The organism is Methylobacterium sp. 22177 (genome assembly GCF_052045615.1).
Taxonomy (GTDB): domain Bacteria; phylum Pseudomonadota; class Alphaproteobacteria; order Rhizobiales; family Beijerinckiaceae; genus Methylobacterium; species Methylobacterium radiotolerans.
The window spans coordinates 113,635-160,193 of sequence record NZ_JBQEPK010000010.1 but is presented as its reverse complement, the minus strand read 5'-3'; the positions used below and the strand labels follow the sequence as shown (position 1 = coordinate 160,193).

Annotated in this window: 45 protein-coding genes; 19 read left to right on the top strand and 26 right to left on the bottom strand. The window is 72.1% G+C overall.

The features are described 5' to 3' along the window. Nucleotides 1-668: UDP-glucose dehydrogenase family protein (locus ACTJK8_RS12515; protein ID WP_440761981.1), on the bottom strand; the 668-nt coding region annotated here is incomplete at its 3' end. Between the two features lie 396 nt (nucleotides 669-1,064). Here ACTJK8_RS12515 and ACTJK8_RS12510 point away from each other — a divergent pair. The 4 genes from ACTJK8_RS12510 to ACTJK8_RS12495 all read left to right on the top strand — a co-directional run bounded on the left by ACTJK8_RS12510 (nucleotide 1,065) and on the right by ACTJK8_RS12495 (nucleotide 2,706). After that, entirely contained in the window at nucleotides 1,065-1,286 is a 222-nt protein-coding gene (locus ACTJK8_RS12510) for a DUF6894 family protein (RefSeq protein ID WP_012321524.1), read from the top strand. 105 nt (nucleotides 1,287-1,391) lie between these two features. Then, nucleotides 1,392-1,619 carry a hypothetical protein gene (locus ACTJK8_RS12505; RefSeq protein ID WP_106427934.1) on the top strand — a complete coding sequence of 76 codons (228 nt, stop codon included), beginning with the start codon at nucleotides 1,392-1,394 and terminating at the stop codon, nucleotides 1,617-1,619. A 300-nt stretch (nucleotides 1,620-1,919) separates the two neighbouring features. Next, complete coding sequence (locus ACTJK8_RS12500) at nucleotides 1,920-2,225, top strand: hypothetical protein (protein ID WP_012321522.1); 306 nt, start codon at nucleotides 1,920-1,922, stop codon at nucleotides 2,223-2,225. A 175-nt stretch (nucleotides 2,226-2,400) separates the two neighbouring features. Then, a complete protein-coding gene (locus ACTJK8_RS12495; RefSeq protein WP_024828703.1) occupies nucleotides 2,401-2,706 on the top strand; it encodes a hypothetical protein in 306 nt (101 codons plus the stop codon). Between the two features lie 71 nt (nucleotides 2,707-2,777). Here the strand turns inward: ACTJK8_RS12495 and ACTJK8_RS12490 are convergent, their stop codons facing one another. Then, the gene (locus tag ACTJK8_RS12490) at nucleotides 2,778-3,803 is read right to left on the bottom strand and encodes a glycosyltransferase (protein WP_012321520.1); all 1,026 of its coding nucleotides are present in this window, start codon (nucleotides 3,801-3,803) and stop codon (nucleotides 2,778-2,780) included. Between the two features lie 205 nt (nucleotides 3,804-4,008). Between ACTJK8_RS12490 and ACTJK8_RS12485 the strand changes: the two genes are divergently transcribed. Continuing rightward, the gene (locus ACTJK8_RS12485) at nucleotides 4,009-4,842 is read left to right on the top strand and encodes a glycoside hydrolase family 16 protein (protein WP_012321519.1); all 834 of its coding nucleotides are present in this window, start codon (nucleotides 4,009-4,011) and stop codon (nucleotides 4,840-4,842) included. A 327-nt stretch (nucleotides 4,843-5,169) separates the two neighbouring features. Here ACTJK8_RS12485 and ACTJK8_RS12480 read toward each other — a convergent pair whose 3' ends face one another. Further along, the gene (locus ACTJK8_RS12480; RefSeq protein ID WP_012321517.1) at nucleotides 5,170-5,400 is read right to left on the bottom strand and encodes a hypothetical protein; all 231 of its coding nucleotides are present in this window, start codon (nucleotides 5,398-5,400) and stop codon (nucleotides 5,170-5,172) included. Between the two features lie 45 nt (nucleotides 5,401-5,445). Continuing rightward, entirely contained in the window at nucleotides 5,446-6,183 is a 738-nt protein-coding gene (locus ACTJK8_RS12475; RefSeq protein ID WP_076729977.1) for a sugar transferase, read from the bottom strand. 211 nt (nucleotides 6,184-6,394) lie between these two features. Here ACTJK8_RS12475 and ACTJK8_RS12470 point away from each other — a divergent pair, with 211 nt between their 5' ends. Both ACTJK8_RS12470 and ACTJK8_RS12465 read left to right on the top strand, forming a co-directional pair. After that, a complete protein-coding gene (locus tag ACTJK8_RS12470; protein ID WP_012321515.1) occupies nucleotides 6,395-6,547 on the top strand; it encodes a hypothetical protein in 153 nt (50 codons plus the stop codon). 168 nt (nucleotides 6,548-6,715) lie between these two features. Beyond that, nucleotides 6,716-7,792, top strand: a complete 1,077-nt coding sequence (locus tag ACTJK8_RS12465; RefSeq protein ID WP_029360035.1) for an acyltransferase family protein — start codon at nucleotides 6,716-6,718, stop codon at nucleotides 7,790-7,792. 34 nt (nucleotides 7,793-7,826) lie between these two features. On the opposite strand, the gene ACTJK8_RS12460 is transcribed toward ACTJK8_RS12465, so the two are convergent. Then, on the bottom strand, nucleotides 7,827-8,048 hold the full coding sequence (locus tag ACTJK8_RS12460; RefSeq protein WP_012321513.1) for a DUF6894 family protein: 222 nt from the start codon (nucleotides 8,046-8,048) through the stop codon (nucleotides 7,827-7,829). Nucleotides 8,049-8,588: 540 nt separating this feature from the next. Here ACTJK8_RS12460 and ACTJK8_RS12455 point away from each other — a divergent pair. Next, a complete protein-coding gene (locus tag ACTJK8_RS12455; protein ID WP_043074652.1) occupies nucleotides 8,589-9,623 on the top strand; it encodes a glycosyltransferase family 2 protein in 1,035 nt (344 codons plus the stop codon). Nucleotides 9,624-9,627: 4 nt separating this feature from the next. Further along, complete coding sequence (locus ACTJK8_RS12450) at nucleotides 9,628-10,560, top strand: glycosyltransferase family 2 protein (protein ID WP_012321511.1); 933 nt, start codon at nucleotides 9,628-9,630, stop codon at nucleotides 10,558-10,560. 6 nt (nucleotides 10,561-10,566) lie between these two features. Here ACTJK8_RS12450 and ACTJK8_RS12445 read toward each other — a convergent pair whose 3' ends face one another. The 13 genes from ACTJK8_RS12445 to ACTJK8_RS12385 all read right to left on the bottom strand — a co-directional run bounded on the left by ACTJK8_RS12445 (nucleotide 10,567) and on the right by ACTJK8_RS12385 (nucleotide 25,677). Then, entirely contained in the window at nucleotides 10,567-12,702 is a 2,136-nt protein-coding gene (locus tag ACTJK8_RS12445) for a TonB-dependent hemoglobin/transferrin/lactoferrin family receptor (protein WP_440761980.1), read from the bottom strand. 181 nt (nucleotides 12,703-12,883) lie between these two features. After that, nucleotides 12,884-13,708 (bottom strand): heme ABC transporter ATP-binding protein, encoded by an 825-nt coding sequence (locus ACTJK8_RS12440; protein ID WP_029360038.1) that lies wholly within the window; start codon nucleotides 13,706-13,708, stop codon nucleotides 12,884-12,886. Nucleotides 13,709-13,720: 12 nt separating this feature from the next. Further along, nucleotides 13,721-14,767 (bottom strand): FecCD family ABC transporter permease, encoded by a 1,047-nt coding sequence (locus tag ACTJK8_RS12435; protein WP_024828708.1) that lies wholly within the window; start codon nucleotides 14,765-14,767, stop codon nucleotides 13,721-13,723. Nucleotides 14,768-14,791: 24 nt separating this feature from the next. Then, nucleotides 14,792-15,670, bottom strand: coding sequence for a heme/hemin ABC transporter substrate-binding protein (locus ACTJK8_RS12430; protein ID WP_440761979.1), 879 nt, complete (start codon nucleotides 15,668-15,670; stop codon nucleotides 14,792-14,794). After that, nucleotides 15,667-15,879 carry a hemin uptake protein HemP gene (locus ACTJK8_RS12425; protein WP_024828710.1) on the bottom strand — a complete coding sequence of 71 codons (213 nt, stop codon included), beginning with the start codon at nucleotides 15,877-15,879 and terminating at the stop codon, nucleotides 15,667-15,669. The genes ACTJK8_RS12430 and ACTJK8_RS12425 overlap by 4 nt, the downstream gene beginning before the upstream one ends. A gap of 422 nt (nucleotides 15,880-16,301) precedes the next feature. After that, on the bottom strand, nucleotides 16,302-18,116 hold the full coding sequence (locus ACTJK8_RS12420) for a SpoIIE family protein phosphatase (RefSeq protein ID WP_440761978.1): 1,815 nt from the start codon (nucleotides 18,114-18,116) through the stop codon (nucleotides 16,302-16,304). Nucleotides 18,117-18,166: 50 nt separating this feature from the next. Next, on the bottom strand, nucleotides 18,167-18,796 hold the full coding sequence (locus ACTJK8_RS12415; RefSeq protein WP_440761982.1) for a GGDEF domain-containing protein: 630 nt from the start codon (nucleotides 18,794-18,796) through the stop codon (nucleotides 18,167-18,169). Between the two features lie 203 nt (nucleotides 18,797-18,999). Further along, nucleotides 19,000-19,389: a DUF1987 domain-containing protein gene (locus ACTJK8_RS12410; RefSeq protein WP_012321503.1), complete on the bottom strand. Its 390-nt coding sequence runs from the start codon at nucleotides 19,387-19,389 to the stop codon at nucleotides 19,000-19,002. 13 nt (nucleotides 19,390-19,402) lie between these two features. Next, a complete protein-coding gene (locus tag ACTJK8_RS12405; protein WP_012321502.1) occupies nucleotides 19,403-19,957 on the bottom strand; it encodes a SiaB family protein kinase in 555 nt (184 codons plus the stop codon). A 192-nt stretch (nucleotides 19,958-20,149) separates the two neighbouring features. Then, nucleotides 20,150-22,009, bottom strand: a complete 1,860-nt coding sequence (locus ACTJK8_RS12400; protein WP_440761977.1) for an ABC transporter ATP-binding protein — start codon at nucleotides 22,007-22,009, stop codon at nucleotides 20,150-20,152. A gap of 2 nt (nucleotides 22,010-22,011) precedes the next feature. Next, nucleotides 22,012-22,944, bottom strand: coding sequence for an ABC transporter permease (locus ACTJK8_RS12395; RefSeq protein ID WP_012321500.1), 933 nt, complete (start codon nucleotides 22,942-22,944; stop codon nucleotides 22,012-22,014). Beyond that, nucleotides 22,910-23,869, bottom strand: a complete 960-nt coding sequence (locus ACTJK8_RS12390; protein ID WP_053621454.1) for an ABC transporter permease — start codon at nucleotides 23,867-23,869, stop codon at nucleotides 22,910-22,912. The genes ACTJK8_RS12395 and ACTJK8_RS12390 overlap by 35 nt, the downstream gene beginning before the upstream one ends. 17 nt (nucleotides 23,870-23,886) lie before the next feature. Then, nucleotides 23,887-25,677 (bottom strand): peptide ABC transporter substrate-binding protein, encoded by a 1,791-nt coding sequence (locus ACTJK8_RS12385; protein ID WP_053621455.1) that lies wholly within the window; start codon nucleotides 25,675-25,677, stop codon nucleotides 23,887-23,889. A 320-nt stretch (nucleotides 25,678-25,997) separates the two neighbouring features. On the opposite strand from ACTJK8_RS12385, the gene ACTJK8_RS12380 reads away from it, so the two are divergent. Next, nucleotides 25,998-27,419: a M20 family metallopeptidase gene (locus tag ACTJK8_RS12380; RefSeq protein WP_053621456.1), complete on the top strand. Its 1,422-nt coding sequence runs from the start codon at nucleotides 25,998-26,000 to the stop codon at nucleotides 27,417-27,419. A gap of 12 nt (nucleotides 27,420-27,431) precedes the next feature. Here ACTJK8_RS12380 and phnE (ACTJK8_RS12375) read toward each other — a convergent pair whose 3' ends face one another. The 6 genes from phnE (ACTJK8_RS12375) to ACTJK8_RS12350 all read right to left on the bottom strand — a co-directional run bounded on the left by phnE (ACTJK8_RS12375) (nucleotide 27,432) and on the right by ACTJK8_RS12350 (nucleotide 32,728). Then, nucleotides 27,432-28,247, bottom strand: coding sequence for a phosphonate ABC transporter, permease protein PhnE (gene phnE / locus ACTJK8_RS12375; protein WP_012321496.1), 816 nt, complete (start codon nucleotides 28,245-28,247; stop codon nucleotides 27,432-27,434). Further along, a complete protein-coding gene (gene phnE, locus ACTJK8_RS12370) occupies nucleotides 28,244-29,053 on the bottom strand; it encodes a phosphonate ABC transporter, permease protein PhnE (protein ID WP_012321495.1) in 810 nt (269 codons plus the stop codon). The genes phnE (ACTJK8_RS12375) and phnE (ACTJK8_RS12370) overlap by 4 nt, the downstream gene beginning before the upstream one ends. Further along, the gene (phnC, locus tag ACTJK8_RS12365) at nucleotides 29,050-29,844 is read right to left on the bottom strand and encodes a phosphonate ABC transporter ATP-binding protein (protein WP_024828718.1); all 795 of its coding nucleotides are present in this window, start codon (nucleotides 29,842-29,844) and stop codon (nucleotides 29,050-29,052) included. Before phnC ends, phnE (ACTJK8_RS12370) begins: the two co-directional genes overlap by 4 nt. Before the next feature lie 35 nt (nucleotides 29,845-29,879). Continuing rightward, nucleotides 29,880-30,902: a phosphate/phosphite/phosphonate ABC transporter substrate-binding protein gene (phnD, locus tag ACTJK8_RS12360; protein WP_029360047.1), complete on the bottom strand. Its 1,023-nt coding sequence runs from the start codon at nucleotides 30,900-30,902 to the stop codon at nucleotides 29,880-29,882. 183 nt (nucleotides 30,903-31,085) lie between these two features. Next, complete coding sequence (locus ACTJK8_RS12355) at nucleotides 31,086-31,613, bottom strand: cytochrome P460 family protein (protein WP_043074648.1); 528 nt, start codon at nucleotides 31,611-31,613, stop codon at nucleotides 31,086-31,088. Between the two features lie 65 nt (nucleotides 31,614-31,678). After that, nucleotides 31,679-32,728 carry an alpha/beta fold hydrolase gene (locus tag ACTJK8_RS12350; protein WP_063110067.1) on the bottom strand — a complete coding sequence of 350 codons (1,050 nt, stop codon included), beginning with the start codon at nucleotides 32,726-32,728 and terminating at the stop codon, nucleotides 31,679-31,681. Between the two features lie 203 nt (nucleotides 32,729-32,931). Between ACTJK8_RS12350 and ACTJK8_RS12345 the strand changes: the two genes are divergently transcribed. Continuing rightward, a complete protein-coding gene (locus ACTJK8_RS12345) occupies nucleotides 32,932-34,509 on the top strand; it encodes a winged helix-turn-helix domain-containing protein (RefSeq protein ID WP_266285700.1) in 1,578 nt (525 codons plus the stop codon). Between the two features lie 28 nt (nucleotides 34,510-34,537). On the opposite strand, the gene ACTJK8_RS12340 is transcribed toward ACTJK8_RS12345, so the two are convergent. Continuing rightward, entirely contained in the window at nucleotides 34,538-35,434 is an 897-nt protein-coding gene (locus tag ACTJK8_RS12340) for a LysR family transcriptional regulator (protein WP_012321489.1), read from the bottom strand. Nucleotides 35,435-35,551: 117 nt separating this feature from the next. On the opposite strand from ACTJK8_RS12340, the gene ACTJK8_RS12335 reads away from it, so the two are divergent. From ACTJK8_RS12335 to ACTJK8_RS12300, 8 genes are all read left to right on the top strand, one after another. Continuing rightward, nucleotides 35,552-36,502, top strand: coding sequence for an ABC transporter substrate-binding protein (locus tag ACTJK8_RS12335; RefSeq protein ID WP_012321488.1), 951 nt, complete (start codon nucleotides 35,552-35,554; stop codon nucleotides 36,500-36,502). Next, nucleotides 36,499-37,359 (top strand): ABC transporter permease, encoded by an 861-nt coding sequence (locus ACTJK8_RS12330; RefSeq protein ID WP_440761976.1) that lies wholly within the window; start codon nucleotides 36,499-36,501, stop codon nucleotides 37,357-37,359. Before ACTJK8_RS12335 ends, ACTJK8_RS12330 begins: the two co-directional genes overlap by 4 nt. Then, on the top strand, nucleotides 37,352-38,134 hold the full coding sequence (locus ACTJK8_RS12325; RefSeq protein WP_012321486.1) for an ABC transporter ATP-binding protein: 783 nt from the start codon (nucleotides 37,352-37,354) through the stop codon (nucleotides 38,132-38,134). The genes ACTJK8_RS12330 and ACTJK8_RS12325 overlap by 8 nt, the downstream gene beginning before the upstream one ends. Further along, entirely contained in the window at nucleotides 38,134-39,048 is a 915-nt protein-coding gene (locus tag ACTJK8_RS12320) for a polysaccharide deacetylase family protein (protein WP_029360054.1), read from the top strand. The genes ACTJK8_RS12325 and ACTJK8_RS12320 overlap by 1 nt, the downstream gene beginning before the upstream one ends. A 149-nt stretch (nucleotides 39,049-39,197) precedes the next feature. Next, nucleotides 39,198-41,003, top strand: coding sequence for an allophanate hydrolase (gene atzF, locus ACTJK8_RS12315; RefSeq protein WP_012321484.1), 1,806 nt, complete (start codon nucleotides 39,198-39,200; stop codon nucleotides 41,001-41,003). 115 nt (nucleotides 41,004-41,118) lie between these two features. After that, a complete protein-coding gene (locus ACTJK8_RS12310; RefSeq protein ID WP_059409781.1) occupies nucleotides 41,119-42,126 on the top strand; it encodes a dienelactone hydrolase family protein in 1,008 nt (335 codons plus the stop codon). Between the two features lie 491 nt (nucleotides 42,127-42,617). Beyond that, nucleotides 42,618-43,709 (top strand): acyltransferase family protein, encoded by a 1,092-nt coding sequence (locus ACTJK8_RS12305; protein ID WP_234740953.1) that lies wholly within the window; start codon nucleotides 42,618-42,620, stop codon nucleotides 43,707-43,709. Between the two features lie 845 nt (nucleotides 43,710-44,554). Beyond that, nucleotides 44,555-45,082, top strand: coding sequence for a hypothetical protein (locus ACTJK8_RS12300; protein WP_012321481.1), 528 nt, complete (start codon nucleotides 44,555-44,557; stop codon nucleotides 45,080-45,082). Nucleotides 45,083-45,356: 274 nt separating this feature from the next. Here the strand turns inward: ACTJK8_RS12300 and ACTJK8_RS12295 are convergent, their stop codons facing one another. Continuing rightward, a complete protein-coding gene (locus ACTJK8_RS12295; RefSeq protein WP_012321480.1) occupies nucleotides 45,357-45,869 on the bottom strand; it encodes a hypothetical protein in 513 nt (170 codons plus the stop codon). Between the last annotated feature and the right edge of the window lie 690 nt (nucleotides 45,870-46,559).

Genomic DNA, 46,559 nt, shown 5'->3' with positions numbered 1-46,559 from the left:
TCGTTGATGAACGTGATCTTCGCCGCCAGGAACGCGTTCGCCGCGTACTTGGTCAGCTCGGCGGTCCGGCGGCTCATCGCCACGATCGGGGCGGCGTTGAGGTAGAGCGGGCGGTAGATCTGCTCCATGACCGCCACGGCCCGCGGCTCATCGGTGCCGACGACGATGCGGTCGGGGCGCTTGAAGTCGGCGATGGCCGCGCCCTCGCGCAGGAACTCGGGGTTCGACGCGACCGCGAACTGCGCCCCGGGGTTGGTCTCGCGGATGATGCGCTCGACCTCGTCGCCGGTGCCCACCGGCACGGTCGACTTGGTCACCACCACGGTGAAGCCGCGCAGCGCGCGCGCGATGCTCCGGGCAGCCGCGTAGACGAAGCTCAGGTCGGCGAAACCGTCGCCGCGGCGGGAGGGCGTGCCCACCGCGATGAACACCGCGTCCGCCTGCCCGACCGCCGCCTCCAGGTCGGTGATGAAGGACAGGCGATCCTGACGGACGTTCTCGGCGACGAGGGCCTCGAGGCCCGGCTCGTAGATCGGCATCCGGCCGGCATTCAGCGCGTCGATCCGGCCGCGATTGCTGTCGACGCACACGACCCTGTGGCCGAAATCCGCAAAGCACGCGCCGGAGACCAGACCGACGTAGCCCGACCCGACCATCGTGATGTTCATGGAGTCCTCGCCGCGAGCGCACCGACGCTCGGGTCTACGGCGGCCCGACGGGGCGACCAACATCATATCTTAGGCGTACGCGACTCTGCCGATCCGGCGTAGCGCCGGCGATTCGACGATACCGGCCCGAACCCGCCGCGGCCCGGCCCGCACGCGCGACCGGTCCGCGGCGGACTTCGCCATCCGGCCATGGCGGCGGCCGGGCGGCTACGCCATTCGGCTGACACGGCGCCGCCGGCCGACGATCGCGCGAACATTTCCCCGGCGCATCACCCGAATTGTCAGAGACAGGCTGCTTTTTCCCGAGCACTTTGTCGGGGAGCGCGACCGGCTAAGATGCTAACACCGATCTATAGAACTGAACTCCCCGAAGAGTTCCGGCGGAGGAGAACCCTGTTGGCGGCGCGTTTCTACTTCGAGATCGCAAATGCCGAGGAGACGATCCACGACCTTGTGGGGGTTGAGGCTGCCGGCCTTGAAGAAGCCCTGTTCGAGGCGCGCAGCGTGATCGCCGAGATGGCCGACGAGATTACGGGAAGCGGCCAGGAGCCGCCCTGGACCCTCCTCGTGCGCAACGAGGAGGGCTGGCTGGTCGGTCGGCTGCCCATCCGGAAGTGAGGGCCCGGCCGGAGCGGCCGGTGCCGCGGAGCGGGCCTTAAGATATCGTTAACGGATCGTCCGGAGGATCGGGCCTGCCCTCGAACCGTGGCAGCCATGGCCGGAATGCCCCTCTCTCAGAACGCCCCGAACGCCGCCCATCAGGCGGACGCGATGGCCGCCCAGATGGCGCTCGCCGCCCACACGCTGCGGATGCGCGGCGATGTCGGGACGGCCGAGTCGCTCCTCGCGATGGCGCGGCACAACCGGATCCTCGGGCTCAAGCTGCGGATCGAGCAGGATCTGGCGCCGCGCCGGGACAGCGCCGGGCGTCGGGCCACCGCCGGCCGCTAGGGCCGGACCGGACGACACCGGACGGACCGCGCCTCGGAGCGGCGCGAACGGGGTGGGCGTGCCGGCGATCCGCCGCCCCTGCCGCGGCGCGGCCCCGCTGGCGGGAGCGTGCCGATCCCGGCCCGCAACGTCCCCGCGCCGTCTCGGCTTCCTGAAGCCGACGCCCCTCGCCGCCGCGAGCCTGCCGCTGGCCGCGGGGACCCGATGCAGAATCCACACCGCCGTTCTTCGGCGCGGTTGGCGCCGAATAAAGTCCATGTTAGTGTAGAAAACTAACATCCGACAGGAAATTCAGTCGTCGTGTCGACCCCGGACGCCGGACATTCTGAGGTCAGCACGACCCTGGCGCTGGACATGGTGGGGCGCGCCTACCTGGCCCTGGCGCTGCTCTACGAGACGGCCCATCCGGGTGAGTTCGGCGACGTCCAGCAGAAGATCCGCTCGTTCGTCGAGGACAATTTCCGCATCATCCAGGAAACAAGCCGCAACGAGAGCTTGACAACCGGGACCGTTGACGGCGCCATTCACCTTGTGAACAGCGTCCTGGTCGAGGTCGAGAACAAGATCGCCACAATGATCCGGCCGACGCGGCACATGCGGGGCTAGACGAAACCTTGAACTGACGCCCTCTGATCATCGACTGTTGCAGTCGAGCCATGCCGCTCGGATAAACGGCCCCGCGCCATAGGGGATCGAAGATTGCAACGCTCCCCAACGTCGACAGTCTTAGGTCGGCATGTTACCCGGCGAAAGGGGCAGCGATAAATTATCAAGCACGACGATGGGCAGCGATAATTGCGATCGAGCGGCGCGCAGTGCGGATGTCGCACTCGAGGTTCTCGTCCGAGCCTATCACGCCCTCGCGGTCGTCTACGAGTTGTCCAGCCCCGGCGCCTACGCGGCGCTCCACGGCAAGATGATGCCCTACCTGCTGGACAGCTTCCGTCACGGGACTGCGCCGGGCGCCGTCGACCCGGACCCGGACGCGACGTTCACCACGGCCCTGGAGCGGGTCCGCAGCGCGCTGGACGACGTCCGGTCCGACGTGGCGGCCGTGCGGGCGCGCAAGGAAGACCGCGACCGCTGACGGACCGGGCCGGTCCGAGGCACCGACCCGGCTCGAGGCGCCGGCTCGAGGCGCCGGCTCGAGGCGCCGGCTCAGCGCGCCGGCTCGAGGCGGCGCTCCGGCCCGAGGAGCAGGCGCGGGCCGGTCTCCCGATCGGGCGCGGGCGCCGGCACGAGGCGCCCGAGCTTGGCCGCCAGGGTCACCGACAGGATGTGGCGCCACGCCAGGGGCGTGCCGAGCAGTTCCCGCAGGGCTGCCGCGTACCCCTGGGCGCGCCGCCGGTCGAGGACGCGCCGGTGCTGCCAGCGCTTCGCCGTCGCGGCGCGGTGGGCCCTGAGAGCCGCCCGGGCCTCCGGGCCGAGACCCGGCCGGGCCAGCACGGCGTCGTCGAAGGCCAGCATCGCCCCGAGGTCGTCGGTCCGGTGCTGCGCGCTCAGCGAGTTCGACCGCTCGACCGCCACGTAGCCGCAGGGCGCCGTCACGGCGAACACCGCCCCGGCCGCCAGCGCCTCGACGTAGAGGGCGTAATCCTCCCCGAGCCGCAGCCGCGGATCGTAGCGCAGCCCCTGCCGGTCCAGGAAACCCCGCCGCATGATCGGCTTCAGGAAGCCGAGTTCGCGCCGGCTCGCGCCGGGGCGGGCGATGTTGCCGGTCACGAAGGTCGCGAGGGTGAGCCGCTGCGGCCGTCCCGGTCCGGTGACGAGGCCGGCGGCGGAGGCGGCCTCGCGGCCGCGGACCATGACGATGTCGTCGGCGATCAGATCCCAGGTCCGGGGCGCGGACAGGAGCCGGCCGAGCCGGCCGTCGAGGAAGTAGTCGTCGGCGTCGAGAATGCAGAGCAGCGGGGCCCGGGCCGCCGCGATGGCGCGGTTCCGGGCCTCGGCGGGCCCGACATTCTCGGCGAGCCGGATCACCTGCAGGCGGCCCGACCCGTCGTCGGCCGCCGCGGCGGCCGCGCCGGTCGCGTCCGCGGAGGCGTCGTCCACGACGATGACCTCGGCGACCTCCGGCTGCCGGAGCGCCGAGGCGACGGCGGTCCCGATCGTGTCCGCGGCGTCCCGCGCGGCGACGATGACGCAGACCTCCGGGACGGGGGACGAGGCCTCTAAGCTGCGCACCGGACGACTCCGCGACTCTCCGGCCGGTCCGCGCCGCGGCCGGTCCGTCGGCACGGTAGGGCGACCCCGGCGGGGCGCGCGAGATCGTCCGAAAGGAGGGGGCCGGCCCGGGCCGGATCGTCCGAATGATCGCCGGCCGGCATTGCCCCCGCCGCTACGATGCGCGCCGCCGCGATCCTGCGGCGACTGGTTTGAGGACGTGCGCATGACGATCTGGTCCGCCCCGGGCCGCCGCCTCTGCGTGGCGGCGACGCTTCTCCTGCAGGCCTACCCCGCGAGCGCGGGCGAGACAGCCGCGCCGCCGGCCGCCGCTCCGGCCGCCCAGGGCGGCCCGTCCTTCGTGGAGCTCTTCAGCAGCCTGAACGACCGCCGCTGGTACGTCTCGGACGGCTGGGTCAACGGCGACTGGCAGGGCTGCACGTGGTCGAAGCACCGCGCCCGGATCGCGACGCCCGGCGCTCTCTCGCTGTCCCTGACGGACATCACCTACAAGGAGCGCCCGTTCAGCTGCGCCGAGATCCAGACCCGCGAGCGCTACGGCTACGGCACCTACGAAGTCCGGATGCGGGCAGGGGCCGGGTCCGGCATGGTCTCGGCGTTCTTCACCTATAACGGCCCCGAGAACGGCGACCGGCGGACGAACGACGAGATCGATTTCGAGTGGCTCGGCAAGGACACGAGCAAGGTCCAGCTCAACTACTTCGTCGGCGGCGTCGGCGAGCATGTCAGCCTCGACGCCCTCGGCTTCGACGCGGCGACCACCACCGCGGACTACGCCTTCGAGTGGCTGCCCGACCGCCTGCGCTGGTACGTCAACGGGCGCCTGCTGCGCGAGGTCATCGGCACGCCCGACCGGCCGATCCCGTCGCACCCGAGCAAGATCATGCTCAGCGTCTGGTCGGGACAGGGCCCGGACTTCGCCTCCTGGCTCGGACCGACGGAGTACTCGGGACAGCCGGTCACCGCGCTGTTCGAGCGGGTCGCGTTCACCCGGATGGGCGATCCGTGCGGCTTCAAGGAATCGATCGTCTGCCGCTAGCCACACCGGCGGGCGGACGCCGCACCGGAGACCGCCCCTGACATCGACCCGGACATCGCGCCGGACATCGCCCCGCACACGGCTCCGCACAGGCCCCCGCACACCGGAACCGAGACCGGGCGGGGCTAAATCTTAACGTCTCCGCGGCAGGCTGGGCCCTCGAACGCGCCCGGAGCCACGCGATGCATTGGTCGAGCCTCGTCATCGCCGCGTACGCCGCCGGCTTCGTGGAGTTCTGGCGCCTCTGCCTTCAGGCGCCGGCCGCCGAGGAGGATCCGGCCTGACGTGCCCGCGTCGCCGCGCCGGGCCGCGCTGGGCCGGGGCGGTTCAGCGCTCGTTGGCGATCGGCCGCAGCAGGGCGCCGAGCAGGAAGGCCAGCTGTCCGCAGATCAGCAGCGCCGTGCCGCGCCGCAGGCACGCGCCGGCGCTCAGGTTGTAGACGACGAGGCCGTAGCCGACCTCGGCCGCCACGATCGGGACGAAGACCAGCAGACGCCAGACCGAGCCGAAGCGGCCCAGCATCACGCCCAGCAGGGCGTTGAGCATCATGCCCTTCATCGGTGCGCTCCGCGGCGGGCGCGGCGTGGCCGCCCGGTCATGGCGCTAGCGGCTGCCGCGCTGGCACAACACGGCCGGGACCGTCTTGAACAGGATGGCGAGGTCGCGGGTGAGGCTCCACTGACTGGCATAGGCGCAATCCAGGGCGACGCGCTCGGCGTAGCCGGTATCGCTGCGTCCGGAGACCTGCCACAGGCCGGTCAGCCCCGGCGGGACGGAGAAGCAGGCGGTGAAGTCGGCGCCGTAGCGGACGACCTCGGCCTGGACGATCGGCCGCGGTCCCACGAGGCTCATCTCGCCGCGCAGCACGTTCCAGAGCTGCGGCAGCTCGTCGAGGGAGGTCTTGCGCAGGACGTGGCCGAGCGCCGTCACGCGGGGATCGTGGGTGAGCTTGAAGGACGCCTCCCACTCGGCCCGGGCCTCGGGATTCTCGGCGAAATGCCGCGCCAGCACCGCGTCGCCGTCCGCGACCATGGACCGGAACTTCAGGCATCCGAAGGGGCGCCCGTACCGGCCGAGGCGCTTGTGGCGGAAGATCGGCGACCGGCCGTCGCTGCCCCAGATCAGCAGCGCGATGAACAGCAGCAGGGGCAGCAGCAGGAACAGCGCCGTCAGCGCGATGCTCGCGTCGAGGACGCGCTTCATCGCCCAGCTCACCCGGAGGCCGGGGCCGGCCTGCCGCGGGGCCGGCAATGTCTTGACCAACGCGTCGTTCAGCGTCTCGACCATTTCCTGCGGCGTCGACGACTCGATCGGCGTCGGGGTCCCAGCCGGGCGCAACATGTCGGCTCCTTGACTCGGGGCGAGACGGGGTCGGAACTTGCGGAGCGACGGGCGCAGCCGGCCGGTCCGGCCAGCGTCGCCGCAGCCGGCTTCGGCGGCTCTCGGCCGGTCCGAAGGGGCGTCGATCGCAGGCAAAACCCTTGCGACAACACTGGGCCCACGACAGGTTCGGCAACAAGACGGCCGCCGATCCATCAATGGAGGTAAGGCGTTGCTGGTCGTGCTGGTCTTCGCTGCGCTGATTGGAGGAGCGATCGGCTTCGCGGTTGTTCTACCGAAGGGTTTCCTGCTCGCGGTGCTCTCCGCCCAGGCTGGGGCGGCCGTCGCCGTCGGCCTCGTCGTCCTGCTCACCCGGCGCCGCTGACGGCCCTGCGGGGCGGCGGACCGCTTTCGGGGAGGTCCGGTCCGCCGATCGAGGTAGGGGCTCCCGCGCGGGGCCCGGTCTAAGGCGGGGTGTCCGGCCCTCCCGGCCGGACCCGACCGCGCGGGCGCGTTCTGCCCCGGCACGGTCGATCACCGGACGGGACGCGCCGTGGCCCCTTCAGAGCGCCGCATCAACGGGTTCGACGGCCTGCGGGCCCTGGCGTTCCTGATGGTCTTCGTCAGCCACAAGGCGCCGAGCCCGAGGACCGAGGCCCTCGGCACGACCGGCGTGTGGCTGTTCTTCGTCCTGAGCGGCTTCCTGATCGTCCGGATCCTCGCCGCCGCCCGCACGGCCGTGGAGGCGGGCGCGTCGACGCCGCTCGGCAGCCTCGGGCTGTTCTACCGGAACCGCCTGGCCCGGATCGTGCCGGTCTACTACGTCTTCCTGTTCGTGCTCTACACGGTCCGGCCCGGCGATCCGGCCAGTCTCGGCGACGAGGCGTTCAAGCTCGCGACGTGGTTCTACGTCACGAACATCTACATCGAGCAGAACGGCTGGGGGACCGAGCTCGGCCATCTCTGGAGTCTCGCCGTCGAGCAGCAATTCTACCTTCTGTTCGCGCCGGCGGCCCTGTTCCTGCCGCGGCGCCATCTCGGCGCGCTGTGCTGGCTCCTGGTCGGGATCAGCGTCCTGATGCACGGCGCCCTGTTGTGGGCGGGCGCCGCGCCGCGGTGCTTCGACGTCGACACCCTCGCCAATCTCGGGCTGATCGCGCTGGGCGGTCTCGCCGGCCTGCGCACCCGGCCGCTCCCGGCCTGGCTCGCCCGCGACGCCGCCCTGGCCGGCGTGCTGATCCTGTTCGTGACCCTGCCGCTCCTGATCGCGCCGACCGGCTGGTGGCTGATTCTCGGCCGCCTCAGCGGCGTCCTGGCGGCGCTGCTGCTGCTGCAGGTGGTCCAGCTGCGGGACGGCCGCGCGGTCGCCCTCCTGGAAATCCCGTGGCTGCGCCGGATCGGCGTGATCAGCTACGCCGCCTACCTGTTCCACGTGCCGCTCCACGCGGAGCGGGTGCTGGCCCTCGTCGGCATCGACGTCGCCGGACCGCGCTCGGTCTCCATGGCGCTCGACCTGCTGCTGACGCTGCTGCTGGCGGACCTGTCGTGGCGGCTCCTGGAGCGGCCGGCCCGTCGCCTGCTGCGGGCCCCGCGCCGGCGTGTCGGCGCCTCCGCGCTGGTCAGTCCGTAATCCCGTCGCGCAGCGACCGGGACCGCCCTCCGGCTCAGCCCTTGATCGGCAGACGGCCGACCTCCGCTCCGGTGGCGTCGCGCACGACGAGCGTCCACGCGCCGCCCGGTCCCGCGGCCTCCAGTTCACCCGCCATTTCGTCGATCACGCTGCGGGCCTCCGCCAGCGCCTCGGACAAGTCCTCGGCTTCCACGCCCTGGGCGTCGCGGATCGTCTCCTCGCCGTTCTCGATGTCGAAATAGAAGCGACTGGGCACTCATCTCCTCCCTGAATGCTGCCCTCGGGAGGGCCCTCGGATACTACCTACGTAGTTCGCCCACGTCCGACAATGCTCAGTAGGAGACATAAACCTTAACAAACACCAAAACTGTTTTCGTTGGTTGCGTTGCAATAATGTCGAGATTCCAGCCAAATAATCCATTATAGGTATCGCCGATCACCCTTCCGGCCGCTTCGGCGATGGCGGCGCGCGGTGACGGGCCTCAGGGGCGTTCGGCATGGCAGCCTCCGGCGATTCGAGCCTCGAAAAAGATTCTCCCGCCACGGCGGCGAGAAAACAAAGATTGCGCGCCCACGTCCGGGCGATTCTGGCGAAGGGCCTCACCGTCCGGAATTCCCGCGCCGCCGGCGACACGGCCTCCGACGAACGCTGACCGCGGCCGGCCGCCGGGGCCATCCCCCGCAATGGGAGGGGATGGCCGCCGCCCTACGCCCTTTGAGCGTCGTGCACCCGGATCGCTTCCGGCCAAAGTCGGGGGCGGTCTCGGAGGCCGCGCCCGGCGGCCCAGGAAGCGCGATGGCGGATCAACTCTTGTCCGATGCTCGGGGCACGTTCGTGGACGTCTCGTTCATCATGGCCGCGCACGATGCGGCGCCGTGGATCGCGACGGCCGTCCGCTCCGCCCTGGCCCAGACCGGCGTCGCCGTCGAGGTCGTGGCGGTCGATGACGGCTCGCGGGACGGGACCGCCTCCGTGCTGGCGCGCCTGGCGGAGGCCGACCCGCGGGTCCGCGTAATTCCCCTCGCCGAGGCCGGGCCGGGCGCCCCCCGGGGCCCGTCGAGCGCCCGGAACGCGGCCCTGAACGCCGCCCGGGGCCGCTGGATCGCGATCCTCGACGCCGACGACCTGATCCTGCCCGACCGCACCCGGACCCTGCTCGATCTCGCGCTCGCGGCGGATGCCGACATCGTCGCCGACAACCCGATCCCGTTCACCGACATGTTCGACCCGCAGGGGCCGGGCATGCTGGATGGCGGCCGGGAGCCGTACCTGTTCGAGATCGATCTCGCCAAGTACATCACCAGCAACCACATGCTCAGCCGGGTCACCAAGCTGGGCTACCTCAAGCCCATGATGCGCGCCGAGATCCTGCGCCGGCACGGCATCCGGTACGACGAGGGCGTCCGGATCGGCGAGGATTTCCTGCTGTGCCTGGAAGCCCTCGCGGCCGGGGCGCGGTTCGTGGTCACCACCTATGCCGGTTACGGCTATCGGCGCGGACCGACCTCCCTGTCGCACCGGCTGCGCCAGGGCGACATCGCGCGCCTCGACGCGGCCTTCGCGGCCCGGACCGAGCGTGGCCGCCTCGCGGAGGCCCGGTCGCGGTCCGCCGAGGTCCGCCACGGCAGCCGCGCCTACCGAGACGGCCTCGCGCTGACGCGGCTGATCGCCCAGGTCATCGAGGCGGCCCAGGCCGGGCGGTGGCTCGCGGGCACCGTGCTGGCGCTTCGGCATCCGCGGATCTGGCGGTTCCTGGCCGCGACGCTGCTGGAGGCGGCGGGCAAGCGCCTGCGGCCGCGGCCGCACGCCCTCCCGATCGGACAGAGGTAAGACGATGCGCCTGTGCATCTGCATCTGCACCTGCGAGCGGCCCGTCGGGCTGGCGCGCCTGCTCAAGGCCCTGGACCAGCAGCGGCTCGGCAGCCTCGCCGAGACCGCCCTGCGCATCCTGATCATCGACAACGGGCGCGGCCGCGCCGCCGTCCCGGTGGTTGAGGCCTACCGGGCGACCGGCCGCTTTCCGGTCACCTACGTCCGGGAGGAGACCCGCGGCCTCGCCGCGGTCCGCAACCGGAGCCTCGCGGAGGCCTCCGCGGCCGGCGCGGACTGGGTCGCGCTGATCGACGACGACGAGTTCCCCGACCGCGACTGGCTCCGCAACCTGCTCGAGACCGCCCTCGCCGCGGGCGTCGCGGCCTGCGTCGGGCCGGTCGTGCCGTTCTTCGACCGGGTTCCGCCCGCCTGGGCGGCCGCCGGGGGCTTCTTCGCCAAGCGCCTGCCGGTCCGCGACGGCTTCGTGGAGGACGGCTACACCGCCAACGCACTCCTGGACCTGCGGGTGATCCGGGCGCTGGGCCTGTCCTTCGACATGCGCTTCAACACCATGGGCGGCGAGGACACGTTCTTCTTCCGGACGCTGATGCTCGCCGGGCACCGGATCGCCTGGGCCGAGAGGGCCCTGGTCTACGACAGCATCCCGACGCACCGGATGCGGGTGCGCTGGCTGCTGGCCCGCTGGTACCGCAGCGGCAGCGTCGAGGCCTATCTCGGCCGGCTCCGCCCGGAGACGGTGAGCGGCCGGCTCGCCAACGCGGGCCGCGGCTTCGCGCGCCTCGCCGGCGGCCTGCTGCGGCTCGGGGTCGCCGGCCTGTCCCTCAGGCCGGCGACCCTGATCGGCGGCGGCTACACGCTGTGCCGGGGAGCCGGCCTGCTCGCGGCCGTGATCGGCCTGAGCTACCGGGAGTACCACCCGTCGCGCTACCGCTAGCCGCGCCTACCGGGTCGCGAACGCGATGCTGAGCGACGCCTTGGCGACGAGGCCCGGGCTCGCCAGCGCGTCGTTGTACGCGCGGTAGCGCCGGTCGAGGACGTTCTGGACGGCGACGTCCGCGGTGATCCGGTCGGTGACCGCGCAGGTGGCGAAGAGGTCCACCAGCCCGTAGGCCTTGGTGGCCCGGCTCCGGGCGGCGGCGGGCAGGTCGGTGCGGGCCTCCACCAGGGTCAGGCGCGTGCCCACGACGAGCCGGTCGGCGAGGAAGCGCAGGCCCAGCGTCGTGCCGATCCGGTCCGGCGGCACCGTGAGCAGGCTCTCGCGGGTGGCGCGGTCGCGGCCGTCGACGTGGGTGGCGGCGAGCGACACGAAGCCCCGGCCCCAGTCGTAGGTCCCCTCCAGCTCCGCGCCCGACAGGTCGGCCCGGGCGACGTTCCGGTACTGGTAGGACCGGGCCGGGATCACGCAGGGGAAGCGCCCGGGCCGGGCGGCGCAGATCGAGGCCGGGACGCCGGGAATCGCCGGGACGTAGTAGGCCGGCCCGACCGCCTGCATGTCGATGAAGCCGTCGACCGCCGTGTCGAACAGCGCGAGCTTGGCCCGCAGCGCGTCCTCCGGCCCCACCACCCCGTCGGCGCGCAGGTTGGCGCCGCCCTCGACGGTGCGGGCCACCTCCGGCCGCAGGGCCGGATTCGGCAGGATCGCGAAGGCCGGGAACGGGTGGATGCCCTCCATCAGCGTCTCGGTGATCGTGGGCGCGCGGTAGCCCTCGGCATAGGTCCCGTAGAGTTCGAGGCCGCCGACCGGCGCGACGCCGACCGTGATCTTCGGCGAGACCCGCGCGCCGCGCGCGCGATAGGCCCCGCCGTCGAGCCGGTAGCCGTCGTGCCGGAGCGCGCCGACGATGCGCAGCCACGGCGCGGCGCGGATCTCGTCCTGGAGGAAGGCGCCGGCCAGCTCCCGCCGTCCCGACGGCGTGAAGGCCGCGCCGAAGCCGCCGGCCTGGTCGGTGGTCCGGACGCGATTCGCCACGCCGTCGCCGCCGAGCGTGAGCGCGTGCGCGACCGGGCCGGTCTCGAACCGGGCGGTGTTGTGGGCGTCGAAGCCCGCGGTGGCGAGGTCGTAGGTCAGGCGGTCGCCGGCCCGGGTGCCGAGCCGGCCGTAGAGACCGCGCGGCGAGTCCTGCAGGAAGGTCAGCGCGTCGCGGGTCGTGGTCGCGTAGCCGTCGAGGCTGAGGTCGACGAGCGGCACGTCCGGTCGGGCGAATCGGTAGCCGAAGGTGACGGTGTCGGCCTGCACGGCGTTGGCGAAGCGGGCCCCCGCGCCGGTATCGCCGCCGTTGACGAAGGCGAATCGCTGCAGGAGCGCCGTGGCGTGGAGCGCGTGCCCCTCGGCCGGCCGGAGGGTGAGCTTGGCGAGGCCCGCGTTCAGCTCGCTGCCGGTGTCGGGCACCGGCAGGCCGGCACCGTCGCGATAGGGCGCGGTGTCGCGGAAGACGAACTGCCCGAACACGTCCGCGGCGGTGCCGATGCGGGCGCCGAGCGCCGAGCTGTTCACGAAGCGCTGGCCGTTCGTGCCGAAGCCCTGCTTCTGCACGAAGCCGGTACTCTCGTCGGGAGCCAGGATGTCGTCGATCGACCGGGTGCGGAACGCCGCGACGCCCCCGATGGCGCCGGAGCCGTAGACCGTCGCCGTCGGCCCGCGGGTGACGTCGACGCCGCCGACGAGCTCGGGATCGAGGTAGAACACGCCGTTGGCCCCGTGGCCCGAGACCTGGAAATCCTGCCGGGCCCCGTCGACCAGGACGTTCACCCGGCCGAAATCCTGGAGGCCGCGGATGTTGATCGCCTGCGCCGGGTCGTTCCGGTTCTCCTGGGTGATCACGCCGGGCACGTCGCGCAGCACCTCGGACAGGCGCCCGGGCTGGAGACGGTCGAGCGCGGCCCGCGGGACGACGCTCGTGCCCGCCAGGGCGTCGACGGCCGGGATGGCGGTCTTGGTCGCGGTGACCGACAGGGTGTCGAGGCCGATCGCGGGCTCGGGGAGCGCGGCCTGGCCGGCCTCCTCCGCCCGAGCGCCCGGCAGGGTCGCCAGCACGACGCCGAGGGCGACGAGCGCCCGGTGAGAAGCATAAGGCATGATGACAGCCGCCCGCACACAGTCGTTCCAGAGAGCTGGCTGGCGGATGGCTGGCTTGCTGAAGATCGTCTCGCCGATCGCGACAGAGATGTGCAACCGGCATTTCCGGGATTGCTGGCCCGCGCGCCGCGCATTGCCTGCCCGCGCGGGCCGGACGCCGCCCGGGAGCCGCGAAGTCCGATCAGTCCCGCGCGCGACCGGCCGCACCCCGGTGCGGCAGCAGGAAGGGCTGGCCGCCCGCGGGCACCCGCCCGACCGGCCAGCGGACGCCGAAGACCCCGGCGATCAGGTCGTCGGTCAGGACCTCGGCCGGCCGCCCGCCGGCGACCAGCCGGCCGCCGTCGAGGACCAGCAGCCGGTCGGCGTAGGCGGCCGCGAGGTTGAGGTCGTGGAGGATCGCCACCACGGCGACGCCGGTCGCCGCCAGCCCGGCGGCGGCGTCGAGCAGCGCGCCCTGGTGCCGGAGGTCGAGGCTCGCGGTCGGCTCGTCGAGGAACAGCACCTGCCGGTCGGCGACCGTGCGGCCGGCCTCCAGCTGACAGAGCACCCGGGCGAACTGCACCCGCGCCTGCTCCCCGCCCGAGAGGGTCGGGTAGGCCCGGTCGGCGAGATGCGCCACGTCGGCCCGCGCGAGGGCCCGCGCCAGGATCGCCGCCCGGTCGCGGGCCCCGAGGCCCCGGCCGATGCCGTCCAGGCCGATCCGGGCGACCTCGGCCGCCGCGAACGGGAAGGCGAGGCGCGCCGCCTGCGGCAGCACCGCCCGCATCGCGGCGAGCCGCCAGGGCGGGATCGTCGCCACGGGCGCGCCGTCATAGGCGACGGTGCCGCTCGTGGGCCGCAGGGCGCCGCTGAGCAGGCGGACGAGGGTCGACTTGCCGGCCCCGTTCGGGCCGACGATCACCTGCAGGCTGCCGGCCTCCACCGCCAGGGAGACGTCGCGCACGAGAGCGCGCCCCGCCACCGTGACGGTCAGGTCGCGGGCCGCGAGCAGGGCCGGATCAGGCATCGTCAGGCATCGTCAGACATCGTCCACCCGCACCCGGCCGAGGAGCAGCCACAGGAAGACCGGCGCGCCGACCAGCGCGGTGACGATCCCGATCGGCAGCTCGGCGGGCGCGGCGACGAGGCGCGCCACCACGTCGGCGAGCACCAGGAAAGCGCCGCCGAGAAGCGCCGCGGCCGGCAGCAGCAGCCGGTGCCCCGGGCCGATCAGCAGCCGCAGGGCGTGCGGCACCACGAGGCCGACGAAGCCGATCACCCCCGCCGCCGCCACGCTGGCGCCGACCGCCACCGCCACCAGCACGATGCAGGCGCGCTTCAGCCGCTCCACCGGGACGCCGAGGTGGAAGGCCTCGGCCTCGCCGAGGACGAGCGCGTTCAGGCCGCGGCCCAGGAGCGGGACCGCGGCCAGCACCGGCAGGATCAGCGGCGCCGAGGCCGCGACCTTGGACCAGGTGGCGCCGCCGAGGCTGCCCAGCGACCAGAAGGCGAGATCGCGCAGTTGCCGGTCGTCGCTGACGAAGGTCAGCAGGCCGGTCAGCGCGCCGCTCAGCGCCCCCAGCGCGATCCCCGCGAGCAGCATCGTCGCCACCGCGGTGCGCCCGGACCGGGTCGCGAGGGCGTAGAGGATGAGGGTCGCGCACAGGCCGCCGAGGAAGGCCCCGGCCGGCAGCGCGGCGTAGGGCAGCGGTCCCGGGACACCCAGGCGGGCGAGGATCCGGTCGCCGAGCACGATGATGACCGCGGCGGCGAGCCCCGCCCCCGACGAGACCCCGACCAGCGCCGGGTCGGCCAGGGGATTGCGGAACAGCCCCTGCATCAGCGCTCCGGAGACCGCCAGCCCGGCCCCGACCAGCAGCCCCAGCAGGGTGCGGGGCAGGCGGATCGAGAGGATCACCAGCGCGTCCCGGGCGCGGGCCGGATCGCTCCCCTCCCCGGTCAGGGCCGCGAGGACCCGCTCCGGCGGAATGCGGATCGCCCCGAGGCTCACGGAGAGCAGGGCGGCGGCGAGCACCAGGGCCGCCAGGATGCCCAGCACCCAGGGCGCCGCGGAACGGCGGCTCACGCGCCCCGCCCGCCGCGGCGCGGCTCAGTCACGCGGCAGGTCCGGATAGAGCGCCCGCATCAGGTCGGTGGCGGCCTCGGGCGTGCGCGGCCCGAAGCCGAGGAGGTAGAGGCCGTCCATGGCCACCAGCCGGCCCTGCGCCGCCGCCGGCGTCTGGCCGAGGGCCGTGCCGGGGGCGAAGATGCTCTCGGGCCTCGGCGGCTCGGGGCCGTTCTGCATCATCACCACCGCGTCGGGGGCGGCGGCTACGATGGCCTCGTCGGTCATCGGCTTGAAGCCGTCCAGGCCCGCCGCCGCGTTGGCGATGCCCGCCAGGGTCAGGATGCCGTCCGCCGAGGAGCCGGTGCCGCCGACGACGGTCCGGCCGCCCTGGACCGACAGGACGACGAGGGCCCGGGCCGTCCGGGCGATCCGGGCGCGCCGGACCGCGAGGTCGGCGAAACGGGTGCGGACCTCGGCCTCGAGGGTCTCGGCCTCCCGCTCCAGGCCCGCGAGGCGCCCGACCGTCTCGATCTTGTCCAGCACGCCCTCGGGGCTCGGCGGCTCCGTCACCGTCTCGACGCGCAGCCCGGCCTCGCGCAGCTGCGTCAGGACCGCGGGCGGCCCGGCCCCCTCGGCGGCGATGATCAGGTCGGGCTGCTGCGCGAGCACGCCCTCGGCCGAGAGCGCCCGCAGGTAGCCGACATTCGGCTTCTCGCGCAGCGCCTCGGGCGGGTAGAGGCTGGTCGTGTCGACCGCGACGATCCGGCCGCCGGCGCCGAGGCGGTAGAGGATCTCGGTGACGGCCCCGCCCAGGGCGGCGATGCGGGTGGCCGCCTGCGCGGCGGCGGTGCGCGGAGCGAGCGCCCCGGCCGCGGCGGCGGCCAGGAGGGCGCGGCGCGACAGAAGGCCGGGTGCGCTCATTTGGTCAGGATCAGCTTGTCGCTGGCGGTCACCCGCAGGCGATAGGCGTGGTCGCCGTGGCGGATGACGATCTCGCGGCGCCCCTGCAGGAGGCGCGCGGAGCCGATCTCGCCCGCCACCTCGGACCGCGGAACCGGCTGCGCCGCGCCGGGCCCGGCGCGGGTGCCGGTCGGAACGCCGCGCTGCCCTTCTCTTTCGGCACACAACATGGACCGGTCGCTCCAGATCTGTTCTTTGTAAATTTTCAAATGAGAGAATGGTATCGACAGAAAGGCAGCGTAACGGCAATTGATCGCGGGCGCCACCCCGCCGAGAGGTGGCGGTTTTACTTGAGACATCAGCGGTGAAAAGCGGGCGATATCGCTGTTCGGCCACGGAGATCGTCGCGCGCGCGCCCGCGGCCGATTCCGAGCGGCGGACATTGGTACAGACGGCGTCCGCGGCGCAGGCGGATCGCGCGACGGCGCGGCCGGCCGCACGGCTCCTTCGAGGTGCCCGCCGCGCGGCCGCGACGCCTCTCCCGGGCCCGGGCATGGCGCGGGCCGGATCGCCGGCCCTACGCCGCTGTTGGATCGATCGATGCGCCGCCGGGCTCGCCGGTCCCGGACACGGCGCCGGATAACGGGCCGCCTCAGGCGGCCGCCGCCGCTCCGTTCTGGGGAAACCGGAACGCCACCAGGGTCATGTCGTCCCGCCGGGTCTCGGCGCCGCGATAGGCGTCGAGGTCGGCCTCGAGGGCGGCGGCCTGGGCAGCGAGGGGCAGGTCGGCGTGGCGCAGGAGGCTGTCGGCCACGCCGCGCTGGCCGAGGAGCCGCGGCGCCCGGTCCGGCGCCGCGCGGCCCATCTGATCGGTGATGCCGTCCGTCATCAGGTAGAAGGTGGCGCCCGCCACCGGCACGGCGATGTCCGCGATGACGTCCTCCCGCTGGCCCGCCCGGGCGGGGCGCGGGTAGCCGAGACCCCGGCGGCCGCCGCGGACGCGCTCGGCCACGCCGTCCCGGACCACCGTGAGCGACAGGCCGGCGCCGGCGAAGTGCAGGGTGCCGGCCGCGCGGTCCCAGACGCACAGGCCGCAATCGAGCCCGTCATCCGATTCGGCGCCGCGGCCGTCCTGGCGGAGCTGCGTGCGGACCATCGCGTCGAGCCCGGCCAGGATCGCCGCCGGCGCGCGCAGGCCGCGCTCGTGCAGCAGCCGGTCGAGGGCGGTCGCGACGATCAGGGTCAAGAACGCGCCGGGCACGCCGTGGCCGGTGCAGTCGGCCACGGCGATCACGCAGAGGCCGTCGATCTCCTCCAGCCAGAAATAGTCGCCGCCGACGACGTGGAGCGGTTCCCACAGCACCGCGACCTCGACCCCGGCGCCCGCCAGGGCGTTCCGGTCCGGCAGCACCGAATCCTGGATGCGCCGGGCGTAGCCGATGCTCTCGATCACTTGGCGGTTGGCGCGCTCCAGCCTGTCGTGGGCCTGCTCCAGCTCGACGAGGAGCTGCTTGGCGGCGTCGCCGCTCCGCAGGCCCTCGACCATGCGGTTGAAGGCCTGGCTGATGACGTCGATCTCGTTGCTCGGCCGGTAGGCGCCCCCGAGGTCCACGGTCGTCCAGCGCTTGTGCTCGATCTCCCGCATCGCGAGCAGCAGCCGCATCAGCGGCGCCATGACGTGGCGGCGCACGGTGGCGTGCAGGGTGATCACGAAGGCGATCATCAGCCCGACGCTGGCGCCGAGGGCGAGCATCACCTGCCACGCCGCGTTGTCCCGCAGCGCCTTCGTGGAGACCGTGACGGTCAGGCTGCCCGCCGGGCCGGCGCGGCCGGGCACCGACAGGTCGGCCTGGGCCGAGAGGGTGGACCAGCCCCGCGCCGGGGGCGCCGCGCCCGCCGTCCCGACGACGTGGCCCGCGGCGTCGCGCAGGACGGCGTGGGCGAAATCGGGCTCCGCGGCCAGGGCCTTGAGCGGGGCGTCGTAGGCGTCCGGGTCGCGCGCCCAGTCGGGCCGCGCGATCGCCGCGGCGGTGAGCCGGGCGAGGAGGTGCGCCCGGTCGCCGTACAGGCGGAGCTGGTCGGTGTAGGTCACCCAGGCGATCCCGAGCTGGGTCAGCAGCAGGAGGGCGCCGATCACCGGGTAGATGCGCAGGAACAGGGTGTGGGACAGGCTGTCGAGGTCGCGGCCCCGGGCCGCCCCGCGCAGGGCGCCGGGCTTCATCAGCTCGTCCGCGGGCGCCCCCGCGGCCAGCACGTCGGCGAAGCCGCGCTTCGACAGGGGGTCGCCCCGGCGGATCGGGCCGGCCCCGCGCAGGCCGCCCGCGCGCCCGGCGCCGCCGGCGGCCGGGACGGGGTCGATGTCGGCGAAGCCGAGCTGCGCCAGGGCGTCGCCGGTCCGCAGCGGTCTCGCGCCGCGGATCCCCCCGACGGGACGCGGGCTGTCCAGGGCCGTGTCAGGTCCGCTCACGCGACGTCACTCCGTGTCACAGCGGTTGCGCGCATGCGCCGGGCGGCACCTCAGGTCAGGGACGCGCCCGGCTCCGCCGCGCAGCGCACGCAGTCGCGGCCGGCGTGCTTGGCGGCGTAGAGCGCCGCGTCGGCCCGCCGGAGCGTCGCCGACATCGACTCGCTCGGGCCGAACGCCGCGAGGCCGATGCTCACCGAGATCGGCAGCGGCCCGTGCTCCAGGCGCANCGCCACCGCGCGGCGGAGCTGCTCCGCGATGGCCTGCGCCTCGGCCAGCACGGTGCCGGTGACGAGGATGGCGAATTCCTCGCCGCCCATGCGGCCGATCACGTCGACCGCGCGCAGGCTGTCGCGGCAGGTCTCGACGAAGGCCTTGAGGACCGTGTCGCCGGCGCTGTGGCCGTAGCGGTCGTTGATCTGCTTGAAGCGGTCGAGGTCGAGCATCAGCACGCTGGAGGGCGTGTCGCCCGACTGGGTCCGGGCCCAGACCTCCTCGCAGATCTGCAGGAAGCGGCGGCGGGACAGGGCGTCGGTGAGGTGGTCGGTGTCGGCGAGGCGGCGGAGCTCGGCCTCGAGGCGCGCCCGGTGCTCGATCTCCGCCGAGAGGGCGTCGTTGAGGTGGCGCAGGGCGCGCTGCTGCTCGGCGAGCCGCTGGTTGGCCCGGTGCAGGTCGAGCTGCATCCGGTCGCTCAGCCGCACCAGCCGGCGCTGCTCGTGGTAGCTGCGCCGGTAGGCGCCGGCGAGCTCCCGCACCCCGTCGCCGACCTCGGCGAGGCGGGCCAGCATCACCTCGGACCGGCCGAGGACGGCCTCCTCGGTGTCGAACAGGCTGAAGGCGTCCGCCGGCTCGGACAGGAGATCGTGGGCCGGCGCCCGGTGCGGGCTCACGCGGGGACGCTCGCGATCATCTCGAACCGGGCATGCGCGAAATCGGCCGCGAAATCCTCGCCGGCCTCCTGGATCACGTCGTCGTCGGCGCCGAACATCCAGCGGATCGTCACCGGGCGCCCCTCGGCGGCGGCGTCCTCCAGGGGCATGAACAGGTTCATCAGCGCCTTGGCGCTCGACGAGTTGAAGTAGGCGAGCGCGACGTCGAAGGTGATCGGGCTCGCCTCGGTCGCCGCGAGGTGGCCGCGCAGGGCCTGCAGCAGCGGGCCGAAGAACGCGGCGGCGTCCTCCGGGTAGGATTCGCCGCGCAGGACGAGCCGCCCCGACGCGAAGTCGAAATCGACCTCGGGCGAGCGCTCGGTCCGGGGCAGCGTGATGCGGTCCATGTCCGTGCGATCCTCAGATGAAGGCCTTGAGGCAGAACAGGCTGCGCTCCGCGCCCAGATCCTGGAAGTCGTATTCGACAGGGGCGCTCGACCGGCGGGCGATCTCGATCAGTCCGATGCTCCCGCCGAGGCTGCCCTCGTCCGGCGGCTGGCGCAGCTTCTCGCGGTAGACCTTCTTGAGTTCGTCGCTCGACAGGGTGGCGATCTCGTCGAGCCGCTCGCGCAGCCGCGGGACCTCGGTCTTGCCGACCTCGTTGCCGCAGACCACGAAGAACCGGCCCGCCTCGGTGCCGACCGCGATCATGCCGGCGCTGACCCGGGCGGGTCCCGGCGGCTCGGCGGGCGCGACCTTGTCGGCCGAGTAGCGGATCACGTTCTGGGCCTGCTCGACGAAGATCGAGAAGACGCGCTTGGCGACGGCGGCGTCGGTCTCCTCGTGCCGCATGCGCAGCTTCAGCACTTCCCCGAGCGAGAACAGGATGTTCTCCGACAGATCTCCGCCGAACGACAGGATCACGCCGCTGCGCTTCGACGCCTCGTGGAAGGATCTGAAATCGCTCGCGCGCAAGGAAGCCTCTCGACCGCTTCGTCGCGGCAACACACCGCGTGTGTGGCGCCCACATTAATGCGGGAATAATCAAAGCTTTCTTACCGGTACTGACCGGTTTCTGGGCAAGATTGCTCGTATAGTGAGCACGACAGCAAGCTTTACGCTGGATCCCGTCGCCGACCGCGCCTGTGAGCTTCGGGGCCGCCGGCCTCAGGCGGCCGCGCCCCGGAGGCTGCCCGCGTCCCAGTCGGCGCCCCAGTCCTGCACGACGTGGCCGGGCGCGACTTCCCAGTAGAGCCGCTCCGGCGCCACGTAGTCGGGGGCCCGGATCGGGCTGCGGATCTCGTCGTCCGGCAGGGCGTGGCGCGCGCCGCGCCGGGCCGGGTCCGGGACCGGCACGGCGGCCAGCAGCTTCTTGGTGTAGGGGTGCTGCGGGTTGCCGAAGATCGCGGCCCGGGGGCCGATCTCCACGATCTCGCCGAGATACATCACCGCCACCCGGTGGCTCACCCGCTCCACCACCGCCATGTCGTGCGAGATGAACAGGTAGGCGAGGCCGAGTTCCGCCTGGAGATCGAGCATCAGGTTCACGACCTGCGCCTTCACCGAGACGTCGAGGGCCGAGACCGCCTCGTCGGCGACGATCAGGCGGGGGTTCAGGGCGAGCGCCCGGGCGATGCAGATGCGCTGGCGCTGGCCGCCGGAGAACTCGTGCGGGAAGCGCCCGGCGGTCTCCGGGGGCAGCCCGACCCGCGCCAAGAGGTCCTCGGCGCGCCGCCGGGCCTCGCGGGGCGTCGCGAGGCGGTTGATCAGCAGCGGCTCCGCCACCGCCGCGCCGACGCTCAGGCGCGGGTCGAGGCTGGCGAACGGGTCCTGGAAGATCATCTGCATGCGCTGGCGGCGGGTGCGCAGGGTCTTCGGGTCGAGGCCGGTGACGTCCTCGCCGTCGAGCAGGACCGAGCCCGAGAGCGGCTCGACGAGGCGCAGGATGGAGCGGCCGGTGGTGGACTTGCCGCAGCCGGACTCGCCGACGAGCGCCAGGGTCTCGCCGGCCGCGAGGCTGAACGAGACCCGCTCCACCGCGTGGACGCGGCCGGTCACGCGGCCGAGGAGGCCGGAGCGGATGTCGAACCGGGTGGTCAGGTCGCGCACCTCCAGCACCGGGCGCTCGGCGGCCCTGACGGTGTCGGGGGTCTCGGGCGTCGGTGCCGCCAGGCCGGTGGCCCGGTCGACCACCGGGAAGCGCATCGGGCGGGGCCGGCCCGCCATGGTCCCGAGGCGCGGGACCGCGGCGAGCAGCGCCCGCGTGTAGGGCTCGGCGGGGGCGTCGAAGATCCGCGCGGTCGGGCCGGCCTCCACGGCGCGGCCCCGGTACATCACCACGGTGCGGTCGGCGATCTCGGCGACCACGCCCATGTCGTGGGTGATGAACAGGACCGACATGCCCTCCTCGTCCTGCAGGCTCTTGATCAGGTCGAGGATCTGGGCCTGGATCGTGACGTCCAAAGCCGTGGTCGGCTCGTCGGCGATGAGGAGCTTCGGCCGGCAGGCGAGCGCCATGGCGATCATCACCCGCTGGCGCATGCCGCCCGAGAAGCGGTGCGGGTACTCGTGCAGGCGCGACCGGGCGGCCGGGATCCGGACCTTGTCGAGGAGCCGCAGCGCCTCCGCCTCGGCGGCGGACCGCGACAGGCCCCGGTGCCGGATCAGCGCCTCGGCGATCTGGAAGCCGATCGTCAGGACCGGGTTCAGGGAGGTCATCGGCTCCTGGAAGATCATGGCGATGGAATCGCCGCGCACCCGGCGCATCTCGGCCTCGGGGGCGGCGAGCAGCTCGCGGCCCGCGAAGCGCACGCGCCCGCCGATGCGGCTCGCGTCCCGCGGCAGGAGGCGCAGGATCGACAGGGCGCTGACGCTCTTGCCGGAGCCGGATTCGCCGACGAGGGCCACGGTCTCGCGCGGGCCCACGTCGAACGAGACGCCGTGCACGACCTCGCGCCAGCGCCCGTCCGAGCGGAAGGAGACGGTGAGGTCGGAAACCGAGAGGATCGGGTCCACCGGATCTGCCATCGCTAGAGAACCCGCCGCGGGTCGAGGGCGTCGCGCAGGCCGTCGCCGATGAAGTTGATCGACAGCACGGTCAGGAAGATCGCGCCCCCCGGGAACAGCGCCCAGTGCGGGGCGACGTCGAGGTGGTCCTTGGCGTCGAACAGCAGCCGCCCCCAGGTCGGGATGTCGGGCGGGAAGCCGAGCCCCAGGAAGGACAGGGTCGATTCCGCGATGATCGCGGACGAGACCTCGATCGAGGCCGCCACGATCACCGGCCCCAGCGCGTTCGGCAGGATGTGGCGGCGCACGAGGTGCCCGGTCGTCGCGCCCTGCGAGCGGGCCGCCTCCACGAACTCCTTCTCGCGCAGGCTCAGGAACTGCGCCCGCACCAGCCGGGCGACCGGCATCCAGCGTAAGCCCCCGATCACCGCGACGATCATCAGGAACACGCCGCCCTGGCTGCCGAACACGGCCTTCAGGCTGTCGCGGAACAGGTAGATCACGAGGAGCAGCAGCGGCAGCTGCGGCAGCGACAGGAACAGGTCGGTCAGCCACATCAGCACCGGGTCGAGGAACCGGCGCGACATGCCGGCGAGCGCGCCGACCAGCACGCCGATCAGGCTCGCCACCGCCATGGCGGCGAAGCCGACCGCGAGCGAGATCCGCCCGCCGTAGATCATCCGGGCGAGCAGGTCCTGGCCGAGATCGTCGGTGCCGAACGGGTGGTCCCAGGACGGACCTTGGAGCTGGGCCGCGAAGTCGATGTCGTCGATGGCGACCGGCCAGAGCAGGCCGCCGAACACCACGCCGGCGACCAGGAGCGCCAGCACGCCGACGCTGGCGAGCGCCAGCCGGTGCCGCCGGAAGCGCCGCCACGTCTCCCGCCCCGGCGAGGCCGGCGCGCGGGCGACGGGCACCGCCTCATCGGAGGGCGATGCGAGGGTCGAGCCAGCCATAGAGCAGGTCCGCGACGAGGTTGAACAGGATGACGAGGCCGGCGAACACGAAGGTCACGGCCATCACCACCGGTGTGTCGTTGGCCAGCATGGCGTCGATCAGCAGCGAGCCGATGCCGGGAATCCGGAAGATCTGCTCGGTGACGATGGCGCCGCCGAACACCGCCGGGATCTGGAGGGCGACGAGCGTCACCACCGGGATCAGGGCGTTGCGGGCGATGTGCCGGCGGGTCACCGTGCCCTCGGTCAGGCCCTTGGCCCGGGCCGTGGTGACGTAGTCGAGGCGGGCGACGTCCAGCGCCGAGGCGCGCACGTAGCGGGTGTAGGAGGCGGCCTGGAAGAAGCCCAGCACCGCCACCGGCATGATCGCCTGCCGGACATTCGCCCAGACCCAGGGCAGGCCGGAGCCCGGCAGGTCGGCCTGGTAGACGAAGGGCAGCCAGCCGAGCTTGATCGAGAACAGCAGGATGAACAGCAGGCCGGTGAAGAAGGTCGGCAGCGAGAAGCCCACGAAGGCCAGCGTGTTGGCGACCTGGTCGGCGAGCGAGTAGGGCCGGCGCGCCGCGGTGAGGCCCACCGGGATCGCGATCAGCAGCGCCAGGACCTGGGAGGAGCCGACCACGAACAGGGTCGTCGGCAGCCGCTGCAGGATCAGCGTGTCGACGTTCACCCGGCTCGCGAAGGAGAAGCCCCAGTCGCCCTGCAGCATGGCGGTGAGCCAGTGCAGGTAGCGGGTGAGGATCGGGTCATCGAGGCCGAACTTCACCCGCAGGGCCGCCCGCACCTCCGGGGGCACGTTCGGGTTGCTGGCGAGCTCGCCGAACGGGTCGCCCGGCGCGAGCGCCAGGACGGTGAACAGGATCAGGCTGATGCCGAGCAGGCTTGGGATCGCGATCAGGAGGCGTCGCAGGATGTAGGCGCCCATGGCGCTCAGGCTCCCGCTCAGGCCTCCCTGTACCAGTCGGGCAGGAACGACAGGTCGTTGTCCCAGCCGCTGCGGGGCGCCGTGAGCGTGGCGCCCACCGCCGAGACCTCGGCGCGGTGGATCAGCGGCAGCACGTTCTCGGACACCGCGAGGTCGTTGCAGGTGATCAGGAGCGCCGCGCGCTTGACCGGGTCGAGCTCGCTCTGGGCGGCGTTGTAGGCCTTGTCGTAGGCGTCGTTGCGCCAGCGCACGACGTTGCGGCCCTGCCACTTGTTGGCCTTCTGGGCCACCTCCCAGGAGGCGTACATCAGCAGCCAGATCGCCGGATCGGCCTGCGTCATGCTGTAGGCGTACATCTCCATGTCGGCGTAGAAATGCGTGCAGGTGTCGGGGTTCGCCGGGTCGGAGGAGAAGAACACCGAGCCGGTCACCGATTTCAGCTCGATCTCGATGCCGGCCTTGGCGGCCGCCTGCTTGATGATCGCCTGCGTCTTCTGGCGCGGCGCGTTGATCGAGGTCTGGAAGACGAGCTTGAGCTTCTTGCCGTCCTTGGCGCGGATGCCGTCGGAACCCTTCTTCCAGCCGGCCTCGTCGAGGAGCGCGTTGGCCTTGGCCGGGTCGAAGGCGAAGCTCGTATTCTTGGAGACGAAGCGCTCCGGGCCGTTGACCGTGTTGGCGGTGGGCTTGCCGGTGCGGCCGTAGATGTAGGTCTGGATCGACTTGCGGTCGACCAGCAGGTTCATCGCCTGGCACACCTTCGGGTCGGAGAAGGCGGGGTGCTTCGTCGTGATCGAGGCGCGCTCGCCGTCGACCTCGACGTTCGGGTCGGTGGCGTTGAGCAGCAGGAACTCGAGCTTGCCGCCGTAGACCACGTCGACCCGGCCCTTGCCGCCGGTCTCCAGGCGCTTGAGCACCTCGTCCTCGATCAGCATGTTCCAGGCGTAGTCGTACTCGCCGGTCTGGAGCACGGCGCGGGCGGCCGAGACCGCGTCGCCCCCGCCCTTCATCTCGACCGTGTCGAAGTAGGGCCGGTTCGGCAGGTGGTAGTCCGGGTTGCGCTCGCCGCGGACGATGTCGCCGGGCCGGAACTCCACGAACCGGTACGGGCCGGTGCCCACGGGGGCGAGGTTCTGCGGCGCGTCCCGGGACTTGGCGCCGCTGTACGGGCCGAACAGGTGCTTCGGCAGCACCATCCCGACGATGCCCACGAAGGCGTCGCACCAGTAGGGCGTCGGCTTGTCGAACAGCACCCGGACGCTGAGGTCGTCGACCTTCTCGACCTTGCAATCCTTGTAGGACCCGGCCGTCACCGCCGCGGTGGCGGGGTCGCGGGCGTACTCCCAGGTGAAGACGAGGTCGTCGGCGGTGAGCGGCTTGCCGTCGTGCCACTTCACGCCGGGCTTGAGCGTCCAGACCACCGAGCGGCCGTCAGCGGCGAGCGCCCCGTTCTCCTTGGACGGGATCGCGGCGGCCAGAATCGGCACGAGGTTGCCGTCCGCGTCCCAGGCGGCGAGCGGCTCGTAGAAGATCCGCGAGGCGTCCTGGTCCTTGGTGCCGATGGCGAAATGCGGATTGATCAGCGTCGGCGCCTGCCACCAGAGCAGCTTGAGCGCGCCGCCGCCGCCGGCCTTGGTCGGCTTGTAGCCGGACCGGATATCGGCCGCCATCGCGACCCCGTTCCCGGCCAGCATCAGACCGGCCATGGGCGCGGTGAGGCCGACAGCCACCATCCGCTGCACGAAGGCCCGCCGCGACAGGCGACCGTCCTTCACCCGCCCGATGAGGCCGCGCAGATCCCGCTCGTCCATGTACGCATCCCGTTTACCGCCGTGACAGGCACAGCAACATTCCGGCAGCGGCCTTGGCAAGGGGCGGGCCAGTGACGGTTCAATCGGAACGTGTTGACGGACGCTTGGTTCGGGCAGGAGCATGGCCTGGGCGGTGCATACGGTCAGGCAGCAGCAGCGCTCGCGCCGCATCCGTCCTTGCGAGCGGAGCGAAGCGAGCCAGCGGCGCCACGCTTCCCGAGGGCGCGCAACCCTGGGTCGCTTCGCTGCGCTCGCGATGACGGCGCGGAGGCCGCTATGGTGGCGCGACCTCGATGCGCAGCTTTCCCGGAGACGACACGATGGACAACCGCAACGCCGTGTGGCGCCACGTCGACGCGCAGTCGGAGCGGCTGATCGCCCTGTCCGAGCGGGTCTGGGGCATGCCGGAGGTCTGCTACACGGAGACGCGCTCCTGCGCCGAGCACGTCGCCGAGCTGCGCCACCAGGGCTTCCGGGTCACGGAGGCGGTCGCCGGCATTCCCACTGCGGTCATGGGCGAGGCCGGGGACGGCGGGCCGGTCATCGCGTTCCTGGGCGAGTACGACGCCCTGCCGGGCCTGTCGCAGGAGGCGGGCGTCGCCGAGCACCGGCCGGTGGAGGCGGGCGGCCACGGCCACGGCTGCGGCCACAACCTCCTCGGCTCGGCGGCCTTGCTCGCCGCCACCGCCCTGAAGGACTGGCTCGCCGAGACCGGCACGCCGGGCCGCGTGCGCTACTACGGCTGCCCGGCGGAGGAAGGCGGCGCCGCCAAGGCGTTCATGGTCCGCGCCGGCGCCTTCGCGGACGCCGACATCGCGATCTCCTGGCATCCGGGCAGCTTCTGGGAGGTGGCGCCGCCGGTCGCCCTCGCCAACACCCGGGCCGACTTCGTCTTCACCGGCCGCACCGCCCACGCGGCGGCCGCGCCCCATCTCGGGCGCTCGGCGCTCGACGCCGTCGAGCTGATGAGCGTCGGCGTGAACTACATGCGCGAGCACATGCCGTCCGACGCGCGGGTGCACTACGCCTATCTCGACGCCGGCGGCATCGCGCCGAACGTCGTCCAGGCCGGCGCGACGGTGCGCTACTCGATCCGGGCCCGCGACCTGCCGGGCATGCTGGCGCTGGTCGAGCGGGTGAAGAAGATCGCGCAGGGCGCCGCCCTGATGACCGAGACCGCGGTCGAGGTGCGGATCGTCAGCGCGGTGTCGAACCTGCTGGGCAACGATCCCCTGGAGCGGGCGCTGCACGGCGTCATGGAGGAGCTCGGGCCGCCGCATTTCGACGAGGCCGACCGGGACTTCGCCGGCCAGATCCGGGCGACGCTCACCGACGGCGACATCGACGCCGTGTTCCGCGCCATCGGGATGCCGCGCACCGAGGCACCGCTCGCCGATTTCCTCGTCCCCCTCGACGCGCCGCGCAACCCCGCGGTCGGGTCCACCGATGTCGGCGACGTGAGCTGGGTGGTGCCGACCGTCCAGGCCCACGCGCCGACGGTGGCGATCGGCACGCCGTTCCACACCTGGCAGGTGGTGGCGCAGGGCAAGACACCGGCGGCCCACAAGGCGATGGTGCAGGTCGCCAAGGCGATGGCCGCCACCGGCGCCCGGGCGCTGACCGACGCGGCCCTGCGCGACGCCGCCAAGGCGGACCTCGCCCGCCGGGTCGGCGCGGCGGGCTACGTCTCGCCGCTGCCGCCGGAGGTCGAGCCGCCGCTCGGCATGTCGCTGGGGCGCTGACGGGCCCCCGTCTCAGAGCGTCCGGGCGCGCAGAGCCGTCACGACGATCTCGGCCAGGATGACGACGCCGAAGATCGCGGCGAGCACCACGGCGACCTGGTCCCAGTAGAGCAGGTTCAGGGCGGTATCGAGCGCGACGCCGATGCCGCCCGCGCCGACCAGCCCGAGCACGGCGGATTCGCGGATATTGATGTCCCAGCGGAACAGCGCGATCGACCAGAAGGCCGGCTTCACCTGCGGCCAGTAGCCGAGCAGCAGCGTCGACATCCGGCCGGCGCCCGCGGCCTGCAGGGCCTCGATCGAGCCGCGATCGGCCTCCTCCAGCGCCTCGGCGAACAGCTTGCCGGTGAAGCCGACGGAGCGGAGCGCGATCGCGAGGGTCCCGGCCAGCGGCCCCGGGCCGAACACCGCCACGAACAGCAGCGCCCAGACCAGGGAGTTCACCGAGCGCGAGGTCACGAACACGAACTTGGCGAACAGGTTCAGCGCGCGGTTGGGCGCGACGTTGCGGGCCGCCATCAGCCCGATCGGCACCGCGATCGCGATGGCGATCAGGGTGCCGAGCGTCGCGATGTGGAGCGTCTCCACCAGCGCCCGCAGCGTCGGGCCGACATAGCCGGCATCCATCGGCCACATCCGGCCGAACAGGTCGGCCAGCTGGTCGGGGGCGTCGTAGAGGAATTCAGGGATCACCTCGATGGTGCGCAGGCTCGCCACGAAGGCCGCCACCGCGCAGAGCGTGAAGGCGAGCCGCGCCAGCCGCTTCCACAGGGGGAAGCGCTGCCAGCGGCGCGGGCCGGCGGAAGCGGGCGCGAGGGCGACGCTCACTGGAACACCTTGCGGGCCCAGCCGGAGACGATCTCGGCCACCATGATCAGGGCGACGATGACGATCAGGATCGCCAGCACCACGTCGAAGTCGAAGCGCTGGTAGGCGGTGAACAGCGTCGCGCCGATGCCGCCGCCGCCGACGATGCCGACCATGGTCGAGTTTCGCAGGTTGGAATCGAGCTGGTAGGTGGCGAAGCCGATGAAGCGCGGCAGCACCTGCGGCTGCACGCCCATGATCAGGGTCGACAGGAAGCCGGCGCCGGTCGCCCGCACGGCCTCGACCTGCTTCAGGGAGATCTCCTCGATCGCCTCGGCGAACAGCTTGGCGATGAAGCCCACCGAGGCGACGATCAGCGCCATGACGCCGGCGAGCGCCCCGAAGCCGATCGCCTTCACGAACAGGATCGCCACGATGATCGGGTGGAACGACCGGCAGAGCGCGATCAGGACGCGGGTCGGCCACGTCACCCAGGGCGGCATCAGGTTGCGGGCCGCCAGGAAGCCGATCGGCAGGGCGACCGCGATGCCGGCCACCGTGGCGATCACGGCGATCTGCAGGCTCTCGACGATCCCCGACTGGATCAGCTCCCAGCGGGAGAAGTTCGGCGGGAACATCCGCGCCAGGAATTGCCGCCCGTGGGCGAGGCCGCCGGCGAAGCGCTCGGGGGAGAAGCCGAGCTGGGTCGCCGCGTAGACCGCGTAGACGGCGAGGAGCGCCCAGCCGGCGCGGGCGGTCCAGTTGGGCCGGAACGCGACGCGGTCGGGGGAAGCGTCCGGGGAGGCCGGGCGGGCGGGCGTGCTCATTCGAGCCAGTTCTCGCCGCCGTAGATGCCGCGCAGGTCGGCCTCGCTCAGCCGGTCCGGCGGCCCGTCATAGACCACGTGCCCGCCCGACATGCCGACGATCCGCGCGGCGAAGCGCTGGGCGAGCGCCACGTTGTGGATGTTGACCACCACCGGCACGCCGCGCTCGGCCGCGAGCCGGGACAGGATCTCCATGATCTCCACGGAGCTCTTCGGGTCGAGGGACGAGGTCGGCTCGTCGGCGAGCACGATCTCGGGCTCCTGCATGATCGCCCGGGCGATGCCGACGCGCTGGCGCTGCCCGCCCGACAGGGCGTCGGCCCGGCGGGTGGCGAAACCCGACAGGCCGACCGCGTCGAGGAGGTCGAAGGCGCGGGCGATGTCCGCCTCGGGGAAGCGCCGCAGCCACGCGCGCCACGCCGGCACGTAGCCGAGGCGGCCGCAGAGCAGGTTCTCCATCACCGAGAGGCGCTCGACCAGGTTGTACTCCTGGAACACCATCCCGATCCGGCGCCGCGCCCGGCGCAGGGCGGGGCCGGAGAGCCGGGCGAGGTCCTCGCCGCGGAACAGGATCTCCCCCGAGGTCGGCTGGACCAGGCGGTTGATGCAGCGGATCAGGGTGCTCTTGCCGGTGCCGGACGGCCCGATGATCGCCGTGAGCCCGGTGCCGGGCACCACGAGGTCGATGCCCTTCAGGACCGGCTGCCCGGCCCGGTACGCCTTGGTCAGCCCGCGGATCACCAGCGCGCGCGGATCCTCCGCCCGGGGATCGCCCTCAGGTCCGGCCGCCACCGCGCGCGCGGCGCGTCCCGCCGTCACCGCTCGCGTCACGGCTTGGGCGCGCCCGCGGCCTTCTTGCGGGCGGCCTCGGCCTCGCGGGCGGCCTCGCGCTCGTAGGCGGCCTTGTTGTACGGCGTGCCCGATTCCTCCGCGACCTTGCGGACGATCGCCCAGTCCTTGAGGTAGGTGATCGGCGCGAACCGGTCGTCGCCCTCGAAATCCTTCACCATGTCGGGCGGGAAGCGGAAATCGTAGAAGCACTGCTTCAGCTTCTCGGCGAGTTCCGGCTTGAGATCGTGGGCGTAGGCGAAGCCCGAGGTCGGGAACTTCTCGCTCGTGTAGATCACCCGGTAATCGTCGCCCTTGATCGTGCCGCGGGCGACCATCCGGTAGAACACGTCCGAGGCCACCGGGGCGGCGTCGTAGTCGCCGGTGCCGACGCCCAGCGCCGACTTGTCGTGGCCGCCCGAGTAGATGAGCTTGTAGTCCTCGCCGGGCTTCAGCCCCTGCTCGGGAAACAGCGCCTTGGGCGCGAGGTTGCCGGAATTCGACGACGGCGCCGTGTGGGCCACGCGCTTGCCCTTGAGGTCGGCCAGCGTCTTGTACGGGCTGCTCGCCTTCACCACCACGATCAGGTTGTAGCCCTCGGCGCCCTTCTCGGTGCCCTTGGCGGCGAACGGCACCGCGCCGGCCATGTTCACCGCGAAGCCGAGCGGGCCGGTCGAGAAGCCCGCCACCGTGAGCCGGCCCGAGCGCATCGCCTCGATCTCGGCCGAGTTCGACTGGACCGGGTAGTAGACGACGCGCTTGCCCGTGCACTGGCTCAGGTAGGTCGTGAACGGCTTGAACGAGTTCTCGTAGACCGCGGGATCCTCCACCGGCGTGTAGGCGAAGACGATCACGCTCGGGTCGCGGGTCTTGGCCGGGACGTCGGCGACGAGGTCCTTGTTGGCGTCGCAGTAGGCGTCGTCGAGCTGGCCGCGGTTGGGGCACTCGTCGGCCCTGAGGGGCGACAGGAAACCGAAGCCGCAGAGCAGCGCCAGGGCTGCGCCGTATCGGGCGATCGTCACGCGCTATCCTCCCTGCGGGGCCGTGCCTAGGGCCGGCGCCGTCATGTCCCGCCCGGTCCGGGCCGAGCTTGAGCCGGCAAAGGTGTAGGCGCCGGCTGACGGGAGACGCAAGGCGCGGCATCGAGCGGAAGTTGAGGGAAGCGGCGCGCTGACAGGGCGCCGCGGCCGTCCGGGCGGCCCGCGTCAGGGCGCGAGCCGCGTGAACACGTAGTCGTGGTCCCGGACATTCGCGCTGTGGCAGGCGAAGCAGGTCTCGTGCTGGGCCGCGTCCGCGGGCTTGCCGTCGACGAAGCGCCCGAACCCCCAGCCGCCCGTCGCCGCGTAGCGCCGCGAATCCTTCACCATGACCTGGATCGTCGTGGCACCGCCGGGCACGAAGGCCGGGGCGAACTCCGCCGACGGCACCCGTGTCCAGGCGCGCTTCACCAGCACCGTCCCGTCCGGGAACGGCAGGGTGCCGGACCGGTAGGCGTCGAGCGCCCGCGCGTTGCCGACGACCGCGCGCAGCTCGTCGAGGGCCCCGGTCTCCTGCGCGACGCCGACGAGCTGCCAGTCGCGGTACCCGTCCGGGACGGTGACGCCGTAGATCGGCGAGGCCGCCGGGGCGGTCGCCGCCTCCACGGCGCGCACCGCGGAGCCGGCGAAGAATGGGCCTGCAGAGAGCAGGCCGGCAGCGAGCAGGGCCGGCAGCGCGACAGCCAGGAACCGCATGGCAACCTCCGTCATCGTCTCGGGATGGTCGTGTGTCCGGGGATGACCCGGCCGCGCCGGCGCGGTCAGGCCGCGGCCGCGTCGATCACCGCCTGCGCGAAGGCGCGCGGGGCCTCCTGCGGCAGGTTGTGGCCGATCCCGCCGGTGATCAGCCGGTGCGCGTAGCGCCCGGTGAACTTGGCCGCGTAGCTGGCGGGTTCGGGATGCGGGGCGCCGTTCGCGTCGCCCTCCAGGGTGATGGCCGGCACGCCGATCGTGGGCGCCTCAGCGAGGCGGCGCTCCAGCGCGTCGTACCGGCGCTCGCCCTCGGCGAGGCCCATCCGCCAGCGGTAATTGTGGATGACGATGCTGACGTGATCCGGGTTGTCGAGGGCCGGGGCGCTCCGCGCGAAGGTGGCGTCGTCGAAGCGCCAGCGCGGCGAGGCGGTCTGCCAGATCAACCTGGCGAAGTCGGCGCGGTAGGCCTCGTAGCCGGCCCGCCCCCGGCTGGTGGCGAAGTAGAACTGGTACCACCAGGACAGCTCGGCCCGCGGCGGGAGCGGCTTCTTGCCGGCCTCCTGGTTGCCGATCAGGTAGCCGCTGACCGCCACCAGCGCCCGGCACCGCTCCGGCCACAGCGCCGCGACGATGTCGGCCGTCCGCGCGCCCCAGTCGAAGCCGCCCAGGACGGCCTGGGGGATCTTCAGGGCGTCCATCAGGGCGATGACGTCCACGGCGAGTGCCGCCTGCTCGCCGTTCCGGACCGTGTCCGATGCCAGGAAGCGGGTGGTGCCGTAGCCACGCAGGTACGGCACGATCACCCGGTGCCCGGCCGCCGCGAGGATCGGCACGACCTCCGCGAAGGCGTGGATGTCGTAGGGCCAGCCGTGAAGCAGGATGACCGCCGGTCCGTCGGCGGGACCGGCCTCGACGTAGCCGACGTCGAGCACGCCGGCCTCGACCTGCTTCAGGACGCCCGGCATGACGCCGGGGACCGGGGCGCCGGGGGCCGGGGCACCCTGCGCCCGCGCGGTCCCGCCGAGGCCGAGTTCGGCGAGGGCGGCGGTGGCCACCGCGCTCTTCAGGAGGCGGCGGCGGCTCCAGGCGGATGTGTCGGGATCGGTCTCGCGGGCCATGGACGGCTCCCCCGTCGGAAAGTCTTCGATGGAGCGAAACCTATCCCGATGTTCGACACCGCGCTTTGAGAGGGCCTTGAGGACACCTTCAGAGGCCCATGATTTATGCCCGCCCGGGCCCGTGCTAGAGCGCCCTCCGCCGCGGAGACCGGTTCGGTGAGCAGGGCGCGGAACGCGGACATGGCCCCGCCCAGGAACGCCCCGTGATCTACCGGTTCGGACCCTTCACCCTCGATTCCGCCCGGCGCGAGCTGAGCCGGGACGGCGCGGAGATCGCCGTCGAGCCGCAGGTCTTCGACCTCCTGCGCGTGCTCATCGAGCGGCGCGACCGGGTGGTCAGCCGCGACGACCTGCTGGAGGCGGTCTGGAACGGGCGCATCGTCTCCGAGGCGACCCTCGGCAGCCGGATCAACGCGGCCCGGACGGCGATCGGCGACACGGGAACCGGGCAGCGCTGGATCCGGACCCTCCCGCGCAAGGGCGTGCGCTTCGTCGGCGCCGTGCGGGAGGCCGCATCGGAGGTCTCGCCCGGGATCGCTCCGGAAGACGCGGCGGAGCCGGGCGTCACGTGGCGCGCCGGGCCGCGCTTGCCCGCGGTGGCGGTCCTGCCCTTCACCAACATGAGCGCGGATCCGGAGCAGGACTACTTCGCCGACGGGATGACCGAGGAGATCATCACGGCGCTGTCCCGCGTCAGCGGCCTGTTCGTGATCGCGCGCAACTCGACCTTCACCTACCGGGGCGCGGCGATCGACGTGCGCCGGGTCGGGCAGGAGCTCGGCGTCGGCTACGTGGTCGCGGGCAGCGTGCGCCGCGGCGGCTCGCGCCTGCGCATCACCGGCCAGCTGGTCGATGCCGGGACCGGCGCCCATCTCTGGGCCGACAGCTTCGACGGCGGTCTCGACGACGTCTTCGCCCTGCAGGAGCGGGTCGCCGCGCGCGCCGCCGCCGCGATCGAGCCGACCCTCCAACTGGCGGAGATCCGCCGGCTCGGCCGCGACGCGCCCGCCCATCCGGACGCCTACGACCGGCTGCTCCGGGCCAACGCCCGGCTCGCCGACTTCACCGCCGCCGGCATGGCGGCCGCGCTCGATCACCTGGACGAGGCCCTGGCGCTCGACCCGGGCTACGCACCGGCGATGGCCGCGGCGGCCTATTGCCGGGCGCAGTGCCACTTCCAGGGCTGGATCGCGCAGGGCGAGGCTGAGCGCGCGGCGGCCGTGCGGCTGGCCTGGGGCGCGGTCGAGCGCGCGCCCGGGGACGCGCAGGTGCTGTGGATGGCGGCCTTCGCGGTCTGGAACATGTCGGAGACCGGGCGGGAGCGGGCGCGCGACCTGTTCGGCCGCGCGCTGCTCGTCAACCCGAACTCCGCCCTGGCGCTCACCCTCGCGGGCTGGATCGAGACCATGTGCGGCCGCGCCGAGGCGGGACGCGCCATGGTCGAGCGGGCGCTGCAGCTCAACCCGCGGGATCCGCGCGGCTGGCTGATGTCGGGCGTGATGGCGGTCGCGGCGGTGAGCGAGGCCGACTATCCCGAGGCGATCCGGTGGGCCGAGCGGGCGCTGGCGCAGAACCGGCGCTTCGCCGTCGCCCTGCGGGCGCTCGCCGTGGCCCATGTCGGGCTCGGCCAGCCGGAGCGCGCCCGGCAGGCGGTCGCCGAGCTCCTGGAGATCGAGCCCGAACTGACGGTCTCGGGCTTCCTGGCGCGGATCCCCTTCCCGGTCGCCGCGCTGGGGCAGCGATACGCCGAGGCGCTGGCCCTTGCCGGCCTGCCCGCCTGAGCGGGGCGACGGTCAGGCCCCTTCCCGTTCAGGTCCCTTCCCGGTTGAGCCGGACGACGAGCTGGTCGGCGAACTTGGCGGCGGCCACCGAGAGCGAGCGCCCGCGCAGCTGCGCCAGGACCAGCGTCATCGGGGTGAGATCGCGGGTGTCGATCGGCCGGCTGTGGAGGCGCGGGTCCTCCGGGATGCCGCTGGGTACCTGCAGGCTGACCACGTCCTCCCGCAGGGTGAGGTTGCGCAGGAACTCAAGCGAGCCCGACTCCACCACGGGCCGCAGCTCGACGCCCCGCCGGGCCAGCGCGTGCTCGATGTGGTGGCGGATGGCGAGCGACCGGTCGGGCAGCGCGAGGGCGTGCGCGAGGCAGTCGCGCAGGCGCACGGGCCCGCGTTCCGCCGCCAGCGCGTGGCCCCGGCGCATCAGCGCGCACAGGGTCTGGTGGCCGGCATAGAGCGGGTGCAGCTCCGCCGAGGGCGGCGGCTGCAGGATCAGGGCGAGGTCGGCCTCGAAAGCCGCCAGGGCGGTGACCGCCTGGGCGTGGTCGCGGACCTGCACGGTGAAGCCGACCTGCGGAAATCGGGCGCGGTAGGCCTCGACCTCCTCGGGCACCACCTGGGTGACGAAGGCCTGGCTGCAGGCGAGCGCCACATGCCCCCGCCGCACGCCCGACAGGTCGGCGATCTGCGAGCGGACCCGGTCGAGATCGGCCGCCTGGTCGCGGATGTGCCGGGCGAAGAGCTCGCCGGCCGCGTTGAGCCGCATCCCCTGCGGCAGGCGCTCGAAGATCGGCGTGCCGAGCTCGTACTCGAGATCCTGGATCTGCCGGGTCAGGGCCGAGGGCGTGAGGTTCAAGCGCTCCGCGGCGCGCCGGATCGAGCCGGCGCGGGCGACCTCGGCGACGTAAGTGACGGTGCGCAGGTGCTTCACGCCCGCACCCTGCCCGGCCGTTGCCCGCGAGGCAACGGTACGCTCAGAAAATAGCACTTCCTCGCAACAGGTGGTGCCCGTAGCGTCGGCACATCGGGACCCTGCAGGAGCCGTTCGATGATCCGCCGCCGCACCCTCCTGGCCGGTCTCGGGGCCGGCCTCGCCCTCGGCCCCCTGGCCCGGGCCCGCGCCCAGGGCGCCCCCATCACGATCCGGATGGGCTCGCTCAAGCTGATCCACTCGATCGCGCCGAGCTTCTACGAGCGCTTCACCCCCGCGGGCGTGAAGGTCGAGGTCGTGCCCTTCGAGAGTCCCACCGAATGCAAGAATGCGGTGGTCACCAAGTCGGTGGATTTCGGCACGTTCGGCATCGCCGCCGCGACGCTGGGCGCGGCCGCCGGCGAGCCGCTCGTGGTCATCGCCTCCACCTGCAACCGCGGGATGGCGGTGATCGCCAAGAAGGGCTCCGATATCCGCGCCATCAAGGACCTGCGCGGCAAGCGCGTCGCGATCTGGCCCGGCAGCACCCAGGAGGTCTTCGTCCTAGAGCGGATGCGCATGGAGGGGCTCTCGGTGAAGGACATCACCCCCGTGCGCGTCTCCTTCTCGGAGATGCACATCGCGCTCGCCCGCGGCGACGTCGACGCCTATGTCGGCGCCGAGCCGGGCCCCGGCGTCAGCCTCGCCTCGGGCGTCGGCCAGCTCGTCGAGTACCCCTACGGCACCGAGATGGGCGCGCTGAACATGGTGTTCGGCGCCCACCGCGACACGGTCGCCGAGCGCCCCGACCTCGTCCGGACCATGCTGGAGATCCACCGCAAGGCGACGGACTTCGCGGCCGGCGACCGCGACGCGATGATCGCCATGGCAGTGGCGAAGCTCGGGCAGAAGCGCGAGGCGCTCGAGCTCTCGGCCCCGAACGTCGAGCTGACCTGGCGCCTCGGGCCGAACGAGGTCCGACAGGCCGACGCCTACGCGCAGCACATGCTCGCCCTCAAGCAGATCAAGCGGCTGCCCGAGCCGGGGTTCATCGACACCCGCTTCGTCGACGCGCTGGGGCGGGCGTGAGCACCGGGATCGAGGCCGGCGCCCTGCCGGCGGCGGTGACGCCGGGCCCCGCCCGCCGGGCTGGACCTGGGCTCGGGCTCGCCCACCTGCGCCGGCTGGCTCTGGCCTGCGTGGTGCCGGCCGCACTCGTCGCTGTCTGGCAGGTCACCACCGCGGGCCGGCCCTACAGCCTGATCCCGCCGCCCGCGGAGGTCTGGGCGGAGATGCGGGACCTCGCCGTCGGCGGCGTCAACGACGACGCGTTCAGCGGCACGCTCTGGACCCATCTCGCGGCGTCGCTGAGCCGGGTCTACGGCGGCTTCGCGCTGGCGGCGGCCGCCGCCCTGCCGCTCGGCCTGCTGATCGGCCGCGTTCCGCTGATCCGGGCGCTCCTCGACCCCGCGCTTCAGGTCCTGCGCCCCGTTCCGGTCACCGCGTGGCTGCCGCTGGCCATGATCCTATTCGGCCTCGGGCCGCGCTCGGCCTTCTTCCTCGTGTTCCTCGGGGCGTTCTACCCGATCCTGGTCAACACCGTGTTCGGGGTCCGCTCGGTGGAGCCGCGCCTGTTCGAGGCTGCCGCGATGCTGGGCTGTACCGGCCCGGCGCAGTTCGTCCGGGTCGTGTTGCCGGCGGCGCTGCCGTCGATCTTCACCGGCCTGCGGCTCGGCCTCGGCTTCGCCTGGGTGGTGATCGTGGTCGGCGAGATGACCGGGGTCCAGACCGGCCTCGGCGCGATCATCATGGAGGCGCGCCAGCTCTCGCGCACCGAGATCGTGATCTGCGGCATGGCGGTGATCGGGGTCGCGGGCTTCGTCTCCGACTGGCTGGTCATGCAGCTGGGCCGCCGGCTGCTCGCCTGGAGCCCCAACCATGGCTGACCCCACGATCCCGATCCTCGACATGCGCGCGGTCTCCAAGACCTACGCGGCGGGCGGCCGCCGGACCGAGGCCCTGCGCGAGGCGAACCTCACGGTGTCCCGCGGCGAGTTCGTCTGCCTGCTCGGCGCCTCGGGCTGCGGGAAGTCGACGCTGCTGCGGGTCGCCGCCGGCTTCGAGGCCCCGAGTTCCGGGCAAGCCCTGATGTGGGGCAAGCCGATCGCGGGGCCGGGGCCGAGCCGCGGGATGGTCTTCCAGGATTACGGCCTGTTCCCGTGGCTCACCGTGCGCGACAACATCGGCTTCGGCCCGAAGGCGCGCGGGCGGCCCGCCGCCGAGGTGCGCGACACCGCCGAGCGCTACATCGCCCTGGTCGGCCTCCAGGCCTTCGCCGACGCCTACCCGCACCAGCTCTCGGGCGGCATGAAGCAGCGCGTCGCCATCGCGCGGGTGCTCGCCAACGAGGCCGAGGTCGTGCTGATGGACGAGCCCTTCGGGGCCCTCGACGCCATGACTCGCGAGCGGCTGCAGGACGAGCTGCTCGACCTGTGGTCGCGGACGGGGCTGACGATCCTGTTCGTCACCCACGCCATCGAGGAGGCGATCTTCCTGGCCGACCGCATCGTGATGATGTCGCCCGGCCCCGGCCGGATCGAGGCGATCCATCCGGTCGAGCTGCCGCGGCGGCGCGACGTGTCGAGCCCGGCCTTCAACGACCTGCGCCGGATGCTCGCGGCCCAGCTCCACAGCCACCACGCCCCGCGGGCCGCTGCCTGATGGACACCGCCCCCGACGATCCCCGCCGGCCCGAGAACCGCCTCGCCTACCGCGCCGCCGTGGACCGGCCGCGCCTGACGCTGCCCGGGGGCCGGCACGTCGCCGTCTGGCCGGTGGTCAACGTCGAGCACTGGCTGATCGACCACCCGATGCCGCGCCAGATCCTGGTGCCGCCGACCGGGGCCAGCCTGCTGCCGGACATCCCGAACTGGGCGTGGCACGAGTACGGCATGCGGGTCGGCTTCTGGCGGTTCCTCGAGGCGTTCGAGAGCCGGGGCATCCGCCCGACCCTGTCGATCAACGGCTCGGTCTGCACGGCCTATCCGCGCATCGCCGAGGCCGCCCACGCGGCCGGCTGGGAGTTCATGGCCCACGGCTTCCACCAGGTCCCGACCCACAGGGTCGCGGACCAGCCGGAGATGATCGCCCGCACCGTCGCGGCGATCACCGGAACCACGGGGCGCCCGCCGCGCGGCTGGCTGGGGCCGGGCCTCACCGAGACCCTCGACACGCCCGACCACCTGCGCGCGGCCGGGCTCGAGTACGTCGGCGACTTCGTGGTCGACGATCGCCCCTGCCGGGTGGCGACGCGCACGGGCGACCTCGTCGCCCTCCCCTACTCGGTCGAGCTCAACGACATCCCGCTGCTGGCCATCCAGCACCACCGGGCCGACGAGTTCGTGGAGCGGGCGCTCGCCCATCTCGACCGGCTCGCCGCCGAGGCTGCCGGCTCCGGCCCCCTCGGCGGCGCCAAGGTGATGGGCTTCGCGATCCACCCCTACATCACCGGCGTCCCGCACCGGATCCACCTGCTGGAGCGGCTGCTCGACGCCATCCTGGCCCGCGACGACGCGGTGTTCATGCAGGGGGTCGAGATCCTCGACTGGTACCGCGCCACCGGCGACGCATCCTGAGCCGTCCGGGCGCATCGGGCCGCGGGGGAGGACGACCGTGCGATCCACCGCTGCACCTCGAGATGCGGGCGCGGGCAGGGCCTGGCCCCCCGCGCGCCGAATCCCCTCGCGCGCGAACTTGTCTGCCGACCTGAGAACGAGGAGCCGCCGTGCCCCCCTTCCCGACGATCCCGCTCCTGCACGCGGCCTACGCCGACGGCCTCGACCCGCGCGCCGTCGTGGCCGAGGCCTACCGGCGGCTCGCCGCGGTGGACGATCCCGGCATCTTCCTCGCGCTCGTCCCGGAGGCGGACGCCCGGGACGCCGCGGCGGCGCTCCCGCCCTTCGACCCCGCTACGATGCCGCTCTGGGGCGTGCCCTTCGCCGTGAAGGACAACATCGACGTCGCCGGCCTGCCGACCACCGCCGCCTGCCCGGACTTCGCCCACACCCCCGCCGAGACCGCACCCGCGGTGGCACGGCTCCGCGCGGCGGGCGCGATCCTGATCGGCAAGACCAACCTCGACCAGTTCGCCACCGGGCTGGTCGGCCTGCGCACCCCCTACCCGGCCCCGCGCAACGCGATCGATCCGGCCTACGTGCCCGGCGGGTCCAGCAGCGGCTCCGCCGTGGCGGTGGCCCACGGGATCGTCGCCTTCGCGCTCGGCACCGATACGGCGGGGTCGGGCCGGGTGCCGGCGGCGCTCAACAACGTCGTCGGGCTGAAGCCCTCCCTCGGGGCGATCTCCAGCCGCGGGATGCTGCCGGCCTGCCGGACCCTCGACACGCTCTCGGTCTTCGCCGGCACCGTCGCGGACGCCGACGCGGCCTTCCGGGTCATGCTGGGTCCGGACGGGGCCGATCCCTGGTCGCGGGCCCTGCCGGTGCCGGCCGCCCCCGCCGGCCTGCCGCCGGGCCTGCGCCTCGGGCTCCCGGACGCGGCGAGCCTCCGCTTCGGCGGCGACGGGCTCTCGGAGGCGGCCTTCGCGGCGACGGTCGCCGATCTCGAAACCCTCGCCGGGGCGGCGGCGCCGGTGGATCTCGCGCCGATGTTCGCCGTCGCGGCCCTGCTCTACGACGGCCCGTGGGTCGCCGAGCGCTACGCGGCGATCCGTGCGGTGATGGAGACGCGCCCCGAGATCCTGCACCCGACGACGCGGACGGTCATCGCCGCCGCCGAGCGCCACAGCGCCGCGGACGCCTTCGCGGGCCTCTACCGCCTCGCGGCGCTGCGCCGGGAGGCGGACGCGGTCTGGGACCGGATCGACGTCCTCGCCGTGCCGACCTACCCGCGCCCGCAGACCTGCGCGGCCCTGGCGGCCGACCCGATCGGGCCGAACAGCGAGCTCGGCACCTACACCAACTTCGTCAACCTGCTGGACTGGTGCGCCCTGGCGGTGCCGGGGCGGCCCCGCGCCGACGGCTTCCCCGCCGGGATCACCCTGCTGGCGCCGCGCGGCTCGGACGGGCTGCTCGCCGCCCTGGGCGCGCGCCTGCACGCGGCGTCCGCGCCGCGGATCGGCGCGGGCACGATCCCGGTGCCGACGGCGGAGCCGGGACCGGCCGCGGCCGGACCGGACGCGATCGAGCTGGCGGTCGTCGGGGCGCATCTCTCGGGGCTGCCGCTGAACCGCGAGCTCGCCGGGTGCGGCGCGCGCTTCCTGCGGGCGGTGCCGACCGCGCGGGACTATCGCCTCTACGCCCTGCCCGGCGGTCCCCCGCAGCGCCCGGGCCTGCTTCGGGTGGCGGCCGGCGAAGGCGCCGCCATCGAGACCGAGGTGTGGGCCCTGCCGCCCGCCGCGTTCGGACGCTTCGTCGCCGCCATCCCGGCGCCGCTCGGGATCGGCACCCTGCGGCTCGCCGACGGTACGGCGCCCAAGGGCTTCCTGGTCGAGCCGGCCGGCCTCGACGGGGCGGCCGAGATCACGCGCTTCGGCGGCTGGCGCGCCTACCTGGCCGACCGCGCGGCCGCGTAGCCTCCCGGGCCCGGGACTGACATCGGCCGCCGAAGGGAAACCGGCTCCGGCCCGTCACGCGGGGACAGGGCGCCCGCGCCGCTGCTAGGCTGCCGCCCGGTGGCGGAGGGCTCCGATGCAACGACCGATCCTGTTCCTGGCGGCCTGCCTGCTGGCCGGCATCCCGCGGGCGGTCTCCGCCGGGCCCGCGCCGGACGGCGTCGCCGATCTCGGCAGCTACGCCACCCGCGTGGAGATTCACCCGTTCGACAGCCTGACGCTGACCGACCGGCAGTTCCTCACCGGCACGTCCGAGGGGGCGAAGCCGGTCACGGTCGCGGGGCTCCTGCGCGTCGCCAAGGCGGGGACGGAGCGCCTGCCGACCGTGATCCTGATGCACGGCTCCGGGGGCCTGGGCGGGAACATCGAGTTCTGGCAGCGGGCGCTGGCGGCGCGCGGGATCTCGACCTTCGCCATCGACGGGTTCACCGGGCGCGGCCTGACCAGCGTCAACACCGACCAGAGCCTCCTGGCGCGCACGAACCTCATCCTCGACATCTACCGGGCGCTGGGCGTGCTGGCCCGGCATCCGCGGGTCGACCCGGCGCGGATCGCCGTGATGGGCTTCTCGCGCGGCGGGCAGGCCGCGCTCTACGCGAGCCTCAAGCGCTTCGACGCGGCCTGGAACCGCTCCGGCGTCACCCCCGCCCTCTACCTACCGGTCTATCCGGACTGCTCGATCCGGTTCCGGGACGACACCGCCGTCGTGGACCGGCCGATCCGGATGTTCGGGGGCAGCGGCGACGACTACAATCCCGCCGCGACCTGCGCGGCCTACGCGGAGCGTCTGAAGGCGGCCGGTGCCGATGTCGACCTGACCGTCTATCCCGGGGCGCAGCACGTCTTCGACAACCCGACCGGGCCGAGCCAGCCCGTGGTCGCCAGGGGCGCGCAGACCGTCCGCGCCTGCGCGATCCGCGAGGCGGCGGACGGCGCCCTCGTCGAGGGCGCGAACGCCGCGCCGTTCACCTATGCCGACCCGTGTGTGCAGCGCGACCCGCATATCGGCTCCGACGCCGCCGCCCGCGCCGCGGCCCTGTCGCGCGTCTCGGAGGCGCTCGACACGGCTTTCCGGGCGCGGTGAAGGACGCAGCGCAGCGCCGCGTCCTTGCCTGATCCTGCGGGCAGAGCCGCCGCGGGATCCGCCGCGTTGTCGCTGCCGCGGGCAACAGGACGATCAAACTGGGCGGCTCGCTCACGCTGCAGGTTTGAAGGCCCGAGACCGACGCCCAGCCGCTCTGCAGAGCCGTCCGACTCTCCCGGTGCAGCGACAGGACTCCCTGCCTGAACCTCGGCGATGCCGGTCGATCCGGGGCTTCAGCCTGCTTCAGTGCCAACCCGCTCAAGGTCCAGCGGATCGAGCCGGACGCGTCGGCGACACGAGACGGCCGCAAAGCCCAAACATAATGCAAATTGTGGCCCTATAGGCGCGGAAACGCCCAAAAAGGTGACTGTTCGCGGCAGGGAATCCGGCGAACGTCCCTGCTGCCCGAATTCGCCGAGACGATCGGATCGTTCCCTGTGCCGCGTGACACGATCGAACACCGGCGGACCGAAGTGTGGACTCCCTCTCTCATGAGTACCCTTGCCCCGCGTGTTGAGAGAGGCGCCCGCAGGAATAATTTCGGATCTCTTCGGATCGCACTCGCTCTGTTGGTCATTATCGGACACGCGCCGGAACTGATCGACGGCGATCGCGCGCGCGACTTCCTGGTACGGATCACCGGCAGCTTCTTCTCGGGAGATTTGGCCGTTGACGGCTTCTTCCTGATCAGCGGCTACCTCATCACGAAGAGCCTCCAGTCCTCACGATCGTTGAAGAGTTATCTGTCCCGGCGCATCGCGCGCATCTATCCCGGATTCATTGCCGCGTTCATTGTATCGATACTGCTCTTTGGAAGCCTGTCGGGCGGATCACTGAGCGACATTCCGGTCGTCAAAAGTGTCACGAAGCTCTTCATTCTCGGTCTGCCTGTCGTCCCAGGCGCGTTTGCCGGCCTGCCGCATCCGGACCTCAACGGGTCGATGTGGACCATCTCGTACGAGTTCCGCTGTTACGTGCTCGCGATCGGTATCGGCGCCCTCTCGACGCTCGCCGGACGGCGTTACTGCCTCGCGATCATCGTCGGGCTCGGCATCCTCTACGGCTTCCGTCACGCGGTGCCAGACATACCGCACGGAAGCCCCATCTTCGGCAGCTCGAGCGCAACGATCCGGTTGACCTTCATCTTCCTCATCGGATCTGCGTTCTACCTCTGGCGGGACGTCATCCCTCTGACGGGGCGCGGAGCTCTACTGGCGCTGATTTCCTGTACGGGCCTCCTGTTTGTCCCTCCTCTGGCAGAGCCGGCCTTCGCGATCTTCGGCGGCTACCTGATCTTCTGGTTTGCGCTGGCAACGCCTGCCAATCGCCTGAGCCAGTGGGTCGACCGCACGGATCCGAGCTATGGTCTGTACCTCTACGCGTGGCCGACGCAGAATCTCCTCATTCAGAAGATTCCAGGGATCACGCCACTTCTGTTGATCGTTTTGACGATACCGATCGCGTTCTGCTTCGGGATCCTGAGCTGGCACTGGATCGAGCGGCACTTCGTGCGGCGGCGCAACGCGGGTAACCCGAACTTCATCTGCGCTGACCCGGACGCTCTGCTCCCCAGGCTCCGCTAGGAACCGGCCTTTCCAGGCTCCGGCCCTTCGTCACCGACGATGCGCGAATCCGAACGGGGTGTTCCCGCACGGGGCAGCGGCGCTCCGCACAGGGCCGTTCTGATCGCGGCGCTTTCGCGTGAAGGCCGGCCCGCAAGAGGGGCCGCCCGGGCGATCGCTCGCGCCTGGCGGGCAGCCAGCCAATGCGCCCGCGCGAGGAACCTTCGGGGTCCTCGGTCGAGACGGCTCGGCTCGCTCCGAGATCTCGACAGGACGAACAACGCCCGATGATGCGCTCGCCGACCGGGTCCTCCCGCTGTGTGCGGCGCGTCGTCCGTTTCAACAGACCGCATCTCGTATCCTAGCCCATGTCCTGTGCACCGTCGGACTGTCCTGATCCCGTGTCCGGCGAGGCCAGTGGGCGGATGTGTTTCGATGGCGAGCCGCCCGATCCGGCCAGAACTGGACCGGCCCACCATCTGAGAGCCCGTTCTGGCAGGGCATGACATCGTCCGCGCGGAGCCTCCCAGGCGTGCCTGCTCGGTACAACGAAGTCACTCGATATTACTTCCACACGATCTCGCAATTTCAGAATTCAAGCGAGAGAAATTTCCATAGCATTACTTTACAACGACTTTAACGATGACAATCGCAGCGGGAAATTACGCCAGAATCCGTCGCCGCGAACCGACCCACCTCAAGACTGGTTCCGCCAAGAACGGTTGCCGAAATTCGTACTACTTTCGGCTATTTCAGACCATGGGTACTGCCATGAGCAGTTTATAAGGGTTGGACTCGGGCGTGCCAACACTGGTATGCCGGGTCTGAGCTTGGCTAGAATGGCCGGGCGCAGCGCGAGGGCGGCCATGGCTTTCAGACGTATCGGAACGCTCGTGGTGGTGCTGACATCGAGCGCGTGCTCGCATGCGCCGCCGATGCCGACCGCCTACAGCGCCTTGCCGCCCCTCACAGCGACACCCGCCGCAGCCGCGTCGACGGGACCGCTCGTGGACGCCGCCGCGCCGCGTGCTGATGCCGATATCGGTCCACCGCCCGTCATCATTCCCGGCACGCTGAAGCTCAGGGATGCGGAGATCGGCCAGCGCGGCGTGAATCCTCTGGCGGTGCTCGATTCCTCGATGCGCAACCGCATGAGCTGGAAGAGTCTCCATCCGGAGAATCTGACGAAGCCGCCGATCTATTCCGGCCTGTCCCGGATGGCGAACGGTGTCGACGTCGGAGAGACCTCAGCCACACGGAAAGACAACATCCCCGGTTTCGACCGAGAGCTCGCCACGAAGCGGATCATGTCGGAGTACAATCGCGAAGCGGCTATGGCAGCGCTCCTGAAGGGCGGCCGGGACGCTTCGAAGAGCGTATGCTCTGGATGCTAGCGTCGCCCTCCGACGCGGCCGGGGCGGTGGACGGCGAAGTCTCGATCACGATCAGGAAGCGTCTGGCGCGCTCTCACCCGTCGCCTTGTCCTGCCGTCAATGCCCCCATCACGCGAAGCGGCGATCCCTCTCGCAGAGAACTCCCTCAGCCGACGCCACCCAGAAACCGGTCCGCGATCGTCACCGACGATCGCGCCTTCACCGGCGACGAGGGCGCCTGCGCTGCAGCCATCGCCCCGGCCCTCTGCGCCTCTCTCCGACCTGCGGCGAGGCGTCAGTAGCGCGGCGAGAAGTCCATCCCTGTCACGACGGTGAACACCGGCGGCGTACGGTCAGCGAGCTCGATCCGCGTGGGATCTTGCGATCGCTCGGTCTGAACCGAGGGGCAGAACAGAGTGGAGGGCAACTCGGCCTTCGGCGAGAGGACCCGGTCCAGAGGAGCCGGCCTCGTCATGGCGGGCTTCGGATCCAGCCAGGTGCCGGGCATCACCTGCTGTCCACAATTGCCGACGACCGCCTCGTGTATCGTCCCATCGATCGCGGCGGAAACCACGCAACTGGCGGGGTGGTACACCAACTCGTACTGGAACCTCCTGCTCGCGTCGGACTCGGTTCGGAACCGGTCATCCAAGACCACCGCCGTGTGGGGGCGGTCGGTTGTACCGACGACATAGAGCCGGCCAGTGGCGATGGCAGCGACCGTGATATCGGAGGCGGCCGAGGCGGACATGCTGAAGACAAGCGCCAGCGCTCCTGAAAGCGCCGCAGTCGAAATCAAGCCGAGCATCCTGCCCTCACCCTCAACCCGTCACCTGACCAGACCCGACGCGATCGTATCGCAGATATCGCGAGCCTCGGCAGCACTCTGAACAACGAAGCCCACGGCCATTTTACCTAGCGATGATCAGTACCAATCACTCGATAGAGGTACATCGCCATCCCATCCACCGGAATATCGGGCCGGATGGTCCGTAGATCCAACGCACGGGCGCCGGCCCGTACCTAATCGCGTGCCAACACGCTCCAATCTCGACGAGAGCCTATACGGGACGGGCCCCGGAGCATCAACGAACGCACTTGCCCGTACTGGAAGTCGGGCCCCGTCTCGATCACTGATCGATAAATTCCAGATCTCGGACCGAGACGCGAGTTCCAGCCGCCAAGTTCGTCGCCGCAAGCACTTGCCTGGACCTGCGGCGCTCGCGGACTTCGCCGCGACGGTGCTTTACCCCCACTCCTTCCGGCTGCGGCGCCGTGATCCGCGCGCGTTCGGACGGATGGCGTCGCCGACGTCCCGCGTCGATCGGTGCGCGCTTCACGCCCGCTGAGAGCCGACCGGGCCGATGAAGCGAAGGCTGGGCAGGAGCGGACAGTGATGCATCGCTAAAATCCCACATTGAAAAATCTCAATACATAATAAACAGCACCAGACAGAACTACACCCGCAGCGATCCAGATAAATATCAACACCCAGCGG

Excerpts from the sequence above, each read along its gene's own strand:
- ACTJK8_RS12300 (WP_012321481.1), top strand. The coding sequence starts at position 44,555 with ATGGCTTTCAGACGTATCGGAACGCTCGTGGTGGTGCTGACATCGAGC.
- ACTJK8_RS12495 (WP_024828703.1), top strand. The coding sequence starts at position 2,401 with ATGGGCAGCGATAATTGCGATCGAGCGGCGCGCAGTGCGGATGTCGCA.
- ACTJK8_RS12320 (WP_029360054.1), top strand. The coding sequence starts at position 38,134 with ATGGACACCGCCCCCGACGATCCCCGCCGGCCCGAGAACCGCCTCGCC.
- ACTJK8_RS12390 (WP_053621454.1), bottom strand. The coding sequence starts at position 23,869 with ATGGGCGCCTACATCCTGCGACGCCTCCTGATCGCGATCCCAAGCCTG.
- ACTJK8_RS12480 (WP_012321517.1), bottom strand. The coding sequence starts at position 5,400 with ATGAAGGGCATGATGCTCAACGCCCTGCTGGGCGTGATGCTGGGCCGC.
- ACTJK8_RS12455 (WP_043074652.1), top strand. The coding sequence starts at position 8,589 with ATGGCGGATCAACTCTTGTCCGATGCTCGGGGCACGTTCGTGGACGTC.
- phnE (WP_012321495.1), bottom strand. The coding sequence starts at position 29,053 with ATGAGCACGCCCGCCCGCCCGGCCTCCCCGGACGCTTCCCCCGACCGC.
- ACTJK8_RS12505 (WP_106427934.1), top strand. The coding sequence starts at position 1,392 with ATGCCCCTCTCTCAGAACGCCCCGAACGCCGCCCATCAGGCGGACGCG.
- ACTJK8_RS12475 (WP_076729977.1), bottom strand. The coding sequence starts at position 6,183 with ATGTTGCGCCCGGCTGGGACCCCGACGCCGATCGAGTCGTCGACGCCG.
- ACTJK8_RS12295 (WP_012321480.1), bottom strand. The coding sequence starts at position 45,869 with ATGCTCGGCTTGATTTCGACTGCGGCGCTTTCAGGAGCGCTGGCGCTT.
- ACTJK8_RS12400 (WP_440761977.1), bottom strand. The coding sequence starts at position 22,009 with ATGGCAGATCCGGTGGACCCGATCCTCTCGGTTTCCGACCTCACCGTC.
- ACTJK8_RS12430 (WP_440761979.1), bottom strand. The coding sequence starts at position 15,670 with ATGAGCGCACCCGGCCTTCTGTCGCGCCGCGCCCTCCTGGCCGCCGCC.
- ACTJK8_RS12395 (WP_012321500.1), bottom strand. The coding sequence starts at position 22,944 with ATGGCTGGCTCGACCCTCGCATCGCCCTCCGATGAGGCGGTGCCCGTC.
- ACTJK8_RS12485 (WP_012321519.1), top strand. The coding sequence starts at position 4,009 with ATGACGATCTGGTCCGCCCCGGGCCGCCGCCTCTGCGTGGCGGCGACG.
- ACTJK8_RS12350 (WP_063110067.1), bottom strand. The coding sequence starts at position 32,728 with ATGGCCCGCGAGACCGATCCCGACACATCCGCCTGGAGCCGCCGCCGC.
- ACTJK8_RS12305 (WP_234740953.1), top strand. The coding sequence starts at position 42,618 with ATGAGTACCCTTGCCCCGCGTGTTGAGAGAGGCGCCCGCAGGAATAAT.
- ACTJK8_RS12440 (WP_029360038.1), bottom strand. The coding sequence starts at position 13,708 with ATGCCTGATCCGGCCCTGCTCGCGGCCCGCGACCTGACCGTCACGGTG.
- ACTJK8_RS12425 (WP_024828710.1), bottom strand. The coding sequence starts at position 15,879 with ATGTTGTGTGCCGAAAGAGAAGGGCAGCGCGGCGTTCCGACCGGCACC.
- ACTJK8_RS12335 (WP_012321488.1), top strand. The coding sequence starts at position 35,552 with ATGATCCGCCGCCGCACCCTCCTGGCCGGTCTCGGGGCCGGCCTCGCC.
- ACTJK8_RS12325 (WP_012321486.1), top strand. The coding sequence starts at position 37,352 with ATGGCTGACCCCACGATCCCGATCCTCGACATGCGCGCGGTCTCCAAG.
- ACTJK8_RS12450 (WP_012321511.1), top strand. The coding sequence starts at position 9,628 with ATGCGCCTGTGCATCTGCATCTGCACCTGCGAGCGGCCCGTCGGGCTG.
- ACTJK8_RS12355 (WP_043074648.1), bottom strand. The coding sequence starts at position 31,613 with ATGCGGTTCCTGGCTGTCGCGCTGCCGGCCCTGCTCGCTGCCGGCCTG.
- ACTJK8_RS12310 (WP_059409781.1), top strand. The coding sequence starts at position 41,119 with ATGCAACGACCGATCCTGTTCCTGGCGGCCTGCCTGCTGGCCGGCATC.
- ACTJK8_RS12445 (WP_440761980.1), bottom strand. The coding sequence starts at position 12,702 with ATGCCTTATGCTTCTCACCGGGCGCTCGTCGCCCTCGGCGTCGTGCTG.
- ACTJK8_RS12385 (WP_053621455.1), bottom strand. The coding sequence starts at position 25,677 with ATGGACGAGCGGGATCTGCGCGGCCTCATCGGGCGGGTGAAGGACGGT.
- ACTJK8_RS12380 (WP_053621456.1), top strand. The coding sequence starts at position 25,998 with ATGGACAACCGCAACGCCGTGTGGCGCCACGTCGACGCGCAGTCGGAG.
- ACTJK8_RS12410 (WP_012321503.1), bottom strand. The coding sequence starts at position 19,389 with ATGGACCGCATCACGCTGCCCCGGACCGAGCGCTCGCCCGAGGTCGAT.